Origin of the sequence: Nocardia sp. NPDC019395 (assembly GCF_040632335.1) — a bacterium.
Taxonomy (GTDB): Bacteria; Actinomycetota; Actinomycetes; order Mycobacteriales; family Mycobacteriaceae; genus Nocardia.
In genome coordinates this window covers 114,727-171,628 of sequence record NZ_JBEYBT010000007.1, presented here as the reverse complement: position 1 = coordinate 171,628, position 56,902 = coordinate 114,727, and the positions used below count along the sequence as shown (strand labels likewise).

Here is a 56,902-nt window from a genome sequence, read left to right as displayed (position 1 = left end):
GATCAGCGCGACTGAATGACCGCGCTCGGCCAGCACGTCGGCGGTGCCCTGGCGGACCCGGGCGCTGTATTCGATGGCCTCGGAAAAGGACTGCGCCCCGACCGGGACGGCGAGGAAGTCCTGCACATCGATCGAGCGGCCGGCATGGGCGCCGCCGGAGATGATGTTGACCATGGGCAGCGGCAGCAGCGGATCGCTTTCCGCTGCCGCGACCAGCCGGTAGAGCGGGATGCGCTGGGCGTCGGCGGCGGCCAGCGCGGTCGCGACCGATACCGCCAGCACGGCATTGGCGCCGGCCTTGCCCAGGTCCGGGGTGCCGTCGGCGGCCCGCAGCGCGGTATCGACCGCGCCGCGGTCGAGGGCATCGAGGCCCCGCACGGCCTCGGCGAGGATCGTGGTGGCGTTCGCTACGGCACGCTGCACGCCCTGCCCGGAGTAGCGGGTGCCGCCGTCGCGGAGCTCGCGTGCTTCGTGGCGACCGGTGGAGGCCCCGGAGGGGACGTAGGCCTGCCCGCGCGCACCGTCGGCGAGCAGCACCTCGCATCCGACGGTGGGTTTGCCGCGTGAGTCGAGTCCTTCCCAGGCGGTGATCTCGCGGATAGCGGTGTCGGTCATGCGAGGAGCCTCCAAGCGTCCGGTAGTGAATGAGGGGGATCGCCGAGCAACCGGCGGCCGAGCGAGCGCGCGGCCACCTGTCCGGGTTCGTCGAGGTAGTCGACCGGGCTGCGCCCGTCCACGCGGGCCAGCACCAGGCAGCCGGTTTGGCGGATCAGCTGGGCCATCGACTCCGGATCGGCGCAATTCCAGGCATCGAGAAAGGTCGCCGCCGCCGCACGGTAACGGTGGCCGTAGTCGGGCCGGCGGATACTCTTGAGTAGCAGGTGTCCGACGATCCAGGCCGGATCGAAGGCCGGGTCGCCCAGGTGGGCGACTTCCCAGTCGATGACCCACAGCTCGGCGTCGGAATCACCGACGAGCATGTTCTTCGGCGAGTAGTCACCGTGCACCAGGCATTCGGTGGTTTCCGCCATGACCGCGATCGTCCGATCGATCTGCGGTGCGAGCTCGGGGTACCGGCCGCGGATCTGCCGGTGAAACGGATCGACCCGTAATTGCTCGAACGCGGTCCGCGACCCGAACTCTTCCCGCAGCCGGTCGACCCGGCCGGCAGTGCCGCGTTGCAGTTTCGCCAGGAACTCGCCTAGCCGGGCGGCGACATGCACATCGATCGCACCGGCCATCAGGTCGGATTTCCAGGTGTGCCAGTGGTCGGGGGCCCGGCCGATGACGAGGAATCCGTCGGACAGATCCAGCACGGGCGGCACCGATTCCGGCGCGATCGTCGCGGCGAGGCGCAGCGCGCGGCCCTCGGTGGTCAGCCTGCCCACATCGGCTTCCCACTCCTGCTGGACCCGCAGCCGGCTCAGGGCTCGTTTGACCACGGCATCGACACCGTCACCGGTGACCGCGACGACATCGTTCGAGACGCCGCCGGTAAGCGTGCGCACGGTCAGACCGGCCTCGGGGCCGGCGAGACCCCGGGCGCGCAGATGCGCGGTGACCGTATCGGTCAGGTCGGCGTACTCGGTGCTCATCGCGCCAGCTCCGGGGTGCGCAGCGCCGGGGAAGTGAGAACCTCCGGGTTGACGATCGATTCCGGTCGGCGACCGGCGAGCACGTCGAGGACGTGCTGGGCCGCGGTACGCGACAGATCGGCCGTCGACCCGTCGGAACTGAACGCGTAGTGCGGGGTGAGCACGGCGTTGGCCATCGTCCGCAACGGGTGATCCGACGGCAGCGGTTCGGGTTCGGTGACATCGAGACCCGCACCGCCCAATCGCCCTTCCGAGAGCGCCGCGGTCAACGCGGCGGTGTCCACCAGGCCACCGCGCGAGGTGTTGAGCAGCAGCGCTGTGGGCTTCATGAGCGCAAGCTCACGCGCGCCTATCAAATGTTGCGTGGACGAGTTCAACGGCAGATGCAGCGAAACGACATCAGCAGCAGTGAGCAGTTCGTCGAGAGAACCCACCGCGGTGGCACCCTCGACCTCGCCGCCGTGGCGACTCAGTGCCATCACCTCCATCCCCAGCGCCGCGACCCGGGGAATCAGAGCCGACCCGATCGCACCCACACCGACGATGCCGAAGGTCTTGCCACGCAACCGGACCGGCACCGGGGCGAAACTGCGATTCCAGCGGCCCGCCGCGGTGTCGGCAGCGAACGGCACCAGCCGCCGCGCCAATGCCAGCAGCAGCATCAACGTGTGATCGGCGACCTCGTCCACGCAGTACACCGGCACATTCGTCACCACCATGCCCAGTTCACCGGCCCGCGCCACATCGATGTTGTCGACTCCCACTCCGAACCGCGCCACGGCCCGGCAGCGCGGCGCGTTGTCGAGCACCGCTGCGGGAACCTTCGCGAAACAGGTCGCGATGGCGTCGACATCCGCGGCCAGAGCCGCCAGCGATGCCGGATCAGTGGACTCCGCCACCACCATCTCGACCCCGGCCGCGTCGAACACCGCACGCTCGACCTCGACGGTGGCCGCGGGATGATCGGTGATCAGCACTCGGTAGGTCATGCCGGCCTCCACGCGCGGACCGGCGGCACCGACGCCGCCCCGGCGACGACTTCCGCCGAGGCGACCGCCGGAATCGGCGCGTCGCCGTTCTGCCGACGTGGGATCTTCACTTCGTTACTCCTTCACTACGCGGTGACACCGTTCAACTCCTGCGGGGATGCGGAAGGTCGACGACTTCGCCCGCGGCGGTGACCAATCGATGTTCGTCCTCGGCGGGCCTGCCGAGCACCCGATCGTGCAACCAGTCGATCGTCAGCCCGCGCCAGCTCGGCCCCAGTGCGGCTGCCGGGCTGTCGGTCATGGAGTGGCGGGCCCCGGCGTAGCGGGTGACCGACGAGGGTGCGGGGCAGATTCCGGCGAGTTCGTCGACCCAGCGAGTGGGCGATAATTCATCGGCCGTCCCGCCGATGACCTGCCACGGAACATCCATCTCCGCGACGAGCGGGCGCAAATCGTAACCGGCGACCAGGTCGTCGAATGCGGCCTCGTCGTCGTAGAGCCCGGCCATCCACATATGCCGGGCCTTGAAGGTCGGCGACGCCTGTTCGAACAATGTCCGGAGGCCGGGTTCGAAGGCCGGCAGGGCGACCGAACAACCGCGGAACACCGGCGATGTGGCCGCGACCTGAGTCATCCAATGCGAGCCGAAACTGGTGCCCGCACAGACCAACCGGTCGTCGTCGACCTCGGGACGCGCACGCAGCCAATCGACCAGCACCCGGCCCGCGTCGATCCAGGCGGTAGGGGTGATATGGACGCCCCTGATCGCGGTCTCCCCCTGACCAGGGCCGTCGACGGCGAGGACCGCGAATCCCCGTGCCAGCCACGGGTCGCCCGCGCGGGACACGACGATCTCGCGCGGGGCGTCCATGCCGCCACAGGCCAGCAAAGTAGGCAACGGCCCGCTGACACCGGCCGGGCGGTGGAACCAGGCAGCAAGCGCACCGTCACCGAAGGGGATATCGACGCGCTCGACATGGTGATCGGAATGTGCGCCCCAGGCAAGGTAGGCGGCATTCTTGTGGTCGTCGAGTTCGTGAACCAGCGATTCGTCGGTCCATACCGGCCAGCACGCCAGCGACCACAGTTGTGCCGCGGCATACCAGTGCACCGCGGCCGTCTGCGGGTGCCCGGCATCCTCGGCCTGCCGCGCGAACCGCTCCCGGCGCCGCGCTACCCCCGTCACGACGGGGACGTGATCATCGAGTTTGTGCACCGCGCCGCGAATAACGGCCATATCCGCCGGAGCGAGTTCGTCGCCGATCGGCCCCAGATGGTAGGCCAGCCGTGGCTGATCGAATTCGATGGTCTGCGCCCTGATCGTCTCGTCGACCAGCCACCGCTGTTCACGGAACCGCCGCGGGCCACTGTGCTCGCCGGGCATGTCATCGCCGCTGATCGGTGTCCGGCCGGTCATGCCGACCTCCACGCACGGATCGGCAGCATCGGGGCGGCCTCGACGATTCGGTTGCGGGTCTCGCCGAGGACGTCGACGGTTGTGGTGACCACATCACCCGGCTGGAGTGCCGGACGTACCGCACGGCCGTGCCTGCCCCACAACTCGGCCAGGCATCCGCTGCGACAGGTTCCCGAACCCAGCAGATCGCCCGGCCGGATCTCGGTACCCCGCGACGCGTACGCGGCCAGCGCCGGGAAACTCCACGCCATGTGATCGAGCGTGTCCTCCCCGACCGTTTCCCCGTTGACGGCGACCTCCATCCGGAGGTCGAAGGACGGTCCCGAGATCCGGGAGGCGAGTTCGTCGGCGGTGACGAAGAACTGACCGAGGGTCGTCGCGGTGTCCTTACCTTTGGCAGGGCCCAGACGCAGCCGCATTTCATGGAATTGGACGTCACGGGCGGAGAAGTCGTTGATCACGATATATCCGGCGATGTGCTCGGCTGCCTCCTCGACGCTCAGGTCACGACCGGCCGCGCCGATTACCGCGCCGACCTCGAGTTCGAAGTCGAAGTCGGTGCAGCCCGGTGCGATCGGCACGTCCGCGTAGGGGCCGGTGATGGCGTAGGGGTTGGAGAAGTAGAACGTCGGGATCTCCCAGAACTCCGCGGGCACGGTGGCGTTCGGATCGAGCAGCTTCACCACTCCCTCCGTATGGTCGGGAAACGTCGAGAAATCCCGGAAAGTCGGCGGGTCCAGCGGTGCCAGCAGCACCGCGTCGGCCAGGCCGGTCACCGTCTTCCGCTGTGCCAGGGCCCGGTCGGCGACGTCGTGGATTCTGCCTCGGTCGCCGAGCAGAGCCGCCAGTCCGGCCTGTGGCTCGAGGTCGACGAGCAGGTCACCCTCCGCGAGCACCGCCAGAATGGGCCCGTCGTCGGACTGCCGACGTGCGATCTTCACTTCGTTACTCCTTCAACTACGACGACACCGGGTGGGAGCGGCGCAGGTCAGCCCTGGCCGGGATTCGCGTAGGGATTGAGCAGCTCGGCTTTCATCTCCTCCGGCGCCCCTTCTTCCGTCGCCGTCAAACCTTCGGCGAAGGGGAAGGATTCGGTCATCGAATGCGGCATGGCGCCGTTGCGGTAGAGGTTGTTCGAGCCTTCGGACGGCTTCCAGGTATGCGGTTCCCAGTCCGGTACGTAATTGCGGTATCCGCCCGAATTCAATTCGATGCGCATCGAACTCGGCTCACGGAAGTACAAGAAGTTCTGTTCGCCGATGCCGTGGATGGACGGTCCGTACTCCATGGCGGTGCCGCGTTCCATCAGCACATCCGCGCACACCAGCAACTCCTGATAGGTGTCCACCCAGAACGCGACATGGTTGATGCGGCCGGCCCGCTCCGAAGTATCGAGCACCACCCCGAGATCGTGCGACTTCTCGTTCGTCGTCAGAACACCGAAAACGGTGATGGGCGCTTCCTCGAGATCGGTGAAGGCCATCGTGCGGAATCCGAGCACTTCGGAGTACCAGGCGCAGAAGCCGCGCACATCGGTCGCCGCGATCGTGACGTGATCCAGGAACCGGGGAGCCCCGGCATGCGCGGAACGCTTCTCCGGCCGGTCCGGGTAGATCGACTTGAATTCCGGTTCCGCGCTGAACTTTTCCACGTCGTAGAACAGGCGCATCGGGTGACCGTAGGGCCCGGTGAACTCGTAGGCCCTGCCGAAACCGAACGCCCCGCTCGTCCACTCCCCCGAGATTCCGGCGCCTTCGATACGCTCGGCGGCCTGCTCGAGCGCCTCGGCACTGGTCGTGCGCCACGCCATCCGCCGCAACGTCGGCTCGGGACCCTCGACGAGGACCAGGCTGTAGGTGTAGTAGTCACCCCAGCACCGCAGATACACGCGACCATCGACCTCATGGATAGCCCGCATCCCGAACTGCTCGACATAAAAACGCGCTGACGCGGCGACATCCGGGGTGGTGATTTCGACGTGGCTGAGGTGAGCCAGCAGGTGAGACACGATTCTGTCCTTATCGACGGTTCGACTGACTGTGGTCCGAGTCACCAGTGTCAGGTCGGATCGCCGAAAGGGGAACCGGGTCTCGCGGATACCAGCTATCTACTCGGTGGATAGTTCTGGCTCGACCGAACCTTCGGGGCTCGCCGGCGCCGGAGTCGCGCCCAGCCACCGCGGAACCGTCCGAACCAGAGCTGCGCATCGACGCCGAACGCAACCGCGAACGCATCCTCGCCGCGGCCCGGCGCCTCTACACGCGCGAAGGCCTCGCGGTGCCGATGGCCGCGGTCGCCCGCGAGGCCGACGTCGGCAAAGCGACCCTGTCGCGGCGCTTCGCCACCCGCGAAGACCTCACCCTCCTTCGTGATGAAGACCCTGGTCGAGCACAATTTGCTGGACAAGGCCGATCATCTCCCCGAGGAGTCCGGTGAGCTGCTGGGCCGCCATGCCTGAATCAGGTCCGCCGGGGTGAACGCAGCCTCGATGTACTGGGTGATGACTCCGGACCGTGCGACGGCGACCAGGGGGATCGGCTCGTCGGTGACGCGATGACGGTGATACTGAAGCGCGGTCAGATCGTGGGTGTCGAAAGGGGAATTCTCCAGCCATTTGATGGACCCGAGGAAGGCGAGCTCGTGTGCGACCGGCTCGCGATCCGCGCCGACGATATCGATTTCGACGTCGTTGCTGCGAGTCCAGTAGCCGCCGATCGCGGGGACCGCCGGGATGCCCTGCGCGGGCAGCAGACGCGCGAGCGCCTCCCGGACCAGCGGTTCCACGGCCCGGCCACGCCAGCTCGTCCAGCCACGACGGATTCGCTCGAGGGTGAGATCCGGACGCCTCCGGTCCAGCTCGGTGAGATGCGGCCCCAAGAAGGTCAGCCAAAAGCGAAGATACGGATCGGTGATACGGTATCGGCGTTCTTTGGAGGGCGTGAGGCTGATGGGAAGCTCCGCCGCCACAATACCTTTGGCGGTCAAGAGCTGCGCGGCCCGCGTGAGCGTCGAGTGTGAGATACCGCCGGCGGCTCGGGCGATATTGGTGAAGCTGCGTTCGCCGCTGCCGATTGCCGCCAGGACTTGACGGGCCTGGGTGTGATCCGGGAATTCGGCGGCGAGGGACAGCTGTGCGGAGACAACCAACGGGCTCACCGGGTCTGCCAGCTCTCGGGAAAGGAATGCTTCGACATCGTCGCCCGCCCGCCACCGCGCTGCGATGACCGGTAGTCCTCCGGTGACAAGGGCCGCGTCGAACGCGGCCGCCGGCTCCAGGCCGGTCATCGCCGCCACATCCGCGGGGTTCAATGGGCCCAGCCGCATTTCGGTGCCGCGCTGGTGGAACGGGCGTCCGTATGAGGTGAGTGCCTGCATCATGGCCAAGTCGGAGCCGATGAGAATCAGCAGCACCGGCTTGCGGCAGAGTTCGCGGTCCCACGCCCGCTGCAGGACGCTTTCGAACGCGCCGTCGGGATTCATCAAGTACGGCACTTCGTCGAGCACCACCACACTGGGCTCATCCGTCGGCAGAATACCGGCGAGCTGCCGCAACGCCGCGGTCCAGTTTCCGGGCAGCGCCTCGGCGAAGACACCGGCATCAGGCAGCGACGAGCTCCGCACCTCGTCGACGAACGACGCGAGTGGATCGGCACCGAATCCGATCTCGCTGGTGTAGTAGACGTTCGGCACCCGGTTCCGGTCTACGAACTCTTCCACCAACGCGGATTTGCCGATCCTACGTCGGCCGCGCAGGACCAGGCAGCGACCCGGCCGCGCGGTTCCCATTTCCGCCCGCACCCCGGCCAGTGCGGTGGTGAGTGTGTCCAGCTCATGCTGCCGTCCGATGAAGTCAACCATGCACACCCCCATACCGGCCCATTACTATCGCTACCGATACTATCGGGAGCGATAGTATCAGGCAAGAAAGCATCGGTGGTGAGCCCTCCACCCCCGAGCGGTGCGCACACTGCGCCGATCTTGCCTCGAACCCAATTGCCGGAGGATCACATCGGCGCCCACACTCGTCGAAAGACCTTCAGGTTCAACAGAACTCAATGTATAGCGAACGGACTCGGCGCGCTACTCAGCCCGTCCGACACACGCGGCGCAGATTTGCAGCGATCTATCTACCGTTCTGGCAACTGTGGCACGAATTCGGCTCCCGACCCTTCGGATGAAACCGATGGTCAGGAGCCTGATATTGCTCCCCCAACTGGACTCGAACCAGTAACCTGCCGATTAACAGTCGGCTGCTCTGCCAATTGAGCTATAGGGGATTGCTCATGGTCTCGCCCGTACCGGGCTGACCGAGGTGAAACTTTAGCGTATCGGTGGGTGCGCGCCCAAATCGCGGGGTCGAGCTCGGACTGACCGGGCGAATACGGTTCCGAGCGGTGCGTCTGTGGTGGCGTCGGATCGACAGGTGTCGGTGCGGTCGGGCAGGATAGGGCAGCACGGACTACTGGGAGGAGCTCGACCCTAATGCTGCGGTTGATCATCGGTGTCGCTGCCGGTTATGTGCTGGGCAGTAAGGCCGGGCGGGCGCGCTATGAGCAGATCAGTGCCAGTGCGCGTGCCGTCGCGGGGAGCCCGGTGACCCGCAAGCTGGTGATGGTGGGCCGGCAGAAGCTATCGGACAGGTTGAGCACCCAGCAGAAGCTGGAGCCGATGGAGCCGCTGGACGAGCGCACCACCGTGATGGTGCCGCACGATCAGTTGCGGCAGCGCTAGCGCACCAGCACGTCCGCTTCCCGTCTTGCGCGAGCCGCGGCGGGCTTCGGCCGGCCTAGGCGGAGGAGGCGAAGTCGCCGCTGCCCATGGCCTGATCCAGGAGGCTTTTGCGGTACTGCTCCAGGGCCACCAGATCGCCGAACAGCGCCATGTAGGTGTCGGGGTCGTCGGTAGAGGAGACGCGGTGCAGGCGGGACTTCAGTTCCGCGATCTGCCGCCCGACCAGCCCGGCTTGAGCGTTGGCGAGGACGCCGTTGATGAAGCGCGGGATATCGCCGGCGGTTTTCACCGGCAGCGGTTCGCTCGCCAACTCGGAGACCAGGGCGCGGAGTATGAGGTCGTCGGTGCGGTCGCTGATCGCGCCGATCCAGTCGGCACCCGACAGCCCGCTCGAGGCGCCACCGGCTTCGGCCATGAGTGTGCGCACGGCGATATAAGCGGGGTGGGTGAACGCGTCGGGTTCCAGGGCGTCGAAGGCCGGGCCCGCGATTTCCGGGTACTGGAGTCCGGCGGTGAGGGCTTGGCGCTGGGACCGCAGCACCGGATCGCGCGGGTCCGGGTGGGCGGCCGGCTGCGCCGGGCCGGACTGTTCGGGGCGCGGCCCGCGGGTGGGGGCCGCCGCGGCGCCACGGAGTTTGCGGGCTTCCTCGTCGACGCGGCGGTAGACGAGCTGTGGGTCCTGCCAGCCGGTCCATTCCGCCAGCTGAGTGGCATAGCGTTTGCGCAGCCCGTGGTCCTTGATCTGGGCGACGATGGGCACCGCCCAGCGCATCACCTCGACCTGGCTGTCGTAGGTGAGGGCGCGGGTGCGGCTGTCCTCGCGTTTGGCGATCTCCTGACGCAGCGCGAAATCGAACAGTGGCTCGCGGCGGGCGACCATATCGCGCAGGGCGGCGTCACCCGAGCGCTGCCGCATCTCGCACGGATCCTGACCGTCCGGTGACACCACCACGTAGGTCTGCCCGGCCACTTTCTGGTCGCCCAGGAATGCTTTGAGGGCCGCGGCCTGGCCGGCGGCGTCACCGTCGAAGGTGAAGATGATCTCGCCGCGCCAGAAGTTGTCGTCCATCAGCAGGCGGCGCAGGATCGCCAGATGGTCGTCGCCGAACGCGGTACCGCAGGCGGCGACGGCGGTTTTCACCCCGGCCAGATGCATGGCCATCACATCGGTGTAGCCCTCGACGACCACGGCCTGATGACCTTTGGCGATATCCCGTTTGGCGTGATCGAGACCGAACAGCACCTGAGATTTCTTGTACAGCAAGGTTTCCGGGGTGTTGACGTACTTACCCGGCATGGTGTCGTCTTCGAACAGTTTGCGGGCACCGAAACCGATCACATCACCGCCGAGATTGCGGATCGGCCACAGCAGTCGCCGGTGGAAACGGTCGATCGGGCCGCGCCGGCCCTGTTTCGACAGGCCGGCCGCCTCGAGTTCCTTGAACTCGAAGCCCTTGTTCAACAGGTGTTTGGTGAGGGTGTCCCAGCCCTCGGGGGCGTATCCGCAGCCGAACTGGGTCCAGGCGGCTTCGTCGAAGTTTCGGTCGGTGAGGTATTTGCGGGCCATGGTGGCGTCGGGGCCGCGCAGCCGCGCCATATAGAACTCGTGCGCGGCGGCGTTGGCGGCGACCAGGCGGCTTCGGGTGCCGCGGTCGCGCTGCACCGAGGTCCCGCCGCCCTCGTAGTTGATCCGGTAGCCGATCCGGTCGGCCATCTGCTCGACGGCCTCGACGAAACCGATGTGCTCGATCTTCTGGATGAACGCGTACACGTCACCGCCCTCACTGCACCCGAAACAGTGGAACAGGCCGTGGTTGGGCCGGACATGGAAGGACGGCGATTTCTCGTCGTGGAACGGGCACAGGCCCTTCATCGAATCGGCGCCACCGCGTTTGAGCGCCACATATTCACCGACCACATCCTCGATCCGGACCCGCTCACGAATGGCGGTGATATCGCGAGCTGATATTCGTCCGGTCACGGAGACGAGTCTAGGTGAGTCACCGACTGCTGGAACCCGAGCACCCTGTGCGCGAACTCACCGCGGCTCACAGACCGGCGGCGACGCGTTCGAGACGGCTCTCGGTGTAGGAGGCGATCTGGTCCACGATCACCCGCACCCGTGCGGTGTCGTCGGCGGCGGCGTCCCACCAGGGCTGCAGGATCGGATCGAGCGCGGCGGAGCCGGTGGCCAGCAGATGTCCGGCGACAGCGGTCAGCCGGTCCCGTTGCTCGGCCTGGCGCAGTTTGTGGTCGGGATCGGACATCACATAGCGCAGCGCGACCGTCTTGAGGATCGCGACCTCGGCGGCGGCGACGGGCGGCACGATCAGATCGGCGGAGTAGCGGGCCGGTGGGCCCTGGGAGGCCTCCCGCGTGGTCACGACCGCGGCGTTCGCGAAACGACCCACGAGTTCGCTGGTCAGCCGCTTCAACGCCACCGAACTCCGGAGCGTGCCGTCATAGGCGAAGACATCGGCGACCACCGGCAACTCCGACAGCCGCTGGGCCGCCGCCACCAGATCGTCGACCGACAGGCCGCGATGCTGCACATGCCCCAGCTCGGCGAGCGCCGAGCGCTCCACCGGATCCGCCAGCGCCCGCAGATCGATCCGCCCGGCGATGATCCCGTCCTCCACATCGTGCACGGAATAGGCGACATCGTCGGACCAGTCCATGACCTGGCATTCCAGGGCCGGCCGCAGATCCGGGGCATCCTTGCGCACCCAGGCCAGCCGGTCGGTGTCCACCTCGTAGGCGCCGAATTTGCCGCCCGGCTCGGCACGCTGCCACGGGTATTTGACGCATGCGTCGAGAGCGGCGCGGGTGAGATTCAACCCGGCACTACCGCCGTACGAGTCGAGCACTTTCGGTTCGAGCCTGGTCAGGATGCGCAGATTCTGGGCGTTGCCCTCGAACCCACCGAAATCGGCGGCGAAGATATCGAGCGCCTTCTCACCGTTGTGCCCGTAGGGCGGATGACCGATATCGTGCGCCAGCCCCGCGAGTTCGGCCAGGTCGGGATCGCAGCCGAGACCGTCGGCGATACCGCGCCCGATCTGCGCGACCTCCAGTGAATGGGTCAACCGGGTGCGCGGAGTGTCACCGTCACGCGGGCCCATGACCTGGGTTTTATCGGCCAGCCGGCGCAGCGCGGCCGAATGCAGCACCCGGGCACGGTCGCGCGCGAATTCGCTGCGATGCCCGTTACCGGCGGCGCCGGCATCGACCAGACCGGCCGTTTTGGGGGCCTCGGTGACCAGGCGTTCCCGGTCGTGCTCGGTGTAGCTCATCGGCCAAGTCTGCCACCCGGGGGTGACGGTTCAGCGTGTTCGGCCGCACCGGCGGGTGAAGGGTTCACTGCCCGGCGGTGTAGTTGAAATCCGCCGAGAAATGGGTGAGCTGATACCAGAGCAGGGCCGCGGTTTCCCGGGCGATTCCGTGCGCCTGGGATTCGCGGGTGTAGACGGCGGGGCCGGTGCGGGTGGGCGCGGTCCACGCGTCGAGCCCGGCGTCCCGGGCCATGGTGCGGGTACGCAGCGAATGCCAGGGGTCGCTGACCAGCACCGCGGACTCAAGCCCGCGGGCCCGCAGCGCCACGGACACCGCTTCGATGCTGCGCAAGGTATCGGACCCGGTTTCCACCGCGAGAACGGAATCCTCCGGGATACCGGCGTCCGTCAGATACATCTTCCCGGACGCCGCCTCGGTGTAGAGGTCGCCGTCCTGTTTCCCGCCGACCGTGACGATCAGATCCGATACGCCCTGGTCGTATAGCTTTTCCGCCTGATAGAGCCGTGCCTCGAACACCGAGGACGGGGTCCCGGAGTATTGGGCCGCGCCGAGCACGACGATGGCGTCGGCGGGCGTGTAGTCCTCGATCCGCGCCACCTGCCACACCCGCACACCGGTACCGAGCACCAGCACCGAGCCGACCAGTACGGCGCCGGCCAGCAGCCGGCCGGTCCAGCGCAGAATCGCGGTTCCGATCCCGCGCGCGGCACCGGAACCGGGCCGCGCGGCCGATCGTGTACGCACTGGCGTCCAAGTCACGTCACAAGTCTGCCAGGCAGGTTCCGGTCCATGGACAGGGCGCGGCCCGAACCGGCAATCCCGCCGCGACCGATTCTCTGAGTCGTCTTCGCTGTTCAGACTGGTTCGGTGGCTCGTCCCGCGGCCCGGCGCCTTCGGATCGAACCCGAAATCCGGACTGTGCCGTGGCACGCCGCGTCGGAGTTGTCGCCCGAATCGTTATCGGGGCCGGCGGTTCGAATATCGGTCGAATAGGACAATTTCGGCATCGAGTCGCGGTCGAGGGTGAATTTCCCGTGGATCGAGGTCGAACAGCGGTAGGTTGCGCTGCCGATACCAGCGCCGATGTGATTTGCTGTACGTCGGCGAGATCTGCTGCGTCATCACTCGTTCCGGCGGTGACCGCGGACCCGCCCATACTTATGCGTCAGACCGCGATGATGCGGGCATGTCTGTCGACATTTTTGGGAAACCTGGGAACAGGTGAACGGCCAGTGGCCGTCTCGGTGAGCACATGGAGAACACAATGCCTGGATGGAAAACCACCGCTGCCGGTGTGGCGATCACTCTCGCCACTGTCCTCGCCCCCGCGGCGGTCACTACGACCGCCCAGGCCGTTCCGGCGAACTGCCCGAACCTATATGTGGTCGCGATCCCCGGAACCTGGGAAACATCGAAAGCCGACCCCGGTCGAGGGATGCTCGCCGCGGCCGCCGACGGACTGCCCAACGGCGCCTACTCCGACTACGTCGCCTATACGGCGACCGCTTTCCCGTGGGAGGGCGAGGTATACGGCCGCTCCAAGAACGAGGCGATCGCCGGGGCGCGCGGGTTGATCTCCGATGTCGCACGGCGCTGCGGCAACACCCGTTTCGCGCTGCTCGGATACAGCCAGGGAGCCGATGCCGCGGGTGATCTCGCGTCCGAGATCGGCACCGGGCTCGGTGTGGTGCCCGCCGACCGGGTCTCCCTGGTCGGACTGATCGCCGATCCGCGCCGCTCCCCGATCGACAACCTGATCGGCCCCGCGGTGCCCGGCGCCGGTGCGGGCGGCCCCCGGTTGACCGGTTTCGGCTGGCTCAGCAACCGCACCTACACCTTCTGCGCGGTCGGCGATCTGTACTGCTCCACCCCGGACGGTGATTTCGCGGCCCGCATCGCCGGCTTCCTCGCCCAGGTTTCCAATGCCGATCCCGCCCAACTGAGCAACTACCACTCGCTGGGTGTGGAACTGCTCAACGACGCACTGGCCGCGGGCGGGGTCGGACTGCTGCACGATCAGCTCAACGGCGACGCCTACGAGGAACGCAAGAAGCAGGTCGACGATTTCGTCAAATCCGGTATCCACCAGAGCTACCCGCACTACCGGGTCGCGGGCGGCGCCACCGCCCTGACCTGGCTGCGACAGCAGCTCGTCAGCCTGTCCTGAGGCCGTTCCGGGCACGGCCGGACTGCCGGGCGTCTACGGCACGGCCGCGCGCCGGCCGTGCCGTGGACAGATCACCAGCCGCGACTCTTCCACTCGGCCAGCGCAGGACGTTCGGTGCCGAGGGTGGTGTCATCACCGTGGCCGGGATAGACGACGGTATCGTCACCGTACCGGCCGAAAAGTTTGGTGGTGACGTCGGCGTACAGGGTGTCGAAGTCCCCCGGTTTCCAGGTCTTCCCGACTCCGCCCGGAAAGAGACAGTCGCCGGTGAACAGATGTGTCCGGCCCGAACCGTCGGTGAGAGCGAGGGTTACCGAGCCCGGCGTGTGCCCGACGAGGTGGATGATCTCCAGGGTCAGTTCGCCGACGGTGACCGTGTCCCCCTCCGCCAGTAGGCGTTTCGGCGGGACCGGAAGCGGTTCGGCGTCCAGGGCGTGGGCGGCGGTCGGCGCGCCGGTGGCCTCGGCGACAGCGGTGAGCGCCTGCCAGTGGTCGGGATGCTGGTGGGTGGTGACGATCAGGCCGACCCCGCCCGGAGTTTCCTGTTCGATCAGTTCGATGATCCGGGCCGCCTCGTTGGCGGCGTCGATGAGCAGAGCCGCACCGGTCGCGGTGCATTGCACCAGGTAGGTGTTGTTGTTCATCGGGCCGACCGACATCTTGGTGAACCGCGCGCCCGGGACTTCCCGGCGTTGCGCCGCGCCGTCCGGTTCGACGTGGCCGGTGTAGGACGTTTCGATGGTGATCACGTCCCGATGCTATCGAGCGAGCCGGTGCACCGCGCCCCTGCCGGAACCGGGTGTCCGGAAACGGCAGGAGCGCGCCGGGCGGGTCAGCAGCCGATCAGGCGTTGCGCGAGATAACCCTCGACCTGGTCGAGGGCGATCCGCTCCTGTGCCATGGTGTCGCGTTCGCGGACCGTGACGGCCTGATCGTCGAGGGTGTCGAAATCGACCGTGATGCAGAACGGGGTACCGATCTCGTCCTGCCGGCGGTAGCGGCGGCCGATGGCGCCGGCATCGTCGAATTCGATATTCCAGTTCCGGCGCAGCGCGGCGGCCAGTTCCTTGGCCTTCGGCGTGAGGTCGGCGTTGCGCGACAGCGGCAGTACGGCGGCCTTGACCGGGGAGAGCCGGCGGTCCAGCCGCAGCACGGTCCGCTTGTCCACACCGCCCTTGGCGTTCGGGGCCTCGTCCTCGGCGTACGCGTCGACCAGGAACGCCATCAGCGAGCGGGTCAGACCGGCCGCGGGTTCGATCACGTACGGGATGTAGCGTTCTTCGGTGGTCTGGTCGTAGTAGCTCAGGTCCACACCCGAATGCTCGGCGTGCGTGGACAGGTCGTAGTCGGTGCGGTTGGCGATACCTTCCAGCTCACCCCATTCGCCGCCGGTGAAGCCGAACCGGTATTCGACATCGGTGGTACCTGCCGAATAGTGCGACAGCTTCTCTTTGGGGTGTTCGAACAGGCGCAGGTTCTCCGGGTCGATACCGAGGTCGGTGTACCAGGAGAACCGGGTGTCGATCCAGTACTTGTGCCATTCGGCGTCCTCGCCCGGTTTGACGAAGAACTCCATCTCCATCTGCTCGAATTCGCGGGTGCGGAAGATGAAGTTGCCGGGGGTGATCTCGTTGCGGAAGCTCTTACCGATCTGCGCGATACCGAACGGCGGCTTCTTGCGCGCGGTGGTTTCGACGTTCTTGTAGTTGACGAAGATGCCCTGCGCGGTTTCCGGGCGCAGATAGTGCAGGCCCTCCTCGTCGTCCACCGGGCCGAGGTAGGTCTTGAGCAGGCCGGAGAAGTTCCGCGGTTCGGTCCATTTGCCCGGCTGACCGGTTTCCGGATCGTTGATATCGGCCAGGCCGTTGGCAGGCGGATGGCCGTGCTTGGCCTCGTAGGCTTCGAGTAGATGGTCGGCGCGGTAGCGCTTATGGGTGTGCAGGGATTCCACCAGCGGGTCGGTGAACGTCTCCAGATGACCCGAAGCAACCCAGACCTGCCTGGGCAGGATCACCGAGGAATCGAGGCCCACGACATCTTCACGGCTGGTGACCATGGACCGCCACCACTGCTTCTTGATGTTCTCCTTGAGCTCGACGCCCAGCGGACCGTAGTCCCACGCCGATTTGGTACCGCCGTAGATCTCACCACACGGGTACACCAGGCCCCGGCGCTTGGCGAGGTTGGCAACGGTGTCCACCTTCGACTTGGGTGCCACGCGAGAACTCTCCATCCACTACGAATCGCCAAAGTTACGCTGCCCGGATCGGGCGCACGTGACCGCGGCCGGTCGTTGCGCGCAGGCCGGACCGCTGATCCTGTATAGCGTATCCACCCGTGCTAGTGGGTTTCGCACCCGCACCGGCATGGACATTTGACATGCATATCCATGCATATCAAAATGGGACCGGTTTCCAATAAGGAGTGGACCATGACAACCGATACCGCCGCCGTCGCCCACAACCCCTATCGTTCCCCTGCTCCGGTCCCGATTCCCACCCGGACTGTACTGGAGAACGCCGGTGAGCTGCTGCGCGCGCTCGCGGCCCCCGTTCGCATCGCCATCGTGTTACAACTGCGGGAGTCGCCGCGCTGTGTGCACGAATTGGTGGATGCCCTCGGTGTCACCCAGCCGCTGGTCAGCCAGCATCTGCGAATACTCAAATCGGCCGGGGTGGTGCACGGTGAGCGTTCGGGCCGCGAGGTCCTGTACGAACTCGTCGACGATCATCTGGCACATATCGTGGTCGACGCAGTAGCGCACGCCGAAGAAGAAGGGTAATTCGTGTCCGAGAACCTGGTCACCGCGAAAGGGACCACCACACAGAAAGCAGTCGGTATTCGCACCACGCGGCAACGCAACGCGATCGCCGCGCTACTGGAGGATATCGACAGGTTCCGGTCGGCCCAGGAACTACACGACGAACTGCGCCAGCGGGGTGAGGGCATCGGTTTGACCACGGTCTACCGCACACTGCAGTCCCTTGCCGACGCCGGCATGGTGGACGTGTTGCGCACCGATAACGGGGAGTCGGTGTACCGGCAGTGCTCCACGGGGCACCACCACCATCTCGTATGCCGGCACTGCGGGCGCACGGTCGAGGTCGCCGGCCCGACCGTGGAAGCGTGGGCCGCGAGCACCGCGTCGAGCCATGGGTTCACCGAGGTCAGCCACACACTGGAAATTTTCGGCACCTGCCACTCCTGCGCCGAGGTCCGCGGCTGACCGGCCGGAGACGCGAACGAACAGCGGCCCGCCACCCGGATACCGGGTAGCGGGCCGTCGTATTTGCCGGCGCGCGGATCAGGCGGGCACCGGTATCGATTCCGGCTCGCTCGGCTCGGGTTCGCGACGACGGCTGTCGCGCAGCACTCCGATGCCCAGCAGGACCACCGCCAGGACCGCCCACGCCGCCAGCACCAGCAGCGGCCCCTGTCCCCCGGCCCCGTCGAAGAACGCGACCGACCGGAGCAGCGAGGCCGCGGCACCCGGCGGCAGCAGTTGCCCGACCGTTCCCCACGGCTGCGGCAGCAGTTCCGGGGCCGAGGTAGCTGCGGAGAACGGATTACCGATCAGCAGCATCGCCAGCGCCGCGATACCGATACCCGCGCGGCCGATCACCGTCGCCAGGCCGGCGACGGTACCGGCGACAGCGAAAGAGACCAGACCGGCGACCAGCGACAGTCCCAGATACGGGCCGGGAACGATCGACAGCCAGGTCTGGGTGACCAGCATGCTCAGCAGGCCACCCGCGATACCGAAGGTGACCACCCCCGCGATCCGTCCGGCAGCCGACGGGACCAGCAGGGTGAGCAGCACGCCCCCGGCGATACCGGCCATCACCAGCGGCAGGGCCATCGCGCCGAATCCGGCACCGCGCGGATCATCGGGATCGGCCGGAACCACATCCTCGACCGGTGCGGCCGGGGAACCCGACATCTGCTGCCCGATCTGGGTGAGCTGCTGGGCGACCGCCGGGCTCGCGCCGGAGGCGACCAGCATCCGGGGCGCACCGTTCCCGGTGATGATCGCCCCGTAGACCTCGCGGTCGCCGAGGGCTTCGCGGGCCGCGGCCTCGTCGGGCAGGGTGGTCAGTTCGAAAGCGCCGGGGCTCTGACCGGCCAGGCGCGCCTCGACCATCGCCGCCTGCGGGCCGGCGACAGCCAACGGCAGGTCACGCGGGGCGATATTGGTCGCGGGCCAGGCGAAGGCGATCAGCATCAGCGCTTGGAGAAGGGCCGCGCCCAATCCGATGGCCACGGCGCGCTGGATGACGTTCATGACGTTCTCCCGGAAATCGAAGGCTCGTTCTTTTTAACGATGACCCCACCGTCCCATCGGTCGCCGCGGCTTGTCAAGAACGAACATTCGTTTTAGTTTGGAGGTATGCCCCGAGTCAGCGATGAACACCTGGAACGCCGCCGGCAGCAGATCCTCGACGCCGCCCGGGTCTGTTTCGTACGCAAGGGGTTCCACCAGACCTCCATGCAGGACGTCTTCACCGAATCGGGACTGTCGGCCGGTGCCGTCTACCGGTATTTCAAGGGCAAAGACGAGCTGGTCATCGCCCTCGCCTCGACGGCGGCCGGCGATATCCGCGCCCGGATGTCGGAGGTGATCTATCGCGATCCGCTCCCGACACCCGCGGAACTTGTCGCCCACATGACAGCCTGGCTCGATACCCAGAGCGGGCCCGAAGGCCGCTTACGGCTGGCACCGCAGGCGTGGTCACTGGCCTTGATCGATAAACAGGCCGCCGAACCGGTACTCCGGACCATGACCGGCATCCGGGCCATCTGGCGCGACTACGCCGAACGAATGCGGGACCAGGGATGGCTCGGCGCCGACGCGGACCTCGACGCGGTCGCTGTCGCACTGTTCGGGATATTGCCGGGATACGTGCTGCAAAGCCTGCTCATCGGCGATCTGGACCGCGACGAATACATCCGCGGTATCGATACGCTCTTCCCATACGGACCCCCGCACCGGCCCGGCCCGGCCGAACCCGCGGCCGAGCTCTCGGAGTGAAACCGCCTCAGGGCAGCAATCCCTGACGCGCCTGCCCGGCCCCGCCGAGTACCAGCAGCAGCATGGTCGTGAGCGCCTGATCATCGAGACCCGCCGCCGGAAAGGTATAGCGCAGAATCACATCGGCGAGCTTGTCCCGTGTCATCACCGCGATGGAACCGAACTGCAGCGCGGCATTACGCTCGGCCACCCGCTTGTGCAACTGCGGTTTGAGCGGGCGGTCCCAGGCCAGCACACACGTCAGCGACAGCACATCCAGGCCCGGTGTCAGGGTGAACGCACTCAGCGAACACAACACCCCCTGAAAATCGAAACGCAGCGAACCATCGGTATCGACCCGGATATCGATATCGTGCAGGCCCAGGCCGGCGCCGGCCCGTGCCTTCAACTCGATATCGGGGGCCACGGCACCGGAATCGGAGGTCATTTGGTGCCACCGAACCGGCGGTCACGCCGCGCGTACTCCAGACATGCCTCCCACAGATTGCGCCGATCGAAATCCGGGAACAAGGTGGCCTGATAGACGAACTCCGCGTACGCGGACTGCCAGATCAGGAAGTTCGAACTCCGGAACTCGCCCGATGGCCGCAGGAACAGGTCCACATCGGGCATATCCGGCTCGTCCATGTACCGGGCCACCACGGCCTCGTTCACCTTCTCCGGGTCGATCTCACCGGCCGCCACCCGGCGCGCGATCTCCCGTGCGGCATCGGCGATCTCGGCCCGGCCACCGTAATTCACGCACATGGTCAGCGTCATCACGGTGTTGTCCTGCGTGAGTTCCTGCGCGACCTCGAGCTCACGGATCACACTGCGCCACAACCGCGGCCGCCGCCCCGCCCAGCGCACCCGCACACCCATCTCGTGCATCTCGTCGCGCCGGCGCCGGATCACATCCCGGTTGAACCCCATGAGGAAACGCACCTCGTCGGGACTGCGCCGCCAGTTCTCGGTGGAGAACGCGTAGGCCGACAGCCATTTGACACCGATCTCGATACATCCCTCGACGGTGTCCATGAGAACGGCCTCGCCCTTCTCGTGACCGGCGGTCCGCGGCAGACCTCGCTCCTGCGCCCACCGGCCGTTCCCATCCATCACCAGCGCCACATGCCGAGGGACGAGCTCCCGCGGGATATCGGGCGGCCGCGCCCCGGACGGATGCGGTGCCGGCGGGCGGACAGTCCGAGCGCCGGCAGGAGCGTCCGAACCGGCGGAATCACGACGCAGGATCACCAAAAAAGGGTAGCTGGGTTCGAGGCACACCGACGCGCGCGGGGTTCCCGCAAGGGTTGGCGGTCGCCGGACCCGGCCCTACCGCCGCGCCCATGAGATTCGGAACCCTACAGATCCGTCCACATCCGCCCCGACCCCGTTTTCCCGCATGCGGCCGGTCCGCCTCGGTGGTTCGGGGCCCGTCTCGTTCTGGAGCGACCAGAGCGAAGGAGCGCAGCGACTGAGCGCCGGGAGTGAAGAACGAGACCAAGGGGGCCCCGAACCCGCGACGCCGCAGGCGGCGCCAAAAAACACAGCACCTATCACGCGCGACGCCACTTTCCCGGCTTCGCTGTTCGCTTCATCTTCCACCTTCGCGAACCAGCCCGCCGGAAACACCCGGCGCCGCGTCCGAACACCCCCGCTCAGACACTCCGTTCGATCAAGGGCAGAGTTCGCAGCTCACGCTCCAGATGCCACTGCAGATGTGCGGCGATCAGGCCGCTGGCCTGGCGGCGGGCCGATTCCGGGATATCCGCCACCCGATCCCAGCGACCGTGCCGCAGCGCCAGCAGATGATCGAACACCGCGGGGGCCGGGGTGGCCGCGCCGGGTGGGCGGCAATGCACACACACCGCGCCGCCGGCGCCGATATGGAACGCGCGGTGCGGGCCGGGGGTGGCGCAGCGAGCGCATTCGTCGATGGCCGGCGCCCAGCCGGCGTAATCCATGGCGCGCAGCAGAAAGGCGTCGAGGACGAGTTCGTGCGGGCGTTCCCCGGCGGCGATCGCGCGGAGAGCACCGGCCGTGAGAGTGTGCAGCCGCGGTACGGGAGCACGTTCCTCCCCGGCCAGGCGTTCGGCGGTTTCGAGAACGGCGCACGCGGTGGTGTAGCGGCCGTAGTCGGCGACGATCGCGGTCGCGAAGGCCTCCACGGTGTGCACCTGGGTCACTGTGTCCAGGTTGCGGCCCGGGTGGAGCTGGACGTCTACATAGGCGAACGGCTCCAGCCGCGCGCCGAACTTCGATTTGGTCCGGCGTACCCCTTTGGCCACGGCACGCACCACACCGTGCTGCCGGGTCAGGAGCGTGACGATGCGATCGGCTTCGCCCAGCTTGTGCTGGCGCAGCACCACAGCATGGTCACGGTACAGAAGCACACGGTCAGTCTATTGGCGCCGTCTCCGGCGGCGCCGGATCGGGGCCCATCTTCGCCGGCCGCGTCCAGCGGGGCCGACCGGCGCCGGAAACACAGCGTCGCTATGACAACCGCACCGGGAACGCCGCCGGATCGTTCTGGGTGAGAACCGGCAGGTTGCCGTGCTCGCCCAGGGGGATATCGGCACGCAGGCCCGGGAAGCGGTCGAAGAGTGCGGGCAGGGCGATGGAAGCCTCCAGGCGGGCCAGGGCCGCGCCCGGGCAGATATGCGGGCCGTAGCCGAAGGACATATTCCGGTTGGCGGTGGGGCGGGTGAGATCGAAGGTATCGGCGTCGGCGCCGTGCAGGTCGCGGTCGCGGCCGATGGCGCGGTACGACATGACTACACCGTCACCCTTTTCGATGGTCAGGTCGTCGACGGTGATGTCCTCGGTGGCGAACCGCATCAGCAGGTGGATTACCGGACCGTCCCAGCGCAGGGTTTCCTCGATCGCCTCCGCCCAGGTACGTTCCCCGGCCCGGATCGCCGCCAATTGTTCGGGATGCCCGAGCAGGGCACGGGTGGTCATGATGATCAGGCTGACAGTGGTTTCGTGTCCGGCGGCGACCAGCGCTTTGAGATTGCCGTGCACCTCTTCCTCGGTCAGCGGGGTTTCACCTTCCGCGACATCGTGGATGAGATCGGAAGTGAGATCGTCGGCCGGGTTCGCGGTCTTCGCCTCGATGAGTTCGGTGTAGTAGTCGTCGAGTTCGACGAAGACCCGCATCCGCTCATCGTGCGGGGTCAGCAGCGAGAAGAACTTCTTGTACGACTCGAGCAGGTAGGTATGGTCGGTGCGCGGCACCCCCATCAGCTCGCTGATCACGCGCATCGGCAGCGGATAGGCGAACACCTGTTTCAGGTCCACCACCCCGTCCCTGTCCCCCGCCTCGGCCAGATCGCCGAGGAGTTCGGCAGTGAACTGTTCGATCTTGGGCCGCAATGCGCCGAGACGGCGCGGCGCCAGCGCGCGGGTGGTTTTGATCCGTAGCCGGCGATGTTCGGCGCCGTCCACGGTGAACATGGAACGGCCGGCGTCGATCATGCCGATCAGCGGCCAATCCCGGGTCACCGCCCCGGACTGCCACAGATTCCATCGGGTGTGGTCTTTGACCAGGCGGGTATCGGTGAGCAACCGGCGCGCCAGATTGTGCCGGGTGACGGTCCAGGCGGGTGCGCCGAGCAGTTCGACCTTCGTGAGTGCCGGGCCCTCGCATAAGGTTCGAGTCTCCCCCGCGAGATCGGCGACCATGGGGTCGATGGTCAGGGCCGCGGTATGCGGGCATTGCTGGCTCACGAGCCACCTCCAACGGCGGGAACAGGTGTGAAACGAACTGGCAGAGAGGTGAATCCGCGCAAGAACGGCGAAGGCCGGCGGACCAGGGATTCGGCGGTGACTGCCAGATCCAGATCGGGCAGCCGGTCGAGCAGAACCTCGATCCCGGTGCGGGCGATGATTTCGGCGATCTGCTGGGCCGGATAGGGACAACGGTATTCGCCGTGACTGAACGCGAAATGCGCGGCATTCCCGGAATGCGCCGGATCGGCACCGTCGCCGGTGTATTGGCGGATATGCGGATCGGCATTGGCGGCGGCCAAACCGAGCAGCACCATATCCCCGCGGCGGACCGGAGCCTCGCCGAGCCGGGTATCGCGAGCGACCCAGCGGCCCGCGAGGATCTGTGTCGGCGTGTCTTCCCAGAGCACTTCGGTCATGGCCTGGCCGATACTGTGCCGGGCCGCACCGAACGCGGCGGCGAACCGATCGTCCACCAGCATGAGCCGGACCGAATTGCCGATCCAGTCGGCGGTCGGCAGATGCCCGGCCGCTGTCACCGACTGCATATTCAGCACATATTCCTCATCGGCGAACGGTTCGGGATCCGCCAGCATGCGCGACACCAGATCCTGGCCGGGTTCGCGTTTCTTATGGGCCAGCAGCTGCCGCATATATTCCACGAACCGCCCGTAGGCGGCCGGCGCCTCGGGACCGCCGTCACACAGCACCTGCATGTTCTGGGCCAGATACGGCCCATCCGATTCGGGCACACCCAAGATCCAGGCCAGGGTCAGAACCGGAAGCAGCTCGGCGAATTCGGTGACCACATCCGCGTGACCGCGACCGCAGAACCGATCGATCAGGCCGTCGGCCAGTTGTTCGCAGGCGCTGCGCAGGGCGAACGGATCCACCGACTCCAGCGCGGGTTCCACCAGCGCCACATGCCGCGCGTGCGCGGCGCCGGCGGTGAAATAGATACCCGGCTGCGGACGGCCGACCATCGGCAGCAGCGGCCAATCCGGCGGTATCGCCGGCCACTGGTTCCACAGACTCGAATCCCGCGGGAACAACAGCCCGTCCGTGGTGACCTGATGCAATTCCCGATAGCCGATCACGAGCCATGCCGGAATACCGCCGACGAGTTCCACCGCCACAACGGGGCCGTGCTCCGACCGCATCCGGGTGTAGAGCAGAGCGGGGTCGGTGTGGAAGCCGGGACCGTCGAGCGCGACCGCGCCCGACGGCGGCACCGGGCAACCGGCCAGGGTCGCGGTGTTGTAGTCCGGGTGCGTCACGATCGCGGCTCCGATCCGGCGGCCGGCGGGACCTGCCTCTCGATGAGGTGTTCCACCAGGCCGATCAGCACCCGTTTGCCCGAATCCCGGGAACGGGCATCGCAGGTGAACAACGGAACATGCGGGTCCAGGTCGAGAGCGTCCCGGACCTCGTCCAGGGCCGGCGGTACCGGTTCGAACGAGTTGCAGGCCACCACGAACGGGGTGCCCTGATATTCGAGACGGTCGATGGCGTACCAGGAATCGCTGATCCGGCGCGGGTCGACCAGCACCACCGCCCCCAAGGTTCCCGCGAACAGCCGGTCCCACAGGAACCAGAACCGTTCCTGTCCGGGGGCGCCGAACACATACAGCACATATTCGTCGGACAGGCTGATCCTGCCGAAATCGAACGCGACTGTGGTGGTCGACTTTCCGGTGACGCCGGAAAGATCGTCCACCCCGGCACCGGCGTCGGTCATCACCGCTTCGGTATCCAGCGGCCGGATCTCGCTCACCGAACGGACCATGGTCGTCTTACCGACCCCGAATCCCCCGACGACAACGATTTTCAGGCCGTGCCGCACCGAACCGGACAGCGGCGCCAGGGCGCGGGTGGGACGGTCGTCATAGGCTACGGAGTCCAACGAGCACCTTCTCGAGCATGTCGATATCGAACGTGTCACCGTAGGGTCCCGCCGCGAGTTCGGGATAGCGGACGGTGACCTTGCCGGTGTGTAGCAGATCCGCGACCAGGACCGTCGCGATACCGAACGGCAGCCGTAGTTCGGCGGCGATCTCCACCACCGCGGTCGGCTCCCGGCACATCGTCAGGATGGCCACATGCTCGCGCTGCATCGCCGGCGTGGGCGCGCATTCGCTGACCACCAGGGTGACCGGATCGAACTCTTCGGTGGTCGGGGCGGCCCGGCCGCCGGTGAGGGTGTAGAAGCGGTCGGGTTCGTCATCGCGGCCGGAACGGTTCACAGCAGTCTCGCTCTACTCCCCCGCGGCGGCGCGGACAGGTATTCCCCGACCTGTTCGATCAGCGCTGCCATCTGCGCGCCGACCAGGCCGGCGTCGGCGTCGTCATCGGCCAGTACCGCGATCTGGGCCCCCGCACCGGCCCCGACGATGAACAGGATCCCGCCGTAGAACTCGGTCATCGACTGACGCACTCCGCCGCGGCCGTCGCCGAACTCCGCCGAGGCGCTGCCTGCTAGTGCCTGCACTCCCGAGGCGATGGCGGCGAGCCGATCGGCCTGATCCATGGACAGCCCCGCGGTATGGCATATCTGGATACCGTCCGCGGCCAGCAGTACCGCGTGCCGGGCGCCGGCGGTTTCGCTCAGTAGCCGCTGTAGCAGCCAATCCAGTTGCGCTGGATCCGATGTCATCGTCATCGATCGTTCTCCCAGTCGGTTGTCATGGAGTGACGCGACGACCGCGCGGCGCCGTTGCCGGGTGGTCGGATCGGTCCGCCGAAAGGCTGGGGATCCTCCTGCGCGCGGCCGGTGACCGCGCGCTGGAACGCCCCCATCGAGGAAGCCGTCGATCGGTGTTTCGCGGTCGTATCCTCCTGAGCGGAACCGTCGAAGGCGTAGGAGCCGGGCTCGGGCTGAGCGGGTAGGCCTTCCGGGTGGGCCGCGGCCAAGGTGCTGCCCCGCCGCCGCTTCGGCAGCACGGTCGTCGTGGTCGCCGCTGTCTCCGCGGCGGCCGGAAATTGCCCCGACGTATGCTCCACGACCTGATGCCGGTCCGAAATATGCTGGGATTGCGCGGGATTCCCGATGCCGTGGTTCGTACCGGTAGCCACCTCGGTGGCCGTGGGTGGGGTCAGGTACCGGGAGCCGGTATCGGAGAGGGCGCCGAACGGGCCGGTGTCGGCGGCGGATCCGGCGACCGGGAGCAGACCGGCCTGCCCCGCGGAACGCCCGGCGGGCAGCGCCGGGGTTTCCGGAGGCTCGACCCGGGCGGTGAGTTCGCGGGGAATCATCACCACTGCCGCGGTGCCGCCGATCGCCGACGGCCGGTAACTGACCGTGAGGCCGTGTTTACGAGCCAGCCGGCCGACGACCGCCAGCCCGAACCGGGTGCCGTTGAGCGAGGACAGCCCCTCGGCAGCTTCGCCTTCCGTGCCGGATACGGTGATCTGCGCCCGGCGCAGCGAGGATTCGCTCATCACCAGCCCACTGTCCTCGACCGTCACGACCACACCCGCGGGGATCTCCGCCGCGTAGATGTGGACCTCGGTGGTGGGCGGCGAGAACCGGCAGGCGTTGTCGACCAGTTCGGACAGGGCGTGGATGACGCCTTCGGCCGCATGCCCGGCGATCGCGATATCGGCGATCGCCCGCATCCGCACCCGCTGATAGCCACCGATACGTCCGATAGAGGCACGCAGAACACGTTCCAGCACAATGGGTTTGGCCCAGCGACGGCCGGTCCGCGCACCACTGAGGATCGCGATACTGTCCGCGAGGCGACCGGCCTGCGCGGTGGCGTGATCCAATTTCAACAGATCGGTGAGCACCGCCTGATCGGCATACCGGTGTTCCAGATCCTGCAGATCGGCCAGCATGCTGGTGGTCATGGCCTGCATCCGGCCGGAGGCGTTCGCGAGCGCCGCAATGGCCGCAGACCGGCGCCGCTCACTTGCCGCCGTCGCCTCCCTCGCCTCGGCGACCGCCTGTTCGGCCACGGCGGCCCGGGCCTCCGCCTGCGCGAGCCGGCCCGCCGTCGCCGCACCGCGACGCTGTTCGACGGCGACCAGACCCCGCACGTACACCGCGGTGGTTACCGCGGTACACGCCGCTACGACGGCGACGGAGATCCAGATGCCCGCGAGCATCCGGTCTTCCGGTCCCACCGAGAGCATGGCACCGCCCACCAGCCCGAAGCCCACCACCAGCGAGATCGTCAAAGTGAGCGCGGGGGCCATCCATTGCCGCCGACCGGCTCGTCCGGACATATCCGCCGGGACCGCTGCCACGGATTCATACATAGGTCGGGTACCCCCGCTCGCGCTTCGTCTCGCCGACTCAACGCCGAGCCCGCATCCGACACCCCATCGTGTCCGTTACCGAATCGTCGGATGAAAAATGGTTTCAGCCTGTTTGATTCGGGTACTGGGGCCGAAGCATATCGGCCTAGTCCAACCAACGCTACCCGAGTAAGCAAAATCTCAGCTAACACCGGTGTTTTTTGGCGCCGCCCCCGGCGTCGCGGGTTCGGGGCCCCCTCGGCGGTTTCGGCCCCCGCGCCGGCGGCGCGCCAAAAGACTCAGAACCCCAGCTTGCCCAACTGTTTGGGGTCGCGCTGCCAGTCCTTGGCGATCTTCACGTGCAGGTGCAGGTAGATACGGCTGCCGAGAATATGTTCGATCTGTTTGCGGGCGTTCGTGCCCACCTCTTTCAGTCGAGCGCCCCCTTTGCCGATGATGATCGCCTTCTGACTCGGCCGCTCCACGTACAGCAGCGCATGCACATCGAGCAATTCGTCGTGGTCTTCGCGCGGCAGGATCTCCTCGATCACCACCGCCAGCGAATGCGGCAACTCATCCCGGACCCCCTCCAGCGCGGCCTCCCGGATGAGCTCCGCCATCAGAGTTTCCTCGGGTTCGTCGGTGAGCTCGCCGTCCGGATAGAACGCCGGTCCCGGCGGCATACGCGAGGCAACCAGATCGACGAGCACCTCGACCTGCTCACCCTTGACAGCCGATACCGGAATCACATCGGCTTCCGGGCCGAGCAATTCGGAGACAGCGAGCAATTGCTTCGCGATCTGCTCCTTGCCCACTTTGTCTATTTTGGTGACCACGCCCAGCAGAGTCGTCTTCGGAGCCATCTGCCGCACCTGCTGCACGATCCAGCGGTCCCCCGGGCCGATCTTCTCGTCCGCCGGAATACACAGCGCGATCACATCCACCTCGGAGTACGTATCGCGCACCAGATCGTTGAGCCGCTGCCCGAGCAGTGTGCGGGGGCGATGCAGGCCCGGAGTGTCGACCAGGATCAGCTGGGCATGTTCGCGGTGGACGATCCCGCGAATGGTGTGCCGGGTGGTCTGCGGGCGCGAACTGGTTATCGCGATCTTCGATCCCACCAGTGCGTTCGTCAGCGTCGATTTACCGGTATTCGGCCGGCCGACGAAACAGACGAAACCGGACCGGAACTCACGTTCGCCGGTATCAGGCATCGGATGCCTCATAACCCTCGGCGATATCGAACACCGCACCCGAGGCATCCGCGAAGATGATCCGCGCACCCGCGGACACCTCGCGTACCGCCGACACCCCCGCATCCGCGAATTTGCCGCCGACCACTACGGCCGCCTCGAAACCCTCCGCGCCGCTGGAGATCGCGGCCGCCACCGCCGACTGCAGGGCCGTGAGCCGCAGCGCCTGCAAACCCACCTCGCCGGCGGCGTAGGTGCGGCCGTCGGTATCGCGGATCGCCGCTCCCGACGACCCGCCCGTACGACCCAGCGCTCCCCGCGCCAGCACCAGCAGCTTGTTGTCCTCGGCGTCCAGCTCACTCATGGCCTGCTCCCTCATCGTTTCGGGCGGACGGGCGTTCCCGATCCGGTCCCGCATCGGTTTCCGTAGTCTGCTCGGGCGCCCGGGCCACCACCACGGTGTGCACCCGGACCCGGCCGCGGGCGTCCGCACCGCCCTCACCGCGTAACTCCAGTCCGTGCGCGACGACTTCCGCGCCCGGCAGCGGCACCCGGCCCAGTTCGTGGGCCAGCAAACCGCCGACGGTGTCCACTTCCTCTTCGTCGATCGGCAGGCCGTACAGCTCACCCAGATCGGCGATCGGAAGTCGTGCCGATACCCGGTAGCGGTCCGTTTCGAGTTCCTCGATCGGCGGGGTCTCGTCGGTGTCGTATTCGTCGGCGATCTCCCCGACGATTTCCTCGAGCACATCCTCGATGGTCACCAGGCCGGCGATCCCGCCGTATTCGTCCACCAGCAGGGCCATATGGTTGCGCCGGCGCTGCATCTCGTCGAGCAGATCGTCGAGCGCTTTGGAGTCGGGCATGAACACCGGTTCGCGCATCACCTCGCGCACCCGGACACTGCGCCCGCGGTCGGCGTAGGGCACCAGATCCTTCAGATACACCACACCGAGGATGTCGTCGACGTTCTCGCCGATCACCGGGATCCGGGAGTGCCCGCTGCGCACGGCCAGCGACATCGCCTGCGCCACCGATTTATCGGCTTCGATCCACACCATCTCGGTGCGCGGCACCATCACCGCCCGGGCCGCGGTATCGCCGAGTTCGAAGACCGACTGGATCATCCGGCGTTCGTCGTCGGCGACGACGCCCCGTTCCCGCGCCATATCGACTACCTCGCGCAATTCGATTTCCGAGGCGAACGGGCCGTTCCGGAAGCCCTTACCCGGTGTGATCGCGTTGCCGAGCAGGATCAGCAACCGGCTCACCGGCCCCAGCAGCGCACCGATGAACTGCAGCGGCAGCCCCGCGGCGAGCGCGATCGAATACGCGTGCTGGCGGCCCAGGGTGCGCGGGCCGACCCCGATCACCACGTAGGAGACCAGCACCATCACCGCCGCGGTGATCAGCAACGCCCAGCCGCTGTCGAGAAACTGGCTCAGGGCGGCGGCGAGCAGCACCGTCGCGGTGATCTCGCACAGGATGCGCAGCAGCACCATGAGATTCACATACCGGGGCCGATCGTCCACGATCCGGCTCAACCGCAGCGCCCCGGGCCGGTCACCACGCGCCATATCCTCGAGCCGTGCCGCCGATAATGTGTTCAACGCCGAATCCACGGCCGCGAAAACCCCGCCCACCGCAGCGAGCAAAACAGCGAACAGTAAGAGGGTGATCTCGTTCACGCGGGCGCGTCACCCGGCCACGATCGGCCCTCTTCCGGCGCCGAGAAACCCGTCTTACCCAGCAGCCGCGCGTCACGTGCGGCCAGCTCGGCCCGCCGTTGCGCGTCGTGCAATTCCTCGTACCACTGTTCGAGCAGCCGGCCCTGCAGGGCGAACATCTCCTTCTCCTCGGCCGGTTCGGCGTGGTCGTAGCCGAGTAGGTGCAGGACACCGTGCACGGTGAGCAGGGCGAGTTCGTGGTCGAGCGCATGTCCGGCCTTGGCCGCCTGGTCCAGCGCGAATTCGGGGCAGAGCACGATATCGCCGAGCATGGACGGGCCGGGTTCCGGACTGTCGGGACGGCCGCCGGGTTCGAGTTCGTCCATCGGGAACGACATCACATCGGTCGGTCCCGGGAGATCCATCCAGCGCATATGCAGGTCCGCCATGGTGTCGAGATCGACCAGCACCATGGACAGTTCGGCGGCCGGGTGCACATCCATCCGGCCGATCACGAACCGGGCGACACCCACCAGGTCTTCCTCGGGCACGTCCATACCCGACTCGTTGGCGATCTCGATACTCACCTGGTCAGCCTAATGGGTACCCCCGGGCCGGGCCCATCCGACGCCCGCGCACGCACCGGAGCGAATGCGGAGGTACAGCGGACGGCCGCGGTACCGGTAGCGCCCGGAACCGGAACAGGTGCCGTTTACCGTCGTGCCGTCCGTCCGGCCGCCCGCCGCTGCGCGCGGTTCCCCGACATATGCGGCGGGCCGACCGGCGGCCGGATCTCGGCCTCGAACTGCTCGTAGGCGTCCACGATCTCCGAGACGAGCCGATGCCGGACCACATCACTGCTGGTGAGCTCGGCGAAATGAATATCGTCGATATCGGTGAGGATCTCGCTGGCCGCCCGCAACCCCGAACGCGCCCCGTGCGGCAGATCCACCTGGGTCACGTCGCCTGTCACCACGATCTTCGACCCGAACCCGAGCCGCGTCAGGAACATTTTCATTTGCTCCGCGGTCGTATTCTGAGCCTCGTCCAAAATAATGAAAGAATCGTTGATGGTTCGACCACGCATATACGCCAGTGGGGCGACTTCGATAACTCCGGCAGACATCAATTTCGGAATGGCTTCCGGGTCCATCATGTCGTGTAGTGCGTCGTAGAGGGGCCGCAGGTAGGGGTCGATCTTCTCGTTGAGGGTGCCCGGCAGGAAGCCCAGGCGCTCGCCGGCCTCGACCGCGGGCCGGGTGAGGATTATGCGATTGACCTGCTTGGTCTGCAAGGCCTGAACCGCTTTTGCCATGGCCAGATAGGTCTTTCCGGTACCCGCCGGGCCGATACCGAAAACGATGGTGTTCTCGTCGATCGCATCGACATAACGCTTCTGGTTCAGCGTTTTCGGACGAATCGTTTTTCCACGGCGGGACAGAATATCCAGGCTCAGCACCTCGGCCGGGGATTCCTCGCTGCCCTCGGTGAGCATGGACACGGTATGCCGGACGGTCTCGGGAGTGATCACCCGGTTACGGCCGGTCAGCGCGACCAGTTGCTCCACGATGCGCTCGGCCAGCGCGACGTCGGCGGCTTTACCGGTGAGGGTGACCAGATTGCCGCGGACATGGATATCGGCGGCCAGTAGTTCCTCCAGCTCACGGAGGTTCTCGTCGGCCGAGCCGAGAAAAGGGAACACCGACTCGGGCGCGAGTTCGATACTGGAACGGACAGTGCGTGCCGCGGGCCCGGAGGCGCCGTTCTCGGCCGCGGAGGAATTCTGATCGCCGATATCGCCTTGTGATCGCACGTAGTGGCTATGGCCTGCTTTCCGGTCTCGACAGGCGCGGTGAAGCGCGCTGTTTGCTCTGCTCGCGAACGCTTTCGCTGCCCCGAGTCTAACTCCCGGCCCCGACAGGTCCCAGTGGAATTACGGCGGCCCCTACCCCGGTGACCGGGTCATACCGCGAATTCACTCGGTCGTCACCAGCGCGCGGTGAGCGCACCGAGTGCGCCGAGCGCCACCGCGGCCGCCGTGGAGGTGCGCAGAACCGTGGGTCCGAGCCGCACCACATCGGCCCCGGCGGCGGCCAGCGCCGTCAGCTCGGCATCGTCGAGGCCGCCCTCCGGCCCGACGATCAGGGTGACGGCGGGAGCCGCCGGCCACGGTAGCCCGGTGAAGCTTCCCGTACCCGATTCGTGGAGCGCGGCCACGACGGCACCCTGGGCTTTCGCCGCGCGCACGGCCTCGACCACATCGGGTGTGCGGTGCAGGGCGGTCACCTCGGGAATATAGGCCCGGCGCGACTGCCTGGCCGCGCCCTTGGCCGCGACTCGCCATTTCGCCACACCCTTATCGGCTTTCGCCTCCCAGTTCGAGACGCAGCGGGCGGCCTGCCACGGCACGATCACATCCGCGCCGGCCTCGGTCATCAACTCCACCGCCAGTTCCGAACGCTCGGATTTCGGCAACGCCTGGACCACCGTCACAGCCGGCGACGCCGGCTCGGCGCGCCGCCGGTCACGGACCAGGAGCTCGAGCTGATGTTTCTGCGCGGCAACAACTTCCGTCTCCGCCAGCAGACCGCGGCCGTCCGAGAGACTGATCGCCTCCCCGACCCGGGTCCGGCGTACCGTCGCCGCGTGCCGGCCCTCGGGGCCGTCCAATACCGCGACGGCGCCCGGTTCCGGGATCTCGTCCAGATAGAAGACGGTCGGGGCCATCAGCGTCCGCTGAACGACGCCCGCAACCGGGCGAACAGGCCGCTGTTGTGCTCGGACTGCGCCGACATCACCTCGGCCTTGTCCTTCGTCCGCAGACCCTTGTACTTGCGCAGCAGATCGGTCTGCTTACTGTCCAGCCTGGTGGGCACGACGATATCGAGATGCGCCATCAGATCACCCCGTGCGCTGGTGCGCAGCCGGGGCATCCCGTGCCCGCGCAGGACCGAGATCTCGCCGGGCTGGGTCCCGGGAGAGATGGTGAGCTCCGTGGGGCCGTCCATGATGGTGTCGATCACCACGGTGGTGCCGAGGGCGGCGTCCACCATGGGTACCCGGACCGTGCAGTGCAGATCGTCGCCGTCGCGGACGAAAACATCGTGCGGCTGTTCCACGATCTCGACGTACAGGTCACCGGCGTGACCACCACCCGGGCCGACCTCGCCCTGGGCGGCCAGCCGGACCCGCATCCCGTTGGCCACGCCGGCCGGGATCGGCGCCGCGATCTCGCGGCGGGCGCGGACCCGCCCGTCACCGCCGCATTTGTGGCAGGGATCGGGGATGGTCTCACCCGCACCGCGGCAGGTCGGGCAGGGCCGGGAAGTGAGCACCTGACCGAGGAACGAGCGCTGCACCGACTGGACCTCACCGGCACCGCCACAGGTCTCGCAGCGCACCGGTTTGGAATTGCCGTTGGTGCCCGCGCCCTGGCAGATATCGCAGAGGATGGCGGTATCGACGGTGAGATGTTTGGTCACCCCGACCGCGCATTCGGCCAGACTCAGCCGCGTCCGCACCAGCGAATCGGCACCGGGCTGTACTCGGCCCCGGGCTTTACGCGCGCCACCACCGGGGCCGCCGCTCATCCCGCCGAAGAATGCCTCGAACACATCCCCGAGCCCGCCGAATCCGGCGGCGCCGCTGAAACCACCCGCGCCGCCACCGGCCTCGAGCGGATCGCCACCCATATCGACGATGCGGCGTTTCTCCGGGTCCGTCAGCACCTCGTACGCGGCGGAGACCTCTTTGAACCGGGCCTGCGCGGCCTCGTCGGGGTTCACGTCGGGATGCAGTTCGCGAGCCAGTTTCCGGTACGCGCGTTTGAGCTCTTGGTCGGAGGCGTCCTTGCCGACACCGAGCAGTCCGTAGTAATCCCGTGCCACTTGAGTTCTCTTAGTTCCTTGGTCGCTGTCCACGGCTCCGGCCTCGCACGGCCGGCCGCGTGACTCCTGATGGATGTAGCCGCCCGCCCATGATCTAAGCCGGGTCGACTCAACTTTAACGGGCCGAAGCCCCGAGCCTAACAGTGAGGTGTTTTCGGCGCGCTGGCGCGCGCGGGGTGGCGCGGTATCACCGCTCGGCGAGGACCTCGCCGATATACCGGGCGACAGCTGCCACCGAGGCGATAGTGCCCGGATAGTCCATCCGGGTGGGGCCGAGGACTCCCATACCCCCGAGGACCGCGCCCGCGGAACCGTAGCCGGTGGTGACCACCGAGGTCTCGCGCATCTCCGCGACCTGGGTCTCCTCCCCGATCCGCACCGTCACCATCCCGGGCTGCTGAGCGGCGGCCAGTAGTTTGAGAACCACGACCTGCTCCTCGAGAGCCTCGAGGACGGTGCGCAGCGAGCCGTGCAGGCCGAAATCGCCCGCATTGCGGGTGAGATTGGCCGTACCGCCCAGCACCAGGCGCTCCTCGGGGTGTTCCACCAGCGTTTCCACCAGCACCGTCGATACCTTCACCAGCACGTCACGCAGCTGCGGTGGCGCCTGCTCGGGGAGTTCGGCGACCGAGGCGGAGGCGGCGGCCAGCCGTTTGCCGTCCATCGCCGCACCCAGCATGCCGCGCAGCGCGGCGAGGTCCTCGTCGTCGACAAGTGTGCCGAGGTCCACGAGGCGCTGGTCGACCCGGCCGGTATCGGTGATCACGACCAGCAGCAGACGCGCGGGGTTGAGGGCCACCACCTCCAGATGGCGGACCGTCGACGCGGAGACCGTCGGGTACTGGACGACCGCGACCTGACGGGTGAGCTGGGCCAGCAGCCGGACCCCGCGCCGCAGTACATCGTCGAGGTCCACCCCTGATTCCAGGAACTGCATGATGGCCTTGCGTTCGGCCGCCGACAGCGGTTTCACCTCCGCGATGCGGTCCACGAACTGGCGATAGCCTTTGTCGGTGGGGATACGCCCGGAGCTCGTATGTGGCTGGGCGATATATCCCTCGGCCTCCAGTACCGCCATATCGTTGCGGACGGTAGCACTGGAAACGCCCAGGTTGTGCCGGTCCACCAGGGTTTTCGACCCGATGGGCTCCTTGGTGGCGACGTAGTCGGCGACAATCGCCCGCAGGACCTCGAAACGCCGATCCTCGGTGCTCGACATCGACCCACCTCCTCGCTCTGCTGTGCGCCGTCGTTGCCGGCCGGCGGCGCACCGGCTTGCTCCGAACCCGGCTCGACACCCGGGTTCGTCTCCCAGTCTAAGTCCGCAGGCCCCGGCCTTCCGGGTGCAGATGCCCGAGGGGCCGTGCTACCGTCCCGGAACAGCAGCAGAATCCAGCGCACAGGGGGGATTTCGGTGTTCGACGACCCGTCGGCAGCCGCGGCAGATCTGGCCGGATGGGCCGAGCAGATGCAGCACAAGGCCCAGCGGTTCCAGGTGCTCCAGGGCCGGTTGGCGCAACTCTCGGTGACCGAGACGTCCGCCGACAACAGCGTCCGGGTCACGATCGACAGCAACGGGGTGCCGACCGATATCCGGTTCACCGATGGTATCCGGCGCAAGAACCCGGCCGCGCTGTCCGCCGAGGTGATGTCCTGCCTGTCCCGTGCCCGCGGCACCCTGGTCGGCCAGGTGACCGCGACGGTCCACGACGTGGTCGGCGACGATCCGATCGGCGCGAACATCATCGAGCAGTTCGGCGGGCGCCTCGCCGACTCCGCGCCCGCCCCGGGCGGAGTACCGGCTCCGGCTTCTGCGGATCGTCGGGCACCGGAGCCTTCCTGGTCCCAGCCGGACCGCGCGGCACCGATATGGTCCGAGCAGCCACAACCGGAGCCGAGGTGGAACGAACCGGCACCGAGCCGGCCCGAGCCCCCGCAGCCACCACCCACGCCACCCCAACCGCGACCGTCCGCACCCCCACCGCCGTCCGCGCCGACCTGGAACACGGCTCCGCCACCGCCGGCGACCCCGGCATCGCTCGTCCCGGACGTCGAGGACGAAGAAGGCGAGTACTACCGGAACAAGTCCTGGCTGGTGTGAGGTACCGACGATGCCGAATGAAGCACCTGCCCCACTGAATGTCGATCCGGAGAGCCTGCGAAAGCACGCGACCAGCATTCAGCAGTTGATGACGCGCACCACCGCCGCGCTCGAAGCTGCGAGTTATATCGCCGCCGCCGACGATGCCTACGGCGCCATCCCACGGCCTGTCGTCGACTGGCTGCTCTCCGACAATCATTCCTCGACCGTCGAGGTGATCAGGAAACTGGCCGAGAAAGTCGCTGAGGTTCCCGGCAAGCTCAACGCCGACGCCGATTCGTTCGAAGGCGCGGACGGTGCGCTGTCGCAAACCCTCGAGGGACTGCAGACCGCGATCGAGAATTCGAAGGGGGTTCAATAATGGCCACCGAAATCGGCCAGTGGCTCAATGAAAATCACCCCGGGTTCAACGATGAAGAGCCGCCCGAGGGAAATGAACTCATCGAGGACGGTACGAATTACCGCGAGGAGTACTTTCAGGAAGACGCTATCGTCTACTCGAATATCGGCCTCGCGGGCGAGGACGGGCCGTGGGGTGTCCTGGAAGGCACGATCGCGTTCGATGCTTGGAAAGTCGTCTCGGACTTCAACAAGGACGCGTACTTCGACGCCGCGATCGGCGCCTTGGGAACGGTCACGACCGGTATCGAAGCGTTCGTCGACCCGTTCGCCTTCGTCGGGAGCCAGATCGCCGGGTGGATGCTCGAACACGTCGAACCGGCGCGCAAAACCCTCGACTCACTCATGGGAAATCCGGATATGGTCGAGGCCTATGCGAAAACTTGGGGAAATATCTCCAAAGAGCTGACCTCGGTCGGTTCCGACTGGAAGACCGCTGTCGACAAGGAGATCGCCACCTGGTCGGGAGAGACCGCGGTCGCCTACCGCAATTTCGCGACCACATTGATCGACCAGATCAATGCGGCGGGCGGCGCGGCCGCCACCCTGGCGAGCATCATGGACAAAGCCGCGAAAATCGTGGACGCGGTACGGAGCATGGTGCAGAGCATCCTGACGGCGCTCGCCGGCGCACTCGTCAGTTGGACCATCGAGCTGGCCGTGACGTGCGGCGGGGCCGCACCGGTTGTCGCGGCTCAGGCGACCACCCGGATCGCGACAACTATGGCCAAGCTCTCCCTGCTGGTATCGAAAATGGTCAAGGTGCTCTTGGACGTAGGTCCTTATAAAGAGGCGCTCGCCGCAATTCTCAACACTCTGCTCGCGCCCGAAGAGGCACCGGCGTAGCGAACGGCCGGATTCCGCCGACGACCCGTATACAGGATGAGCATGCGCAATCCAGCAGACCAGCACCGGACCCCGATGGTTCCCCCGTCGACACAGCACGCGGCGCCGGCCGGCCCCGGGATGCCGGTACCCCGCCCGGTTACTCCCGGACAGCCGTACCAGGGCACAATGCTGCCACCCGATTTCGTCCTGCCCTATGGCGCGACGCCGGAATCCCCGATGCCGATATACGTACCGGAGCCCGGCGAGACCGGAATCCTCGTCGACGCGGACTTCTACCGGTGGACGCTGGTGCCGTACGCATATCGTTTTTGCCGGCCGCGCATCGCCGTGAACGGACAGCGAGTTCCGGATACCGCATGGGGGACGAACTTCGTACCGGTCGCGCCGGGGCTCCACCATATTCGGGTCAGCACCGTGCCGAACTGGGTGGCAGCGTGGAATGTCATACCGACAGGGGCTCCTCGGCAGGAACTCGGATTCGCCGACGCCATGATCCCGGTGCAGCACGGGCACCGGACCCGAACCTGCTACCAGGCATCCATGTATCGACTACACCCGGGAGCACTGGGCCCGGAGCCGCAGAAGTATTTCCCAGGCCACCGATACAACCTGGTGTTCAAATGGGTCGTCGGTGCGCTGGCTGTGCTTATCGCGTCGCTGTGCGTGTACTCCGCCGTCTTCGGGTGACGCCGTCTCTCACGCACTGGTCGACAGCGGCGGTGATCAGTTCGGGGAGCGCTCAGCCCAGCAGTCGCAGGACCACACCGTCGGCCAGCAGGCGGCCGCGGTCGGTGAGCACCAGCCGTTCGTCGCGTATCGCCGCGAGTCCGTCCGCGGCGACTCGGCGCGCAGCAGTCAGTCCACTGGTGTCGAGGTCGGAAAGCGGCAGGCCGGTGCGCAGGCGTAACGCAAGCATGATCCGCTCCAGGTAGCGGTCACCGGCGGTGGGTGCTTCCCAGCCGGCGGCGGGCAGGCCGCCACCCGCGGTGCGGTCGGCGTAGCGAGCCGGATGTTTGACGTTCCACCAGCGCACACCGCCCACGTGACTGTGTGCGCCGGGACCCGCGCCCAGCCAGTCGCCGCCGTCCCAGTAGCCGAGGTTGTGGCGGCAGCGGGCGGCGTTATCGGCGGCCCAGTTCGATACCTCGTACCAGGTGAGTCCGGCGGCTGTCAGGCGGGCGTCGATCCGCTCGTAGCGGGCAGCCAGCACATCATCGTCCGGAGCTGGAAGTTCTCCCCGCCGTACCCGGCGGGCCAGCGCGGTGCCGTCTTCGACGATGAGCGAATAGGCCGATACGTGGTCCACGCCCGCGTCGAGCACCGCGTCCAGGCTGGCGTCGAGGTCGCTGTCGCGTTCGCCAGGGGTGCCGTAGATCAGATCGAGGTTGACGTGGTCGAATCCGGCCGCGCGGGCCTCGCGGGCGGCGGCCACGGCCCGCCCCGGCGTATGGGTGCGGTCCAGGACCGCTAGCACGTGCGACGCCGCGGACTGCATCCCGAGCGAGACCCGGGTGAACCCGGCCGCCCGGATCCGCTCGAAGAACTCCGGGGAGGTCGATTCCGGATTCGATTCGGTGGTCACCTCCGCATCCGGCGCCAAGTCGAACTCGGCTCGGATCGAGTCGAGCACCCCGGACAGCCCGTCCGCGCCGAGCAGAGACGGTGTCCCCCCACCCACGAAGACAGTCTCCACCTGGGGTGTCGGGCTCGGGAGGGCGGCGAACTGTTCGGCCGCCGCGGCGAGTTCCCGGCGCAGTCCGGCCGACCAGGATTCCGGCGAGGCGGAAGTACCCAGTTCACCGGCGGTGTAGGTGTTGAAATCGCAGTATCCGCAGCGGGTCGCGCAGAACGGAACGTGGACGTAGATGCCGAACGGGCCGCCACCGAAATCGCGCAGCACCGGAGAGTCGGCGTCGCTGTGTGTGAGCGCGGTGGCGGGGGAATTCACTCTTCCAGTGTGACCGGCACCGGCTCGGCCTGCGACGACCGGGGTGTTCCGGCCGGCGGCGAGCAGTGGCGGCAGTCCTCCTCGGTCATCATGTGCGGCCGTGCGCCTCTGGTCTCGGTCGGTGACGCCGTGCCTGCAACCTCGAGGTCAGCCCCTTCCGGTACAGCGACGCCGAGTCGTCCCGGACGAAAATATGACGGCTGTCACAAATAACCCGGTAGAACCAGGCGATTTCCCGCTTGTTCACGGGAAATACTGGTAGGGCGGTCGGATTGCGCGGCGCGGCGTGGCACAATGGGTCGCATGCGCGCATCAGGAGTACGACTTGTGGCACGTCGCCACGTCGATTACAAGCGCGTCTGCAGCGCCTGTTGTCTGCCCGGTTCCGCCCGGTAGCTCAGCTGCGCCCCGTCCCGGTTTTCCGGCGATATTCCTATTCGAGGATTTCGGCCCGCTGACACCGCGGGTGCGAGTCAGCCCCTCGCGCCCTCAGCACGGACGTAAGCCCAACCCAGCAGGAGCGACTTCATGACGTCGAGCACCGACGCCGCCACCCCCGCGAAGGCCGAAAGCCCCGCAAAGGGCGAGGCCCCCGCACGCCCGACGCGCGCCCGCACCGGCAAACCGGTACGCCGCCGCGCGGAGGGTCAGTGGGCGCTCGGTTACCGCGAACCGCTCAACCCGAACGAGCAGTCCAAGAAGGACGACAATCCGCTCAACGTCCGCACGCGGATCGAGAACATCTACGCCAAGAACGGCTTCGACAGTATCGACAAGGGCGATCTGCGCGGCCGTTTCCGCTGGTGGGGTCTCTATACCCAGCGTGAGCAGGGTTACGACGGCACCTGGACCGGCGACGAGAACATCGATCTGCTCGAAGCCAAATACTTCATGATGCGGATCCGCTGCGACGGCGGCGCCCTGAACGTCGCGCAGCTGCGCACGCTCGGCGGGATCTCCACCGAGTTCGCCCGCGATACCGCCGATATCTCCGACCGGGAGAACGTCCAGTACCACTGGATCGAGATCGAGAACGTTCCCGAGATCTGGCGGCGGATCGAATCGGTGGGCCTGCAGACCACCGAGGCATGCGGCGACTGCCCGCGTGTGGTGCTCGGTTCCCCGCTGGCGGGCGAATCACTCGACGAGGTCCTGGACCCCACGCCCGCGATCGACGAGATCGTGCGCCGCTACATCGGCAAACCCGAGTACTCCAATCTGCCGCGTAAATTCAAGACCGCGATCTCCGGTCAGCAGGACGTGGTGCACGAGATCAACGATGTCGCGTTCGTCGGCGTGAACCATCCCGAGCACGGCCCCGGCCTGGACCTGTGGGTCGGTGGCGGACTGTCCACCAACCCGATGCTGGCCCAGCGGGTCGGCGCCTGGGTGCCGCTGGACGAGGTGCCCGAGGTGTGGGAGGGCGTTGTCAGCCTGTTCCGTGATTACGGCTACCGCCGGCTGCGCACCAAGGCGCGGCTGAAGTTCCTTATCAAGGACTGGGGTATCGAGAAGTTCCGGCAGGTGCTCGAGGACGAGTACCTGAAGCGCAAGCTGATCGACGGCCCGGCGCCGGAGCAGCCCAAACGCCCGATCGACCATGTCGGCGTGCAGAAACTGCGCAACGGACTCAACGCCGTGGGCTTCTCCCCCATCGCGGGCCGGGTATCCGGCACGATCCTGTCGAAGGTCGCCGACGCAGTGGAACGCGCCGGCGCGGACCGGATCCGTTTCACCCCGTACCAGAAGATCGTCGTGCTCGATATCGCCGACGACAAGGTCGAACAGCTCATCGCGGAACTGGAACCGCTGGGACTGCAGGCGCGCCCGTCGGTCTGGCGGCGCAACCTGCTCGCCTGCAGCGGTATCGAATTCTGCAAACTGTCCTTCGTCGAGACCCGCAAACGCTCCCAGGCACTCGCGCCGGAGCTGGAGCAGCGGCTGGCCGATCTCAACGACCAGCTCGATGTGCCGGTCACGATCAATATCAACGGCTGCCCGAACTCCTGCGGCCGTTCGCAGATCGCCGATATCGGTTTCAAGGGCCAGCTGGTCGACGACGGCGCCGGGAATCAAGTCGAGGGCTACCAGGTTCATCTGGGTGGCAGCCTCGGCCTGGACAGCGCATTCGGCCGAAAACTTCGCCAGCACAAGGTGACCAGCACCGAGCTCGGCGATTACATCGAGCGCGTGGTGCGCAACTTCATGAAACTCCGCGAAGACGGAGAACGGTTCGCGCAGTGGGCCGTTCGTGCCGAGGAAGCCCATCTGCGATGAATTCCGCGAGCGTGGTGACGGGAGACCCATTGTGACAACCGAGCAGAAACAGCTGCCCGCCAAGCTGAGTGCCGACGAGCTGCGCGCTCTGGCCGAACGTGGCGCCGCCGAACTCGGACCGGACGCGTCGGCCGATGAGCTGCTGCGCTGGACCGACGAGAACTTCGGCACCGGCTATATCGTCGCGTCGAATATGCAGGACGGGGTGCTGGTCCAGCTGGCCGCCCAGGTGCGGCCGGGCGTGGATGTGCTGTTCCTCGACACCGGCTACCACTTCGCCGAAACCCTCGGCACCCGCGACGCCGTGGAAGCGGTGTACGGGGTGAACGTGGTCAACGTGCGTCCCGAACACACCGTCGACGAGCAGGACGCGCTCCTGGGCAAGGACCTGTTCGCCCGGGACGCGGGGGAATGCTGCCGGCTGCGCAAGGTGGTGCCGCTGCGTAATTCGCTGTCGCCCTACAACGCGTGGGTCACCGGTATCCGCCGGGTGGAGGCACCCACCCGCGCCAACGCTCCGCTCATCTCCTTCGACGAGGGTTTCGGGCTGGTGAAGATCAACCCGATCGCACCGTGGTCCGACGACGAGATGCAGGACTACATCGAAAAGCATTCGATTCTCGTCAATCCCCTGGTGGAGGAGGGGTATCCGTCCATCGGCTGCGCTCCGTGCACACGGAAGCCGGAGCCGGGTTCCGATCCGCGAAGCGGCCGCTGGGCCGGACTCGCCAAAACAGAATGTGGGTTGCACGCCTCATGACCGAAGCCATCGCTACCGAACGCTCTGTGGGCCTGTCGGATTTCGACACCCTGGCCGCGCTGGAATCGGAAGCCATCCATATCTTCCGTGAGGTCGCGGGCGAGTTCGAACGTCCGGTGATCCTGTTCTCCGGCGGTAAGGACTCCACCGTCCTGCTGCATCTGGCGCTGAAGGCCTTCTGGCCGGCGCCGCTACCGTTCGCCCTGCTGCACGTGGACACCGGGCACAACCTTCCCGAGGTGCTCGAATTCCGCGATCACGTGGTCGAGAAGTACGGTCTGCGGCTGCATGTGGCGGCCGTGGAGGACTATCTCGCCGACGGCCGCCTCACCGAACGTCCGGACGGTATCCGCAACCCGCTGCAGACCGTGCCGCTGCTGGACGCGATCAGTGAGAACCGGTTCGACGCCGTCTTCGGCGGCGGGCGCCGCGACGAGGAACGGTCGCGCGCCAAGGAGCGGATCTTCTCACTGCGCAATGCCTTCGGCCAGTGGGATCCGAAACGGCAGCGGCCCGAACTGTGGAACCTGTACAACGGACGGCACGCACCGGGCGAGCATGTGCGGGTGTTCCCGCTGTCGAACTGGACCGAGCTCGATATCTGGCGCTATATCGCCCGCGAGAACGTGGAACTGGCCACCATCTACTACGCGCACCAGCGGCCGGTATACCAGCGCGACGGAATGTGGATGACCCCGGGCAGCTGGGGCGGCCCCGGCGACGGTGAGGTACTCGAAACCCGTTCGGTGCGCTACCGCACCGTCGGCGACGGATCCACCACCGGCGCCATCCTGTCCGACGCGGCCGATAACGAGGCAATTCTGGCCGAGGTCGCCGCCTCCCGGCTGACCGAACGCGGCGCCACCCGAGGCGACGACCGAGTCTCCGAAGCCGCCATGGAAGACCGTAAACGAGAGGGTTACTTCTGATATGTCCGACCTACTGAGGCTGGCCACCGCCGGTTCTGTCGACGACGGCAAGTCCACTCTGGTCGGACGTCTGCTCTACGACACCAAATCCGTGCTCGCCGACCAGATCGACGCGGTGACCCGGGCGTCGGTGGACAAGGGCCTGTCCACCCCCGACCTGTCGCTGCTGGTGGACGGCCTGCGCGCCGAACGCGAACAGGGCATCACAATCGATGTCGCGTACCGGTACTTCGCGACACCGCGGCGCTCGTTCGTACTCGCCGACACCCCGGGCCATGTGCAGTACACCCGCAATACGGTCTCCGGCGCGTCGACGGCGCAGCTGGTGATCCTGCTGGTGGACGCGCGCAAGGGCGTGATCGAGCAGACCCGCCGCCACGCCGCGGTGCTGGCGCTGCTCGGCGTGCCGAAGCTCGTGCTGGCGGTGAACAAGATCGACCTGATCGGTGGTGACGAGCCCAGCGAGCAGGCTCAGCAGGCCGCGGCCGCCAAGGTTTTCGCGGAGATCTCGGCCGAGTTCTCCCATCTCACCCGCACTCTCGGCTGGTCGGACGAGGATGTCCTGGAGATCCCGGTCTCGGCGCTGCACGGCGACAATATCGCCTCCCGTTCGGACAAGACCCCGTACTACAGCGGCCCGTCGCTGATCGAGCATCTGGAATCGGTGCCGGTGGACGCGGACAATTCCGGAGCCCACGCCGTGGGCCTGCGGTTCCCCGTGCAGTATGTGATCCGGCCGCGCACCCCCGAATACCCGGACTACCGCGGATACGCCGGTCAGATCGCGGCGGGTTCGGTGGCGCCGGGCGACGAGGTGGTGGTGCTGCCGTCCGGTATCCGCACCACAGTGGAGCGGATCGACACCCCGGACGGGGAACTCGCGGTCGCGCAGGCCGGTCGCAGCGTGACACTGATCCTCGCCGACGAGGTCGATATCTCGCGCGGCGATACGATCGCCTCCCCCGGCGACGCGCCGGAAGCCCTCGATACCTTCGACGCCACCGTCTGCTGGCTCGGTGACAAACCGCTGCGGCCCGGCGCCCGGCTGCTGCTCAAACACGGCACCCGCACCACGCAGGCGATCGTGGGCACGCTCACCGAACGTTTCGACGAACAGCGCCTGGCCGCGGACCCGAATCCGGAGTCCTTGTCGCTCAACGATATCGGCCGCATCTCGGTACGCGTCGCCGAACCGATCGCGGCCGACGACTACCGCGCCAACCGGCATACCGGCAGCTTCCTGCTGATCGACCCCGCGGGCGGGAACACCCTCGGGGCCGGTCTGGTCGGCGATGTACTCAGCGCGGTCGAGGTCGGAACCGAGGCTTGATGCCGAGCCCGACTCTGGTGGCGGTGGCGCACGGCAGCCGGGACCCCCGGTCCGCCGCCACCGTCACCGCGCTCATGGACCAGGTCCGGGCAGAACGCCCGGGAACGCCCGCCCGGCTGGCGTTCCTCGACCTGAACGCGCCGTCGGTCGGACAGGTCCTGGATGCGGTGGCCGCCACGGGCGAAACCCACGCCGTGGTGGTTCCGCTGCTGCTCGGCAGCGCATTCCACGCCAGGGTCGACCTGCCCGGACTGCTCGCGGGGGCAGCGGCCCGCAACCCCCGGCTGGACGTAACCCAGGCCGATGTGTTCGGTGCCGACCCGCGGCTGATCTCACTGTTGCACAACCGGGTTCGTGCGGTCCGCACCGCGCACGGCTGGACCGCACCGGATGACCGGGTCGGTATCGCCCTGGCCGCGGTCGGATCCTCCTCGGCAACCGCGAACCGCAACACCGCCCGCCTGGCTCGCCGGTTCGGCGCACACACCGGAAGCCCCACCGAGGTGTGTTTCGCCACGGCCCGGCCCTCGCTGACCCACGCGGTACAGCGGTTACGCGAACGCGGCGCCGAAAAGCTACTGGTGGCCCCCTGGTTCCTGGCCCCGGGCCTGCTCACCGACCGGCTCCTCGACCAGGATCCGTCCCTCCCGCATGCCGCGGTACTCGGCCCCGACCCCGCCCTCGCCGAGGTCGTCTGGAACCGTTACGACGACGCCGTCACCCGAGCCCTGCCCCTCTCGGCGTGAAGCCGCGCACCGACGGCCCCGGCATGGCCGGCAACGCAACCGGCTGAGAATCGAATCGGCCTGCGTTGCCACTACCCCTGCCTCCGAGCACAGCCAGTCAATTCACCGACAACGCCTCGCGCAGAATCGTGTCGAAGCCGATCGGCTCGCGGTCGATCAGCTTCGCCAACGCCGGGTCGACGGTGGCGAATTCACCGGCTCGGCCGGCTGCGAAGATATCCACCATCATGTCCGCCTGCGCGGCCGGGACACCGTAGCTCACCATCTGCTCGCGGAACTCCTCGTCGGATACGGTGACGCGCTGGATGGTTCGGCCGGTGAGATCACTCGCGATCGCGGCGATCTCATCGAAGTCGATCGCCCGCGCGGCGGTCAATGGCGGTGTAGCGCCATCGAATCGGCCTTCATCGGCAAGGATGGCGGCGGCCGCGGCGGCGAGGTCGGCGTGCGCGGTCCAGCTCACCGCCCCATCGGCAGGCAGCACGAGCTGCCCGGTCTCGGCGGCTTGTCCGAAGAACCTCACTGCGCTGGCGGCGTAGAACCCGTTGCGCAGTGCGGTGAACGGCACGCCGCAATCCCGCAGCATCTGCTCGTCGGCGGCGTGGTCCCGGCAGGGTTCGAACCGCGAGGCCGGGGCGGCCCCCATATGGCTGGTGTACAGGATGCGGTGTGCGCCTGCCGCGACGGCGCCGTCGACGGCGGCCCGGTGCTGCCGGGTGGCCTCTGCGCCGAGTTTGTCGACCGACACGATGAGGACTTGCGTGGCGCCTTCGAAAGCGTGGGCCAGGCTGTCCGGGTCGGTGAAGTCGCCGTGCCGCACTCGTACTCCGCGACCGGCCAGATCCTGCGCCTTTCGCGGGTCGCGGACGCTCACCCCTACCTGGTCGGCCGGCACCCGCGTGAGCAGGCTCTCGACAATTCGACGGCCCAGCAGCCCGGTGCCTCCGGTCACGATGATCATGAAGTACTCCTTGATTCCATTGGAAACGATTATGCGTTAACGATGATACTTTCGTCGGAAACAGTCAAGCGTTATCGTTGATTCATGACACCGCCGACGCCACGCAGGAACCCCACCGTCGAACCTCACGGCGCCGGGTCGGGTCGCGAACAGCACCGCCGGCGCGTCATCGAAGCCGCCGCCGATCTGCTGGAACGTGCGGGCCGGGACGCGGTGACCACCCGCGCCGTAGCCGATGCGGCAGGATTGCAACCACCGGCGATCTACCGGCTGTTCGGCGATAAGAACGGGCTGCTGGACGCGGTGGCGCAATACGGTTTCGCGAAGTTCGTGGCGAGCAAGAAAGTCGACCCGGACCCGGTCGACCTCATCGAAGACCTGCGGGCCGGGTGGGACCTGGCGGTCGAGTTCGGCCTGTCCAACCCCGCGCTCTACACCCTCATGTACAGCGAACCCGCCGGCCTGGAATCGGCGGCGTTCCGGGCCGGGCTGGAGATCCTGCACGGACGGGTCCGCCGGCTCGCCGCGGCCGGCAGGTTACGTGTCGATGATCGGATCGCGGCCGGGATCATTCACGCCACCGGCCGGGGCGCTGTGCTCACGTGGCTGTCCCTGCCGGAAGCCGACCGAGACCCGGCCCTGCTCACGGCACTGCGAGAGGCCATGGTCACCGCCGTCACCAACGAGCAGCCCGCCGTCCAGGGCACCGGCCCGGCCGGCGCGGCCCGAGCCCTGCGCGCCACCCTCCCCGACCAGACAGCACTCACCGGCCCCGAGCAGCAGCTCCTCCGGGAATGGCTGGACCGCCTGTCACAGGACCCCCTGGACCATGGGGACCAATCTCCCCCACCCGCAGACGCACCGAAAACACCGTCCCCCACACCGCTTACACATCAATCTCCGGCCACCGGCGGAATACAACCGCGGTAGGTACCGGCGGCAGGCTCCCCGATATGAACGATGTTCCGGCCCCGAGCCGACGGCTTTCGCGCACATCGCCCGGCGGTTATCGGTATTCAGAACCAGCGTTCCAGGACAGCGGCCACCCCGTCCGCGGCGACGTCGGCGGTCACCTCGTCGACGATATCGTGCAGTTCGGCCGGCGCGTTCGCCATGGCTACCGAATGCCCGGCCCAGGCGAACATTTCGCGGTCGTTGAATCCGTCACCGATCGCCAGGGTGGCCGCTCGCGGGATATCCAGGATCCGGCGTAGCCGTTCCAGCGCCCAGCCCTTGGACACACCCTGGCGGGAGATGCTGAGCCACGGGCCGAATTCACCGTAGACCCAGCTGATATCCGGGACGGCCAGTGTTTCCAGCAACCGGCGCATCTCGGTGACCGACCCCTCGGGCCACCAGCAGTTCAGGCGGGGCGTGGGCGCGCTGCAGAGTGTGTGGTGGTCGACCACCACATATTCTCCGCCGATGTAGTACTCACCCGGACTCATCCCGGTCGCCCAGACTCCTACCCCGACCTTTTCCGCGGTGAAGATCATCTCCGGGAACAGCTCCCGCAGCGCCGTCACCGCGGGCCGCGGATCGAAGACGTGTACGGCCGCCGGCTCGTCCGCTTCGATATCGATGTGCACCGCCCCGTTGGAACATATGGCATGCCCCCGGATCAGGCCGAGTTCCTCCAGCACGGGCCTGGTGGTCAGCATGGTCCGCCCGGTACTCACCACGACATGCGCCCCATTCGCGACCGCCGCCCGAACTGCTGCCGCCACCCGATCACTCACCGGCGTGCCGGTTCTCAGCAGTGTCCCGTCCACATCCAATGCGATAAGCCGCGGTGGGCCCCCATCGATATCCACACCGGATATTCTCCCGCCGATCGGAATCCGCGGCACCGGGTTTCCCGGATCGCCGTCACCGGCTTACGACAGCTGGCTGACCAGCCGGTTGCCCTGCAACTTGTACTCCCCGTCGACCAGTTCATACATGGTGACGAACCCATCGATCTCTTCGGAGTCGACATCGCCTCGCACAATCCAATAGTGCGGAATTCCGAGCGTCGCGTAGACGCGTAACTTGTCTATGGCGTCATGGTCCTCACTGTCCTGCGAAACAGCTTCGATCACCACATGAATATCCGCTGCGTCATGCGTGCTGCTGTTCTTGTCCGGGCGATAGCCAGGATCGAAGACGACACCGTCGGCGACGAAGTTGTTCTTCCCCGTCCCACCTCGAACGAACCCGCTATCGGCCACATACTGCTCGCCGGATATCTCGTAGCCACGGCGCAGCCAATGCTCCAACACCATGAACACGATCCGGAAATGCCAGAACGTGACCGGCATGAACGTGAGCTCCAATCGTCCGGACCGCAATTCCCAGGCCCACCCGCGGGGGACCTCCGGCAAACTCTCGAACTCGGCGCGGGTACGCACGCCGGTCATCGGTAGATCGATCTGTGCGGTCATCACACCTCCTCGAGCGCCGTGTACGACCACTTCAGCATAGCCGCCGCCCAAGCTACCCGAGATTGTCCGGATACCGGGGAGCCCTCGGGCGGCAGATAGCGACCAGCGCATCGGCGAGACCGCCCGATCTGGGATGAAGGTCAGTGGTCCGATCCCCCACCCGACGACTTACCTCGCGAACCTTTACTCCGGGACGACCCGCCATCACTACCGGAGGACGAACTGGGCCCGCCGGAATCGGAGCCCCGGGATTTCGAGCCGCTCGAGGAGTCCGAACCACCGGAATCCGAACGACCACCGAAACCACCGAAACCACCCGAGTCGGTGCTCGATGAGCCACCGTCGTCCGAACCGCCGAAGCCACCCGAATCGCCCGAACCGAAACCACCCGAGTCACCGCCGAAACCACCCGAATTGTCCCCGGAACCACCCGAATCACCGGCTCCGAAACCACCCGGACCGTCTGTTCCGAAACCACCCGGGCTACCTGCTCCGGGCCCGTCTTCTCCGGACCCCGGCCCGGAGTTGTCCCCGGAACCACCCGGCACCGACCAGCTGCCGCCGGGCTGGTCTCCACTGTCGGACCAGCTTCCGCCCGGTGCACTCGGCGCTTCGGGGATACCGATATCCGGAAGGCCCGGCGTCGAACCGGGACCATTGCCCGAATCATCCTCTCCCCCACCGGATTCCCCGCCGGATTGCTCGCCGGGTGGGTTCAGGACGGGTGAATCGTCCGGGCCGGGACCATCCGGGAGCTGGATTCCGGGCGTTTCGGGTTGCTGGGGTCCCAGGTCGGGCCGAGGCGCGATATCCCTGTGCCCGAAGGGGATCGGATTGTCGAATCGAGCGGGATCGCTGTACCGGGACTCGCGCCCGGGGTGCGAATCCCCCGGCGCATTGTGGGTACCGCCCGCGGGACGATCCGTACCGGGCTCGGCTCGTTCCGCCGGAGCCCCCGGCATATGCGGCCCGTACGGCCGCGACACACTCGCGGGAGCGATCTGGGCCGGGGCGTCCATCGGCTCGTACGACACACTCCATCCGGCTCCGGAGCGTTCGACCTGCGCCTCGCCGTGGATTTCGTACAGCACCGCCCCCGGCGTCTGCAGCGGCATCCGGTCCTGGTCGACGGGTCCGGTATCGGCGGCGCCGTTGCCCAGGATGGTGGCCGCCGACATCGCCACCGCGGAGAACACCGCCGCCCCGGAGAAGATGGGCGCGTGCTTGACGCGGGAGGAGGATGCCACCGCAACGCTTTCCGCGGCCATACCGGCGGCGCCCAGCGCGACGCACTGCCCGGAATCGGCGGCGATCGTCACCGGCAGCCCCAGTTCGGCGAGTGTTTCGGCGACCTGCGGCGGCCGGGACGCACCACCGACGACCAGTACCCGGCCGATATCGGAGAGCGCTACCCCCGCCGAGCGCACGGCCGACCGCACCACCTCGAGGGAATCCCGGATATGCTCGCGTCGCAGCCCTTCGGGGTCGACGAAGGACATCAGCGAGACGGTTCCGGTTTCGGGTTCGGCCGGGCCGATCGCACGATCGCCGGCGCATCGGGCGATCATGGCCCCCAGGGGGCGGCCGCCGAAATCGTAGGAACGCACCGGCTTTCCGACCACGGGATGATCCGGCCAATCCGTACCGGTCCGGACCACCGCCACGTCGAGACTGTTCCCGCCGAGGTCGTAGACGAGGACGAACCCGGTATCGAGTGGGCCGTCTTCGGTATCGAGCCAGTGCGTGGCGGCCACCGGTTCGGGAACCAGCTGGACGTGGCCGACGCCCGCGAGGTCGAGGCTCTGCCGGAGCAGATCGAGTTGTTTGGCGCTGTATCCGGCCGGATGGGTGGCGACCACCCCGGTCGCGGGTTCGGCGGCCACCAGCCCCTGCACCACCGAGGCGAATATCGTCGCCGGTGACCAGATCCGGCCGTCGACGTAGACCGATTCCGGGTTGCGCCCGAGATCGGCGAATTCGTTTACCGCCGTGGAGAATCGAGTGATACCGCCGAGTCGGGCACTACCGCGGCTGTCGAATCCGACCGCCGTCCGCCGTGTCCGCACCACCGGCCGGGCCTCGCGCTCGCCGACCCGCGCCGAGACAACGTTCACCGTGCCGATACTGATACCCAGCCCAGAAGTCATTTGCCATCCCGTCAAACGCACCGAGACCACGTCCTGCGAAAAAGCCATGGGCGCGGTCGTTTTCCAAACAGCGACCACAGGTTAGCTGCAACCCCCCGGATAAATCTAATAATCGGCAATGAAATATGAAGTTACGGAACAAATCCCCGTTCACCGGTACGGAAACATACCGGAGGTCCAATTGTCCGGTCCGTGTGAAAACTGCCTCTAGCAGCTGATTCGATACAAATACATAGGGACACAGGGGTGTCCGCCGCCTTGTCCGCGCGTAAGCCCCGCTGACACCGAGATACCGTCCACCCGACAACTACCCACGGGTAACCGGCCAATAGCTGACGCTGGAGAATTCGCGGCTCGCAAACGAAGTCCGCCCGCCCGGTGCGGTACCGGACGGGCGGAAAGCTGAGAGATAGCCTCAGGCTCGGCTGAACAAGCGGCGCACCGGTTTACCGGTCCGGGTCACCGCACCCGCGGCGCGGACCTGCGGCCGTCGCTGCCGCAGCAACCGATCGAACGCCTCGGCGCTCCCCGCGGGTTCGGCCAGGCGGCCGGCATTGAAATCCGCGGCAAGCTGCTGCACCGTCTCCTGGGCACAGGACTTGTTGGTCCCGATGAACCCGGTGGGGCCACGTTTGATCCACCCCGTGACATAGGCACCGGAGACTACTGTGCCTTCCGAACTCTCCAGCACGCGGCCGGCCCGATTCGGGATGATCCCGCGCTGCTCGTCGAACGGCAGACCCGGCGTGGGCACTCCCCGATAGCCGACAGAGGTGAGCACCAGCCCGGTTTCCAGCAGATCGATATCTCCGGTGGCGACGGCCCGCGTCCGGCCGTCGTCGCCGGGCACCAGTTCGGTCCGGTCCACCTCGATACCGGTCACCGCGTCGGGTCCGAGGATCCGGCTCGGCGCGCTCTGATAGCGGAAAACGATCCGCCGCCGCTGCCCGAACGGCCGATCCGCCACCCGGTGCAGCAATTTCAGTTTCTGTTCCACCTGATACGGGAGATCGGCGGTGACCGGCGGCAGTTCGCCCTCGATCGAGATATCCACATCGGAACCCAGCAGTCCGACGAATTCCGGGACCGTGAACGCCGATTCGGCGGGACCGCGGCGACCCAGCACCACGACCTCGCGCACCGCGCTGTGCCGCAGCGCTTCCAGCGCGATCGGCGAGATATCGCTACCGGCCAGCTCTTCCGGATCGGTCGTCAGGATCCGTGCGACGTCGAGGGCGACGTTACCGTTGCCGACGATGACCACCCGCCGCTGCGACAGATCGAAATCGTGATGCAGATGATCGGGATGGCCGTTGTACCAGGCCACGAAATCGGTGGCCGAGACATTTCCGGCCAGGCCCTCACCGGGGATTCCGAGCTTGCGGTCGGTGGACGCGCCGACCGCGTACACGACAGCGTGGTGATAGGCGAGCAGTTCCTCGTGCGAAATATGCTTGCCGATCTCGATATCGAAGTACGACCCGAATCCGGGCTGCCGCGACATCACATCGAACAGGTCGGCGACCTTACGTGTTTTCGTATGGTCCGGCGCCACACCGTAGCGGGCCAGGCCGTAGGGCACCGGCAGCCGGTCGAATACGGTCACCCGCACATCCGGCTGGGTGAGCAGTTCGTCAGCCGCGTACATGGCCGAAGGTCCCGAACCGACCACCGCGACCCGGAGCGGACCACGGCCGGCGGTATGGATCGGCGGCGCCGGAACCGGCTGGGCGAGGATCGGGCGCGGCCGCGCCTGCCGGTAGAAATCGGCGTTGATCTCGATGAACGGCTTCTGCTCGTCGGTCAGTTTCTTCGACGAGGTGATGGCGTCCACCGGGCAGGCCGAGGCGCAGGCGCCGCAATCCACACAGGAGGCCGGGTCGACGTAGAGCATGTCCGCGGTCCGGAAATCCGGTTCGTCCGGTGTCGGATGGATGCAGTTGACCGGGCATGCGTAGACGCAAGAGGCGTCGCTACAGCACGACTGCGTGACGACGTAGGGCATCGGGTGTTTACCCGCCCGCTCAGGCCGCGGCGCCGGGAACGGCGCGCAGCGGCTCGGAACGGTACCGGGTGCTGTGCCCGGCGATACCCAGCATCTTCCAGACCCGCTTGGCGACCGGGTTCATCAGCCCGATCTCCGCGGCCAGCGCGCGGACATCGCCGAAGTAGTCGCTGAAGGTCCGCTTCGCTTCGGCGGAACCGTAGAACAGTTCCTTGCGCACACTCTTCGGGATATCGAATTCCTCGAAGAAGGTTTTGGGCGGGGTCGCGATGGCGCGGCCCAGGATCCACATGACCAGCGGCATGGCCAGCGACAGCACGAACTTGTTACGCCGCGAGGACTCCGGCACATGCTGCTTCAGGAATTCGTGCGCGAACGAGATGTGCCGGGCCTCTTCGGCCACATGGATGGCCATCACACCGCGCATGATCGGATGCACTTCCTCGCCGGAGCGCAGGATGTCCTTCTGAATGTGGTCGATCGGCTCTTCACCGGCCAGCACGGCCATGAAGAACAGATTCGGGAAGGCCACCGCGACCGGTACGGCGAGGTGGCGGAGCTGACGGACCAGCGGGCCCATCCCCGGTACATCGACGCCGATCCGGTTCACCATCTCCTGGAACATCAGGGTGTGGTTGTGCTCCTCGATCATCTCGTGGGAGCAGTAGCGGAACTCCGGGTCGCCGTTGGCCAGACCGAAAACGTGCTGCATCATGCCGCTGATCAGGATGGCCTCGAACTGCAGGCCGACCTTGGCGACATTGGCCTGGCGGTACTTGCCGAGGTCGATCTTCTCCTGCTCGGACAGGGCCTGGTACCAGGGGTGACGGCCGAGCGTATCGGCCGATACGGGCAGGATCCACCGCTCCGGCCGGGTATTCACGTCGAAGTCGGGATGATCCCAGTCGATATCCTCGAACGGGTCGAAATGCCGGTTGACCGAGCCTTCGGACAGCAGCAGCAGCTTATCCGCGTACTCCTGGGCCTGAGCAACCAGCTGGTCGTCGGAGACCGTGGTGGCTGAAGACGTCATCGTCATGCCTCTCGTCAATGATTCCGGCTTAACTGTTCCCCATGGTTACAGCTAAAACGGGGTACGTCAACACGACAGCCGACGCAGCCAGGTCACAGTCGGTCAGCGGTCGGCATCACAGCTGTTCAGAGCGCATATTTCGAATCATGGGCCACCGCTGCCGAGCCGTCCGGCCGCCGCCCCGCGGACCCGCCTCGACCCAACTCCGCGCGACTTCCGGTCACAGGTAACCGGCGGCGGTACGCCTATGCCAACGGCAGATGCGGGATCCGGGTCGCCCGGGCGTAGACGGTCTCCCCTTCCGCCAAGCGCAACGCCTCGGCATCACCGCGCGTCACCTGCGCGACGAACAGATCGCCGGTAGCGGCATTGCGCATCTCCACCCGGACCTCGAACCCGAGCCGTACCACCCGCTCGATCGTCGCCCTGGTGACTCCCGCCGATTCCGCGGTCCCCTCGTAGGCGGCCAGCGCCATACTCGGATCGCGCCCGACCCGGATATCGTGCGGCCGCACCAGATGGCCGTTGAGCCGGGCCACCGCACCCAGGAACGTCATGACGAACTCGCTGGCCGGACGATCGTAGACATCCTCGGGACTGCCGACCTGCTCGATCCGCCCGGCGTTCATCACCGCGATCCGGTCGGCCACGTCGAGGGCCTCTTCCTGATCGTGGGTCACCAGCACGGTGGTCACATGTACTTCCTCGTGCAATCGGCGCAGCCAGGTCCGCAGATCCGCCCGCACCTTGGCGTCCAGCGCGCCGAACGGTTCGTCCAGCAGCAGCACCTGAGGGTCCACCGCCAGGGCGCGGGCCAGCGCCATCCGCTGGCGCTGGCCGCCGGAGAGCTGCGCCGGATACCGGTGCTGGAAACCGTCGAGCCCGACGATGCCCAGCAACTCGTCGACTCGTTTGGCGATCTCGTTCTTGGGCCGCTTGCGGATGGTCAGGCCGAAGGCCACATTGTCGCGGACGGTCATATGTTTGAACGCCGCGTAGTGCTGGAAGACGAAACCGATATCCCGCTTCTGCGGCGGCACCCGGGTCACATCGCGGCCACCGATGGTCACCACGCCCGAATCGAGGTTCTCCAGCCCGGCGATCGACCGCAGCAACGTCGACTTCCCGGAACCGGACGGTCCGAGCAACGCGGTCAGCTCGCCGGAGGGGATGTCCAGGCTGACATCGTCGAGGGCGGCGAAAGAACCATAGTTCTTGCGCGCGCTGGTCACGGTGATCATGGGCGGCCTCCGGCGTGCGCGTTCAAGATGCGTCCCGCTTACGTTCCAGGAGCGTCATCAACAGCAGGGTGATGAGCGCGAGACCCATCAGCAGGGTGGCGGCGCAGTACGCGCCGAAATCGTTGTGATCGTTGATATAGCGTTCGTGCACCAGCAGCGTCAGTGTCTGCGAGACACCGGGGAACCCGGACGAGACCATGATCACGGCGCCGAATTCGCCGAGCGCGCGAGCAACAGTGAGCACAACACCGTAGGTGAGGCCCCAGCGGATGGCGGGGACAGTGATCCGCCAGAAGGTCTGCCAGCCCGAGGCGCCCAGCGTCGCGGCCGCCTGTTCCTGGTCGTCACCGATCTCGTGCAGCACCGGCTCCACCTCGCGGACCACGAACGGCATGGTCACGAAGACCGTCGCCAGCACCATGCCCGGCAGCGCGAAGATCACCCGGAAACCCCAGTCGGTGACCACCCCGAACCAGCCGCCGACACCCCACAGCATGATCAGCGCGACACCGACGACCACCGGCGATACCGCGAACGGCAGGTCCACGATCCCCTGCAGCAACCGCCGGCCGGGGAAGTTCCCGCGCACCAGCGCCAGGGCGATCACCACCCCCAGGATCACATTCACCGGCACCACGATGATCAGGATGAGCATCGACAGATTGAAGGCGGAGATGGCGGCCGGCGTGCTGATCTGGTCGATGAACGCGCCGATCCCGTGCTCGAACGCCCGGTACAGGATGATGCCCAGCGGCAGCACCAGTAATACGAACAGATAGCCGAGCGCGAGCACACGCAACGTCACCCGGCTGGATGCGGACAGTTTCATCGGGCCTCGCGTTCCTTCCGGGCCGTCCGCTCGGCGAACACCCGCAGTACCAGCAGCGCGACGAACGCGATCACCAGCAGGGCCACCGATACCGCGGCCGCGTTCACCGGCCGGTCTATCTCGATCTGCTGCTGGATGTACTGCGAGGCGACCTGGGTGTCACGCGGGATATTGCCGCCGATCAGCACTACCGAACCGAACTCGCCGATCGCGCGGGCGAAGGCCAGCCCGCCGCCGCTGATAACGGCGGGTGCGAGGGTGGGCAGCACGATCCGCCGGAACGTCGTCCAGTTGTCCGCCCCCAGCGACAGCGCCGCCTGCTCGACCTCCCGGTCGGCTTCGATGAGCACCGGCTGCACCGAGCGGACCACGAACGGCAGCGTCACGAAGGCCAGGGCGACCACCAGACCGGGCTGGGTGGCGTTCAGATGGATATCGACCGGGCTCTTGGGCCCGTACAGCGCGAGCAGCACGATACTGGCGACGATGGTCGGCAGCGCGAACGGCAGATCGATCAGCGCGTTCACCAGCCCCTTGCCCGGGAAATCGTCCCGGACCAGCACCCAGGCGATCAGCGTGCCCATCACGACATTCAGCAGTGCCACCACGATGGAGACCAGCACCGTCACCCGCAGCGAGGCCAGTGCCAGCGGATCGGTGATCGCACCCCAGAACCCCGACCAGCCGTCATCGAACGCGCTGACGGTCAGCGCGGCCAGCGGCAGCAGCACGATCACGCTGAGCCAGAGCATGGCGGTGGCGATCCCGAGCGGACCCACCGAACCGGTGAACCGCAGCCAGGACCCGAGCGGCCGGCGGGTGGGTTCGTCGCGCACCGCGACCGGGGCGGGCGCGGGTTCGGTGTCGGGGCTGCGTTCGGTCACGAGTATCGAGTATCGCGTGTGGTCCGGGTCACCCGGCTACTCGGTCGCGTTGTTGTAGGCCACGGCGATAGAACCGGAGTCGGGGGCGAACAGATCGTCCTCGACCGTTTCCCAGCCGCCGAGG

At 67.0% G+C, this 56,902-nt stretch carries 58 protein-coding genes and 1 tRNA gene (2 of these 59 running past the window's edge); 17 read left to right on the top strand and 42 right to left on the bottom strand.

Annotation, left to right across the window (positions count from 1 at the left end; genetic code table 11):
• The 6 genes from eno to ABZ827_RS19285 form a co-directional block, all read right to left on the bottom strand.
• On the bottom strand, positions 1–615 hold the beginning of the coding sequence (gene eno / locus ABZ827_RS19310; RefSeq protein ID WP_357238297.1) for a phosphopyruvate hydratase. It extends 699 nt beyond the left edge of the window; only the first 615 of its 1,314 coding nucleotides appear in the window; the start codon lies at positions 613–615; its stop codon lies beyond the left edge, outside the window.
• Positions 612–1,595 carry an aminoglycoside phosphotransferase family protein gene (locus tag ABZ827_RS19305; RefSeq protein ID WP_357238295.1) on the bottom strand — a complete coding sequence of 328 codons (984 nt, stop codon included), beginning with the start codon at positions 1,593–1,595 and terminating at the stop codon, positions 612–614. The genes eno and ABZ827_RS19305 overlap by 4 nt, the downstream gene beginning before the upstream one ends.
• Positions 1,592–2,584 (bottom strand): C-terminal binding protein, encoded by a 993-nt coding sequence (locus tag ABZ827_RS19300; protein ID WP_357238293.1) that lies wholly within the window; start codon positions 2,582–2,584, stop codon positions 1,592–1,594. Before ABZ827_RS19300 ends, ABZ827_RS19305 begins: the two co-directional genes overlap by 4 nt.
• Before the next feature lie 142 nt (positions 2,585–2,726).
• Complete coding sequence (locus tag ABZ827_RS19295) at positions 2,727–4,001, bottom strand: alpha/beta hydrolase (RefSeq protein ID WP_357238291.1); 1,275 nt, start codon at positions 3,999–4,001, stop codon at positions 2,727–2,729.
• Positions 3,998–4,942 carry a fumarylacetoacetate hydrolase family protein gene (locus ABZ827_RS19290; RefSeq protein WP_357238289.1) on the bottom strand — a complete coding sequence of 315 codons (945 nt, stop codon included), beginning with the start codon at positions 4,940–4,942 and terminating at the stop codon, positions 3,998–4,000. Before ABZ827_RS19290 ends, ABZ827_RS19295 begins: the two co-directional genes overlap by 4 nt.
• A 47-nt stretch (positions 4,943–4,989) precedes the next feature.
• Complete coding sequence (locus ABZ827_RS19285; protein WP_357238287.1) at positions 4,990–6,009, bottom strand: VOC family protein; 1,020 nt, start codon at positions 6,007–6,009, stop codon at positions 4,990–4,992.
• Between the two features lie 47 nt (positions 6,010–6,056).
• Between ABZ827_RS19285 and ABZ827_RS19280 the strand changes: the two genes are divergently transcribed.
• Entirely contained in the window at positions 6,057–6,437 is a 381-nt protein-coding gene (locus ABZ827_RS19280) for a helix-turn-helix domain-containing protein (RefSeq protein WP_357238285.1), read from the top strand.
• Here ABZ827_RS19280 and ABZ827_RS19275 read toward each other — a convergent pair.
• Together ABZ827_RS19275 and ABZ827_RS19270 are read right to left on the bottom strand one after the other, a co-directional pair.
• Positions 6,414–7,859: an ATP-binding protein gene (locus tag ABZ827_RS19275; RefSeq protein ID WP_357238283.1), complete on the bottom strand. Its 1,446-nt coding sequence runs from the start codon at positions 7,857–7,859 to the stop codon at positions 6,414–6,416. The genes ABZ827_RS19280 and ABZ827_RS19275 overlap by 24 nt on opposite strands.
• 346 nt (positions 7,860–8,205) lie before the next feature.
• Positions 8,206–8,278, bottom strand: a tRNA-Asn gene (locus ABZ827_RS19270).
• Between the two features lie 205 nt (positions 8,279–8,483).
• Between ABZ827_RS19270 and ABZ827_RS19265 the strand changes: the two genes are divergently transcribed.
• The gene (locus tag ABZ827_RS19265; protein ID WP_357238281.1) at positions 8,484–8,732 is read left to right on the top strand and encodes a hypothetical protein; all 249 of its coding nucleotides are present in this window, start codon (positions 8,484–8,486) and stop codon (positions 8,730–8,732) included.
• A gap of 55 nt (positions 8,733–8,787) precedes the next feature.
• Here the strand turns inward: ABZ827_RS19265 and dnaG are convergent, their stop codons facing one another.
• From dnaG to ABZ827_RS19250, 3 genes are all read right to left on the bottom strand, one after another.
• Positions 8,788–10,713: a DNA primase gene (gene dnaG, locus ABZ827_RS19260; protein WP_357238279.1), complete on the bottom strand. Its 1,926-nt coding sequence runs from the start codon at positions 10,711–10,713 to the stop codon at positions 8,788–8,790.
• 67 nt (positions 10,714–10,780) lie between these two features.
• Positions 10,781–12,025 carry a deoxyguanosinetriphosphate triphosphohydrolase gene (locus ABZ827_RS19255; protein WP_357238277.1) on the bottom strand — a complete coding sequence of 415 codons (1,245 nt, stop codon included), beginning with the start codon at positions 12,023–12,025 and terminating at the stop codon, positions 10,781–10,783.
• A 64-nt stretch (positions 12,026–12,089) separates the two neighbouring features.
• Positions 12,090–12,722, bottom strand: coding sequence for an ElyC/SanA/YdcF family protein (locus ABZ827_RS19250; protein ID WP_357238431.1), 633 nt, complete (start codon positions 12,720–12,722; stop codon positions 12,090–12,092).
• Positions 12,723–13,290: 568 nt separating this feature from the next.
• On the opposite strand from ABZ827_RS19250, the gene ABZ827_RS19245 reads away from it, so the two are divergent.
• Entirely contained in the window at positions 13,291–14,193 is a 903-nt protein-coding gene (locus ABZ827_RS19245) for a cutinase family protein (RefSeq protein WP_357238276.1), read from the top strand.
• A 71-nt stretch (positions 14,194–14,264) separates the two neighbouring features.
• On the opposite strand, the gene ABZ827_RS19240 is transcribed toward ABZ827_RS19245, so the two are convergent.
• The gene (locus ABZ827_RS19240; RefSeq protein WP_357238274.1) at positions 14,265–14,942 is read right to left on the bottom strand and encodes an MBL fold metallo-hydrolase; all 678 of its coding nucleotides are present in this window, start codon (positions 14,940–14,942) and stop codon (positions 14,265–14,267) included.
• A gap of 83 nt (positions 14,943–15,025) precedes the next feature.
• A complete protein-coding gene (locus ABZ827_RS19235; RefSeq protein ID WP_357238272.1) occupies positions 15,026–16,411 on the bottom strand; it encodes a glycine--tRNA ligase in 1,386 nt (461 codons plus the stop codon).
• A 213-nt stretch (positions 16,412–16,624) separates the two neighbouring features.
• Between ABZ827_RS19235 and ABZ827_RS19230 the strand changes: the two genes are divergently transcribed.
• Entirely contained in the window at positions 16,625–16,975 is a 351-nt protein-coding gene (locus ABZ827_RS19230; protein ID WP_357238270.1) for a metalloregulator ArsR/SmtB family transcription factor, read from the top strand.
• A 3-nt stretch (positions 16,976–16,978) separates the two neighbouring features.
• Positions 16,979–17,419, top strand: coding sequence for a Fur family transcriptional regulator (locus ABZ827_RS19225; RefSeq protein WP_357238268.1), 441 nt, complete (start codon positions 16,979–16,981; stop codon positions 17,417–17,419).
• Positions 17,420–17,497: 78 nt separating this feature from the next.
• Here ABZ827_RS19225 and ABZ827_RS19220 read toward each other — a convergent pair whose 3' ends face one another.
• On the bottom strand, positions 17,498–18,475 hold the full coding sequence (locus ABZ827_RS19220; protein WP_357238266.1) for an ABC transporter permease: 978 nt from the start codon (positions 18,473–18,475) through the stop codon (positions 17,498–17,500).
• A 105-nt stretch (positions 18,476–18,580) separates the two neighbouring features.
• Here ABZ827_RS19220 and ABZ827_RS19215 point away from each other — a divergent pair, with 105 nt between their 5' ends.
• Entirely contained in the window at positions 18,581–19,222 is a 642-nt protein-coding gene (locus ABZ827_RS19215; protein ID WP_357238265.1) for a TetR/AcrR family transcriptional regulator, read from the top strand.
• Positions 19,223–19,229: 7 nt separating this feature from the next.
• On the opposite strand, the gene ABZ827_RS19210 is transcribed toward ABZ827_RS19215, so the two are convergent.
• The 17 genes from ABZ827_RS19210 to hrcA all read right to left on the bottom strand — a co-directional run bounded on the left by ABZ827_RS19210 (position 19,230) and on the right by hrcA (position 35,135).
• The gene (locus ABZ827_RS19210) at positions 19,230–19,649 is read right to left on the bottom strand and encodes a hypothetical protein (RefSeq protein ID WP_357238263.1); all 420 of its coding nucleotides are present in this window, start codon (positions 19,647–19,649) and stop codon (positions 19,230–19,232) included.
• The gene (locus ABZ827_RS19205) at positions 19,646–20,455 is read right to left on the bottom strand and encodes an isoprenyl transferase (protein WP_357238261.1); all 810 of its coding nucleotides are present in this window, start codon (positions 20,453–20,455) and stop codon (positions 19,646–19,648) included. The genes ABZ827_RS19210 and ABZ827_RS19205 overlap by 4 nt, the downstream gene beginning before the upstream one ends.
• A gap of 404 nt (positions 20,456–20,859) precedes the next feature.
• Entirely contained in the window at positions 20,860–21,594 is a 735-nt protein-coding gene (recO, locus tag ABZ827_RS19200; protein ID WP_357238259.1) for a DNA repair protein RecO, read from the bottom strand.
• Between the two features lie 100 nt (positions 21,595–21,694).
• Positions 21,695–22,930 carry a cytochrome P450 gene (locus ABZ827_RS19195; RefSeq protein ID WP_357238257.1) on the bottom strand — a complete coding sequence of 412 codons (1,236 nt, stop codon included), beginning with the start codon at positions 22,928–22,930 and terminating at the stop codon, positions 21,695–21,697.
• Positions 22,927–24,207, bottom strand: a complete 1,281-nt coding sequence (locus ABZ827_RS19190) for a cytochrome P450 (protein WP_357238256.1) — start codon at positions 24,205–24,207, stop codon at positions 22,927–22,929. The genes ABZ827_RS19195 and ABZ827_RS19190 overlap by 4 nt, the downstream gene beginning before the upstream one ends.
• Positions 24,204–24,761, bottom strand: a complete 558-nt coding sequence (locus tag ABZ827_RS19185) for an ATP/GTP-binding protein (protein ID WP_357238429.1) — start codon at positions 24,759–24,761, stop codon at positions 24,204–24,206. The genes ABZ827_RS19190 and ABZ827_RS19185 overlap by 4 nt, the downstream gene beginning before the upstream one ends.
• Before the next feature lie 52 nt (positions 24,762–24,813).
• Positions 24,814–25,173, bottom strand: coding sequence for a DUF742 domain-containing protein (locus tag ABZ827_RS19180; protein WP_357238254.1), 360 nt, complete (start codon positions 25,171–25,173; stop codon positions 24,814–24,816).
• Complete coding sequence (locus ABZ827_RS19175) at positions 25,170–25,583, bottom strand: roadblock/LC7 domain-containing protein (RefSeq protein ID WP_357238252.1); 414 nt, start codon at positions 25,581–25,583, stop codon at positions 25,170–25,172. Before ABZ827_RS19175 ends, ABZ827_RS19180 begins: the two co-directional genes overlap by 4 nt.
• A gap of 2 nt (positions 25,584–25,585) precedes the next feature.
• Positions 25,586–27,178: an ATP-binding protein gene (locus ABZ827_RS19170; protein ID WP_357238250.1), complete on the bottom strand. Its 1,593-nt coding sequence runs from the start codon at positions 27,176–27,178 to the stop codon at positions 25,586–25,588.
• A gap of 290 nt (positions 27,179–27,468) precedes the next feature.
• Complete coding sequence (gene era, locus ABZ827_RS19165; RefSeq protein ID WP_357238248.1) at positions 27,469–28,383, bottom strand: GTPase Era; 915 nt, start codon at positions 28,381–28,383, stop codon at positions 27,469–27,471.
• Positions 28,376–28,726, bottom strand: coding sequence for a cytidine deaminase (locus tag ABZ827_RS19160; RefSeq protein ID WP_357238246.1), 351 nt, complete (start codon positions 28,724–28,726; stop codon positions 28,376–28,378). The genes era and ABZ827_RS19160 overlap by 8 nt, the downstream gene beginning before the upstream one ends.
• Positions 28,719–30,050, bottom strand: coding sequence for a hemolysin family protein (locus ABZ827_RS19155; protein WP_357238245.1), 1,332 nt, complete (start codon positions 30,048–30,050; stop codon positions 28,719–28,721). Before ABZ827_RS19155 ends, ABZ827_RS19160 begins: the two co-directional genes overlap by 8 nt.
• Positions 30,047–30,616, bottom strand: a complete 570-nt coding sequence (gene ybeY, locus ABZ827_RS19150; protein ID WP_357238242.1) for an rRNA maturation RNase YbeY — start codon at positions 30,614–30,616, stop codon at positions 30,047–30,049. The genes ABZ827_RS19155 and ybeY overlap by 4 nt, the downstream gene beginning before the upstream one ends.
• A gap of 125 nt (positions 30,617–30,741) precedes the next feature.
• A complete protein-coding gene (locus ABZ827_RS19145; protein WP_357238428.1) occupies positions 30,742–31,824 on the bottom strand; it encodes a PhoH family protein in 1,083 nt (360 codons plus the stop codon).
• Between the two features lie 191 nt (positions 31,825–32,015).
• Entirely contained in the window at positions 32,016–32,756 is a 741-nt protein-coding gene (locus tag ABZ827_RS19140; RefSeq protein ID WP_357238240.1) for a 16S rRNA (uracil(1498)-N(3))-methyltransferase, read from the bottom strand.
• Complete coding sequence (gene dnaJ / locus ABZ827_RS19135; protein WP_357238238.1) at positions 32,756–33,916, bottom strand: molecular chaperone DnaJ; 1,161 nt, start codon at positions 33,914–33,916, stop codon at positions 32,756–32,758. Before dnaJ ends, ABZ827_RS19140 begins: the two co-directional genes overlap by 1 nt.
• 187 nt (positions 33,917–34,103) lie before the next feature.
• Complete coding sequence (hrcA, locus tag ABZ827_RS19130; RefSeq protein WP_357238237.1) at positions 34,104–35,135, bottom strand: heat-inducible transcriptional repressor HrcA; 1,032 nt, start codon at positions 35,133–35,135, stop codon at positions 34,104–34,106.
• Positions 35,136–35,330: 195 nt separating this feature from the next.
• Between hrcA and ABZ827_RS19125 the strand changes: the two genes are divergently transcribed.
• Genes ABZ827_RS19125 through ABZ827_RS19110 form a run of 4 tightly spaced genes read left to right on the top strand, consistent with a single transcriptional unit; the run spans position 35,331 to position 37,952 of the window.
• Entirely contained in the window at positions 35,331–36,017 is a 687-nt protein-coding gene (locus ABZ827_RS19125) for a YbaB/EbfC family nucleoid-associated protein (RefSeq protein ID WP_357238235.1), read from the top strand.
• A 10-nt stretch (positions 36,018–36,027) separates the two neighbouring features.
• A complete protein-coding gene (locus tag ABZ827_RS19120) occupies positions 36,028–36,378 on the top strand; it encodes a type VII secretion target (protein WP_357238233.1) in 351 nt (116 codons plus the stop codon).
• A complete protein-coding gene (locus ABZ827_RS19115; protein WP_357238231.1) occupies positions 36,378–37,262 on the top strand; it encodes a hypothetical protein in 885 nt (294 codons plus the stop codon). Before ABZ827_RS19120 ends, ABZ827_RS19115 begins: the two co-directional genes overlap by 1 nt.
• A 42-nt stretch (positions 37,263–37,304) precedes the next feature.
• The gene (locus tag ABZ827_RS19110) at positions 37,305–37,952 is read left to right on the top strand and encodes a hypothetical protein (protein WP_357238229.1); all 648 of its coding nucleotides are present in this window, start codon (positions 37,305–37,307) and stop codon (positions 37,950–37,952) included.
• Between the two features lie 52 nt (positions 37,953–38,004).
• On the opposite strand, the gene hemW is transcribed toward ABZ827_RS19110, so the two are convergent.
• Positions 38,005–39,165 carry a radical SAM family heme chaperone HemW gene (hemW, locus tag ABZ827_RS19105; RefSeq protein WP_357238426.1) on the bottom strand — a complete coding sequence of 387 codons (1,161 nt, stop codon included), beginning with the start codon at positions 39,163–39,165 and terminating at the stop codon, positions 38,005–38,007.
• Between the two features lie 342 nt (positions 39,166–39,507).
• Between hemW and ABZ827_RS19100 the strand changes: the two genes are divergently transcribed.
• From ABZ827_RS19100 to ABZ827_RS19075, 6 genes are all read left to right on the top strand, one after another.
• Positions 39,508–39,609, top strand: a complete 102-nt coding sequence (locus ABZ827_RS19100; protein ID WP_357238227.1) for an Ms4527A family Cys-rich leader peptide — start codon at positions 39,508–39,510, stop codon at positions 39,607–39,609.
• A 132-nt stretch (positions 39,610–39,741) separates the two neighbouring features.
• Positions 39,742–41,490 carry a nitrite/sulfite reductase gene (locus ABZ827_RS19095; protein ID WP_357238225.1) on the top strand — a complete coding sequence of 583 codons (1,749 nt, stop codon included), beginning with the start codon at positions 39,742–39,744 and terminating at the stop codon, positions 41,488–41,490.
• A gap of 31 nt (positions 41,491–41,521) precedes the next feature.
• Positions 41,522–42,250, top strand: a complete 729-nt coding sequence (locus tag ABZ827_RS19090; protein ID WP_357238223.1) for a phosphoadenylyl-sulfate reductase — start codon at positions 41,522–41,524, stop codon at positions 42,248–42,250.
• On the top strand, positions 42,247–43,179 hold the full coding sequence (gene cysD / locus ABZ827_RS19085) for a sulfate adenylyltransferase subunit CysD (protein WP_357238221.1): 933 nt from the start codon (positions 42,247–42,249) through the stop codon (positions 43,177–43,179). Before ABZ827_RS19090 ends, cysD begins: the two co-directional genes overlap by 4 nt.
• A 1-nt stretch (position 43,180) precedes the next feature.
• Positions 43,181–44,509 (top strand): GTP-binding protein, encoded by a 1,329-nt coding sequence (locus ABZ827_RS19080; RefSeq protein WP_357238219.1) that lies wholly within the window; start codon positions 43,181–43,183, stop codon positions 44,507–44,509.
• Complete coding sequence (locus ABZ827_RS19075; protein ID WP_357238217.1) at positions 44,509–45,255, top strand: sirohydrochlorin chelatase; 747 nt, start codon at positions 44,509–44,511, stop codon at positions 45,253–45,255. Before ABZ827_RS19080 ends, ABZ827_RS19075 begins: the two co-directional genes overlap by 1 nt.
• A 97-nt stretch (positions 45,256–45,352) precedes the next feature.
• Here the strand turns inward: ABZ827_RS19075 and ABZ827_RS19070 are convergent, their stop codons facing one another.
• Complete coding sequence (locus tag ABZ827_RS19070; protein WP_357238215.1) at positions 45,353–46,216, bottom strand: NAD(P)H-binding protein; 864 nt, start codon at positions 46,214–46,216, stop codon at positions 45,353–45,355.
• A gap of 84 nt (positions 46,217–46,300) precedes the next feature.
• On the opposite strand from ABZ827_RS19070, the gene ABZ827_RS19065 reads away from it, so the two are divergent.
• A complete protein-coding gene (locus ABZ827_RS19065; protein WP_357238213.1) occupies positions 46,301–47,146 on the top strand; it encodes a TetR/AcrR family transcriptional regulator in 846 nt (281 codons plus the stop codon).
• 86 nt (positions 47,147–47,232) lie between these two features.
• On the opposite strand, the gene ABZ827_RS19060 is transcribed toward ABZ827_RS19065, so the two are convergent.
• The 9 genes from ABZ827_RS19060 to ABZ827_RS19020 all read right to left on the bottom strand — a co-directional run.
• Positions 47,233–48,030: an HAD hydrolase family protein gene (locus ABZ827_RS19060; protein ID WP_357238211.1), complete on the bottom strand. Its 798-nt coding sequence runs from the start codon at positions 48,028–48,030 to the stop codon at positions 47,233–47,235.
• 63 nt (positions 48,031–48,093) lie between these two features.
• Positions 48,094–48,639 carry a Uma2 family endonuclease gene (locus ABZ827_RS19055; protein WP_357238209.1) on the bottom strand — a complete coding sequence of 182 codons (546 nt, stop codon included), beginning with the start codon at positions 48,637–48,639 and terminating at the stop codon, positions 48,094–48,096.
• A gap of 140 nt (positions 48,640–48,779) precedes the next feature.
• Positions 48,780–50,786, bottom strand: coding sequence for an Hsp70 family protein (locus ABZ827_RS19050; RefSeq protein ID WP_357238207.1), 2,007 nt, complete (start codon positions 50,784–50,786; stop codon positions 48,780–48,782).
• 415 nt (positions 50,787–51,201) lie between these two features.
• The gene (locus tag ABZ827_RS19045; protein ID WP_357238205.1) at positions 51,202–52,791 is read right to left on the bottom strand and encodes an FAD-dependent oxidoreductase; all 1,590 of its coding nucleotides are present in this window, start codon (positions 52,789–52,791) and stop codon (positions 51,202–51,204) included.
• Positions 52,792–52,810: 19 nt separating this feature from the next.
• On the bottom strand, positions 52,811–53,824 hold the full coding sequence (locus ABZ827_RS19040) for a diiron oxygenase (protein ID WP_357238203.1): 1,014 nt from the start codon (positions 53,822–53,824) through the stop codon (positions 52,811–52,813).
• 245 nt (positions 53,825–54,069) lie between these two features.
• The gene (locus ABZ827_RS19035) at positions 54,070–55,065 is read right to left on the bottom strand and encodes a sulfate ABC transporter ATP-binding protein (protein ID WP_357238201.1); all 996 of its coding nucleotides are present in this window, start codon (positions 55,063–55,065) and stop codon (positions 54,070–54,072) included.
• A 22-nt stretch (positions 55,066–55,087) separates the two neighbouring features.
• Entirely contained in the window at positions 55,088–55,894 is an 807-nt protein-coding gene (gene cysW, locus ABZ827_RS19030; protein ID WP_357238199.1) for a sulfate ABC transporter permease subunit CysW, read from the bottom strand.
• Entirely contained in the window at positions 55,891–56,730 is an 840-nt protein-coding gene (gene cysT / locus ABZ827_RS19025; protein ID WP_357238424.1) for a sulfate ABC transporter permease subunit CysT, read from the bottom strand. Before cysT ends, cysW begins: the two co-directional genes overlap by 4 nt.
• 84 nt (positions 56,731–56,814) lie before the next feature.
• Positions 56,815–56,902, bottom strand: the final stretch of a protein-coding gene (locus ABZ827_RS19020) for a sulfate ABC transporter substrate-binding protein (RefSeq protein ID WP_357238197.1). Its footprint extends 947 nt past the window's final position; only the last 88 of its 1,035 coding nucleotides appear in the window; the start codon falls outside the window, past its right edge — the gene reads right to left on this strand; its stop codon occupies positions 56,815–56,817.

What these genes read in the sequence shown, in the direction of transcription:
- ABZ827_RS19230 (WP_357238270.1), top strand. Translation starts at nt 16,625, where the DNA reads ATGACAACCGATACCGCCGCCGTCGCCCACAACCCCTATCGTTCCCCT.
- ABZ827_RS19055 (WP_357238209.1), bottom strand. Translation starts at nt 48,639, where the DNA reads ATGACCGCACAGATCGATCTACCGATGACCGGCGTGCGTACCCGCGCC.
- ABZ827_RS19300 (WP_357238293.1), bottom strand. Translation starts at nt 2,584, where the DNA reads ATGACCTACCGAGTGCTGATCACCGATCATCCCGCGGCCACCGTCGAG.
- hrcA (WP_357238237.1), bottom strand. Translation starts at nt 35,135, where the DNA reads ATGTCGAGCACCGAGGATCGGCGTTTCGAGGTCCTGCGGGCGATTGTC.
- ABZ827_RS19215 (WP_357238265.1), top strand. Translation starts at nt 18,581, where the DNA reads ATGCCCCGAGTCAGCGATGAACACCTGGAACGCCGCCGGCAGCAGATC.
- ABZ827_RS19275 (WP_357238283.1), bottom strand. Translation starts at nt 7,859, where the DNA reads ATGGTTGACTTCATCGGACGGCAGCATGAGCTGGACACACTCACCACC.
- ABZ827_RS19065 (WP_357238213.1), top strand. Translation starts at nt 46,301, where the DNA reads ATGACACCGCCGACGCCACGCAGGAACCCCACCGTCGAACCTCACGGC.
- ABZ827_RS19115 (WP_357238231.1), top strand. Translation starts at nt 36,378, where the DNA reads ATGGCCACCGAAATCGGCCAGTGGCTCAATGAAAATCACCCCGGGTTC.
- ABZ827_RS19050 (WP_357238207.1), bottom strand. Translation starts at nt 50,786, where the DNA reads ATGACTTCTGGGCTGGGTATCAGTATCGGCACGGTGAACGTTGTCTCG.
- ABZ827_RS19305 (WP_357238295.1), bottom strand. Translation starts at nt 1,595, where the DNA reads ATGAGCACCGAGTACGCCGACCTGACCGATACGGTCACCGCGCATCTG.
- cysW (WP_357238199.1), bottom strand. Translation starts at nt 55,894, where the DNA reads ATGAAACTGTCCGCATCCAGCCGGGTGACGTTGCGTGTGCTCGCGCTC.
- ABZ827_RS19265 (WP_357238281.1), top strand. Translation starts at nt 8,484, where the DNA reads ATGCTGCGGTTGATCATCGGTGTCGCTGCCGGTTATGTGCTGGGCAGT.
- ABZ827_RS19255 (WP_357238277.1), bottom strand. Translation starts at nt 12,025, where the DNA reads ATGAGCTACACCGAGCACGACCGGGAACGCCTGGTCACCGAGGCCCCC.
- ABZ827_RS19210 (WP_357238263.1), bottom strand. Translation starts at nt 19,649, where the DNA reads ATGACCTCCGATTCCGGTGCCGTGGCCCCCGATATCGAGTTGAAGGCA.
- ABZ827_RS19070 (WP_357238215.1), bottom strand. Translation starts at nt 46,216, where the DNA reads ATGATCATCGTGACCGGAGGCACCGGGCTGCTGGGCCGTCGAATTGTC.
- ABZ827_RS19140 (WP_357238240.1), bottom strand. Translation starts at nt 32,756, where the DNA reads ATGGCCCCGACCGTCTTCTATCTGGACGAGATCCCGGAACCGGGCGCC.
- cysD (WP_357238221.1), top strand. Translation starts at nt 42,247, where the DNA reads ATGACCGAAGCCATCGCTACCGAACGCTCTGTGGGCCTGTCGGATTTC.
- ABZ827_RS19080 (WP_357238219.1), top strand. Translation starts at nt 43,181, where the DNA reads ATGTCCGACCTACTGAGGCTGGCCACCGCCGGTTCTGTCGACGACGGC.
- ABZ827_RS19040 (WP_357238203.1), bottom strand. Translation starts at nt 53,824, where the DNA reads ATGACGTCTTCAGCCACCACGGTCTCCGACGACCAGCTGGTTGCTCAG.
- ABZ827_RS19095 (WP_357238225.1), top strand. Translation starts at nt 39,742, where the DNA reads ATGACGTCGAGCACCGACGCCGCCACCCCCGCGAAGGCCGAAAGCCCC.
- ABZ827_RS19120 (WP_357238233.1), top strand. Translation starts at nt 36,028, where the DNA reads ATGCCGAATGAAGCACCTGCCCCACTGAATGTCGATCCGGAGAGCCTG.
- ABZ827_RS19160 (WP_357238246.1), bottom strand. Translation starts at nt 28,726, where the DNA reads ATGAGTGAGCTGGACGCCGAGGACAACAAGCTGCTGGTGCTGGCGCGG.
- ABZ827_RS19220 (WP_357238266.1), bottom strand. Translation starts at nt 18,475, where the DNA reads ATGAACGTCATCCAGCGCGCCGTGGCCATCGGATTGGGCGCGGCCCTT.
- ABZ827_RS19110 (WP_357238229.1), top strand. Translation starts at nt 37,305, where the DNA reads ATGCGCAATCCAGCAGACCAGCACCGGACCCCGATGGTTCCCCCGTCG.
- ABZ827_RS19035 (WP_357238201.1), bottom strand. Translation starts at nt 55,065, where the DNA reads ATGATCACCGTGACCAGCGCGCGCAAGAACTATGGTTCTTTCGCCGCC.
- ABZ827_RS19100 (WP_357238227.1), top strand. Translation starts at nt 39,508, where the DNA reads ATGGGTCGCATGCGCGCATCAGGAGTACGACTTGTGGCACGTCGCCAC.
- era (WP_357238248.1), bottom strand. Translation starts at nt 28,383, where the DNA reads ATGCCTGATACCGGCGAACGTGAGTTCCGGTCCGGTTTCGTCTGTTTC.
- ABZ827_RS19245 (WP_357238276.1), top strand. Translation starts at nt 13,291, where the DNA reads ATGCCTGGATGGAAAACCACCGCTGCCGGTGTGGCGATCACTCTCGCC.
- ABZ827_RS19175 (WP_357238252.1), bottom strand. Translation starts at nt 25,583, where the DNA reads ATGACATCGGATCCAGCGCAACTGGATTGGCTGCTACAGCGGCTACTG.
- ABZ827_RS19075 (WP_357238217.1), top strand. Translation starts at nt 44,509, where the DNA reads ATGCCGAGCCCGACTCTGGTGGCGGTGGCGCACGGCAGCCGGGACCCC.
- ABZ827_RS19295 (WP_357238291.1), bottom strand. Translation starts at nt 4,001, where the DNA reads ATGACCGGCCGGACACCGATCAGCGGCGATGACATGCCCGGCGAGCAC.
- ABZ827_RS19045 (WP_357238205.1), bottom strand. Translation starts at nt 52,791, where the DNA reads ATGCCCTACGTCGTCACGCAGTCGTGCTGTAGCGACGCCTCTTGCGTC.